Raw genomic sequence first — 52,453 nt, forward strand, 5'->3', positions numbered from 1 at the left:
TTGAGCAAATGTCTAGCTCAATGAATGCCATCTCTCAAAAGACAGCTGATGTTATAAGACAAAGTGATGAAATTAAAAACATCATAACTATCATTAGAGATATAGCAGATCAAACAAACCTTCTAGCACTTAATGCTGCAATAGAAGCAGCTAGAGCTGGAGAACATGGTAGAGGATTTGCAGTTGTTGCTGATGAAGTTAGAAAACTAGCTGAACGTACTCAAAAATCTCTAGGTGAGATAGAAGCAAATACAAATGTATTAGCTCAATCAATAAATGAGATGAGTGAATCAATTAAAGAGCAAAGTGAAGGAATCAATATGATAAATCAATCAGTTGCTCAAATAGATCACCTAACAAAAGAGAATGTTGTAATTGCTAACCAAGCAAACGAAGTAACATCAGAAGTAGATGAGATGGCTAAAGCTATTGTTGAGGATGTTAGGAAGAAGAGGTTTTAACTTCTTAATAAACAAACTTAAATTTGTTTAATGCAAACTACTGGATTTAATAAACTCCAACCTGGTTTAAGCTGGGTTGGGGTTTAATTTTTGCAAATTTTAAAATTCCATTCACTCGCAAGAATTGACTACTAAAATTACTCGTTCATGAAATTTTTCAAATTTGCTAGATGCTCATCTTGGATTGTCAAAGTAGTCTCTTGTAGAGCTGGCTATTAAATTTATATCCAAAAATGCCAGCTCTAATTTGAAATTTTGCTCGGAGTGTAAATTTAGGCTTACTGTTCAATTATCTTTTTAACAGCTAGCGAGGCTAAATTTAGTCCAAAGCAGGCAGTCACACCCATGAAGCTGCCAAGTGGCTTGCAAAGTGGCTCTTCTGTTGAAAAGACCACGTCAAATTTACCGCTAAAGCCTGATTTTTTGAGCTCATATCTATATTTTCTAGCTAGTGGATCGACCGAGGTTTTCCAAACGCTAGCCACCTTTATTTTTGTAGGATCGACCCTTTTTGCACCACCCATCGAGGCTATAAATTTGCTAGGATCTACTGCGTTTGCAAGGGCGATCTTGGCGGTGATATCATCGATCGCGTCGATCACAACGTCAAATTTGCTAAAGTCAAATCCAGCAACAAACTCAGGCGTGATCAGCGTCTGCATAGGCGTGATGCAAGGATAAATTTTGGCAAACTCCTCCACCTTTACGCCGCCCACATTTTCGCTGTAAATTTGGCGGTTTTGATTTGTCACGTCAAAGATGTCTTTATCGATTAGAGTGATGCTTCCGACCCCGCTTCTAGCGAGCGCATCCACGCACATTCCGCCAACGCCTCCAGCTCCGCAAACTAGCACTTTTGCGCTTTGAAGCTTGCTAAAGCCATCCTCGCCAAATAGCCATCTTATCCTTGTAAATCTATCATTTTGCATCAAATTTCCCTTTTAAACTCTCCAAGCTCTCGTATGAGGTCATATTTAGTTTTATGGGCGTTATCGTGGCAAAGCCCTCATTTACCTTACTGATGTCGCTTGGCTCGCCTTTTTCGTATTCAAGTGCGGCGTTTCCAAGCCAGTAGTACTCGATGCCTCTTGGGTTGCGATTAAGCGTGGCATGCGTGGCGTAGGTGCGTCTGCCAGCTGGCACGACGGCGTAACCTTTGAAATTTTTGCTAGTTGTGGCTGGGATATTTACATTTAGAAATTCTCTTTGATTTAGCGAAATTTCATCATTTAGCACCTTTGGCACGATAAATTTAACGATCTCTTTTGCTAGCTCAAAGCCAAGTTCATTTAGTGAGTTGTTTTCATAAAACTGCGAAAAAGCGATGCTTCTAATGCCTTGTAAAACGCCCTCCATCGCCGCTCCACACGTGCCAGAGTAGGTGATGTCCTCGCCTAAATTTGCCCCGTGATTTATGCCGCTTATCACTAGATCTGGTTTTTTATTATAAAGTGCGTGAAGTGCGAGATAGACGCAGTCGCTAGGCGTTGCGTCATCAAGTTTAAAAAAGCCATCATCAAGTTTTATAAACCTAAGAGGCCTTGTGAGCGTCAAAGAGTGAGCGCAGGCTGATTTTTCAGAGCTTGGAGCTACGATCGTGACATTTACGTCATCTAGCTCGTTTAAAGCTTCTTTTAAGGCAAGCAGGCCAGTCGCCTCAAATCCATCGTCATTTGTTATCAAAATTTCTTTCAAATTTTATCCTTTAAAGGGTTGGATTTTATCACAGCTTTCTTAAAATTTTAAAGAATTTTTGCGTATAATGCCCCCAAAAAAAGACCTGATGAAAGTGTGTAAATGAAAATTTTAGTCTCCGCTCTTGAGCCATCGGCAAATTTGCATTTAAAAGAAATTTTGAAAAATTTCGAGGGCGAATTTGAGCTAATGGGAATTTTTAGCGAAGAGCTTGGCACGCCATATATGAAAAGCAGCGAGTTTTCAGCGATGGGCTTTGTCGAGGTTTTGCCACTCATTTTTAAAGCAAAAAAAGCGATGAAAGTGATGAGCCAGATGGCAAAAGAGGCTGATGCAGTGCTGCTAATCGACAGTCCAGCCTTTAATCTGCCGCTTGCAAAGGCGATAAAAGAGGCCGGTGCAAAAGCAGCCGTGACATACTATATCTTGCCGCAAGTTTGGGCGTGGAAGCCAAAAAGAGTGAGCGTTGTGGAGAGATACTGTGACAACCTAGCTTCGATCCTGCCATTTGATGCGAAATTTTATAGCCGATCGACCTATGTTGGACATCCTTTGATGGATGAGATAAAACTTAAAAAAACTAGCCTAAGTAGCAGCGGCAAAGTGGCTTTTCTGCCAGGTTCAAGAAGGTCAGAGATTTCAAGGCTGATGCCAGTTTATAGAGAGCTTGCTAAAAAAATAGATGCCAGGAGGTTGCTTGTCGTGCCGCCATTTTTGCTTGATAAAGTGGGTGAAATTTATGGCGATGTGAGCGATTTTGAGGTCGTCTCAAACACTCCTGAAGCCTTGTATGAGAGCGACTTTGCCTTTGTATGCTCTGGCACGGCTACGCTTGAAGCAGCGCTCATTGGCACGCCATTTGTGCTAGCATACAAGGCAAAAGCGATAGATGTTTTCATCGCTAGAAAATTTGTAAAGATAAAGCACGCGGGACTTGCAAATATAATGTTTGACTTCATGGGCAAAGAGCCGCTTCATGAGGAGTTTATCCAAGAGTTTGCAACGGCTGAAAATTTGCTAAAAGCTTACAAGAGCTGCGATAGGCAAAAATTCTTAAAAGGCTGCGATGAACTAAGGGCCTACCTAGGGCATGGCAGCAGTAAAAATGTAGTAAAAATTTTAAAAAATATGGAGTAAAAAATGAGTGAACCAATGACAATGCACGGATATGAGAAGATAGAAGCTGAGCTAAAGGATCTAAGGCTAGTGCAGCGCCCACAAATAGTAACAGAGATCGACATCGCAAGAAGCCACGGCGATCTAAAAGAAAATGCTGAGTATCACGCAGCAAAAGAGAAACAAGCCTTTATAGACGCTAGGATCGCTGAGCTTAGCGCACTTTTGGCAAACGCAGAGGTGATCGATCCAAGTAGCTACGAGCATGACAGGGTGAGGTTTGGCTCAAGTGTGACGATAATGGACGAAGAGACCGAGGTTGAGCATACTTACACGATAGTTGGTGTGAGCGAAAGTGACCTAGACAAGGGCTATATCTCGATAAACTCACCTCTTGCAAAGCAGCTTTTAGGCAAGGCTGAAGGCGATGAGGTCGCGCTAAATTTACCAAAAGGCAGAAGCGACGTTGAGATCGTGAAAATTTGCTACAAGCCTATAAAATTTGACTAAAAAGACGAGGCGAAGAGCTAAAAACTGCTTTTTGGCTCTGCTAATTTTTAATTAAGGCAAAATTTGAGCGAATACCTATATGCCCCCGTTATAAAAGAAGGCGCGATCTTTTTGGCTGATGCGCATGAAAACATAAACCGTGATGGATTTTTGAAATTCTTGCGCGCTGTTGATAGCGGAGAGATCAAGGAGCCACCACAGATTTTCTTGCTTGGTGATATATTTGATTTTTTAACGGGCGAGGGCGAATATACGCAAAAATTTTACGCTGAGCACTTAAGGCTTATAAATAAAATTTCACAAAAGGTGGAAATTTTTTACTTCGAGGGCAACCACGATTTTAGGCTTTCAAATTTATTTGATAAAACTAGAGATTTTTGGGACAAAGGCGAGAGGCTAAGCTTTGAGGGGGTGAAGGTTTATGACATTTGCGCTCAGCCAGTGAAATTTAGAACTATAAGTGGCGAGCACGTCCAGATCGCGCACGGAGATATATTTTTACCTTTTATAGATAAGTATGCGCTTAGGTTTTTAAGGCTTAGATGGTTTTTGAAATTTATGAACGCGCTTGATAAAATTTTGGATTTTAAAATTTCAAAAGCGATACTAGCCAAACTTACTAAAAAAAATCTGCACTATAAAATTTCAAACTTCAAGGAGCTAATGAGCAAGCATTTGCAGGGCTTTGACGCAAGTATAGTGATAGAGGGACACTATCATCAAGGTGAGCTATTTGATATTTACGATAGATTTTATATAAATTTACCTTGCTTTGCATGCGAGCAAAGTTATTTTGTTGTAGAATACGCCCAGCAAAAGTTGAATTTGCTCAAAATGAGTTTGAAAGGACATTGATGTTTGGAGACAACGTACTAAAAACGGGCTCAAACGAGATGGAACTTGTTGATTTTCGTATCTTTAAAAAGGCCGAAAACAAAGTATATGAAGGAATATACGGAGTCAATGTCGCAAAGGTGCGGGAGATCATTAAGATGCCAAATCTTACCGAGCTTCCTGGCGTTCCTGAGTATATCGAGGGAATTTTTGATTTAAGAGGTGTGGTTATCCCTGTTATAAATTTAGCAAGATGGATGAATATCGTCGAGCCAACTGAGGGTGTAGTCATAAAGCCACGTGTTATTATCGCTGAATTTAGCGGTATATTGATCGGTTTTATCGTCCATGAGGCCAAGAGGATCAGACGTATAAACTGGAAAGACATAGAGCCTGCAAATTTTGCTGCTGGAGCTGGTACTCTAGATAAGGGCAAGATCACAGGTGTAACGAGAATAGAAAACGACGAAGTACTTTTAATTCTTGATCTTGAAAGCATCGTTGAAGAGCTAGGAATTTACTCACCGAAGATAGAATTTGACGTAACAGACGATCAAAAGATCAAAGGTGCTGCTTTAGTTCTAGATGATAGCTCAACTGCTAGAAAGCTAGTAAAAGATGCACTTGAGAAGATGGGCCTTAGTGTAGTTGAAGCTAAAAACGGCGTTGAGGGCTTAGAGAGGATGGAAGAGCTTTATCAAAGATATGGAGATAACTTAGCAAAAGAGCTTAGAGTTATCTTAAGTGATATCGAAATGCCACAAATGGATGGATACCGCTTTGCTTCAACTATTAAAAATGATGATAGATTTAAAGATGTTCCGATTGTGTTTAACTCTTCATTAAGCAACGAATTTAGTGAGGTTAAGAGTAAAGAAGCCGGTGGTGCTGCGTATCTTACAAAATTTGATGCTGGTGTATTTTATCAAGAGGTGCTAAAAGTGATTGAAGCACATTCTAAATCTGCGAAGTGAGGTGAAGTATGGATGATATGAAAGAAATAATGGAAGACTTTTTAATAGAGGCTTTCGAACTTATTGAGCAGATAGACCATGATCTTGTTGAACTAGAAGCAAACCCTGAAGACTTGGAGCTTTTAAATAGAATTTTCCGTGTTGCTCACACAGTAAAAGGTAGCTCAAGCTTTTTAAATTTTGACGTTTTAACAGAGCTTACTCACCACATGGAGGATGTTTTAAACAAAGCTAGAAAAGGCGAGCTAAAGATCACTCCGGACATCATGGATGTTGTTCTTGAGTCAGTTGATATGATGAAGGGACTACTTGAGAGCATTAGAGATAACGGTAGTGACGCAGCCGCTGGCATTGATATCAAAAATATTTGTGTAAGACTTACTCAAATTTCTGAAGGTGAAGCCCCAAGTGCAGCCCCAGAAGCTCCAGCAGCCGCACCAGCACCTGAGCCAGTAAAAGAGCCAGAACCTGTCGCACCAGCCGAAGAAACAGCTCCTGAAGTAAGCGATGCCGAGCTTTCAAAGCTAAGTGACTCTGAGGTTGAAGCTGAGATAGAAAGACTTTTAAAAGTTAGAAAGGCTGAAGATCAAGCAAGACGTGCTTCAAAAGGCATAGCTCCAAAATCTCCTGAAGAGATAGCTCCAGCCACAAGCGCTGCACCAGCACCAGCACCTAAGCCAGCTCCTAGTAGAGAAAGAGATGCGGATAAAAAAGTGCCAGCAGCTAGTAGTAACAGTGCGGTAGCACAAGAGCAAACGATACGTGTTGAAGTAAAAAGACTTGATCACTTGATGAATTTAATCGGTGAGCTTGTTCTTGGTAAAAACCGCTTGTTAAAAATTTATGATGACGTAGAAGAGAGATATGAGGGCGAGAAATTCCTCGAAGAGCTAAATCAAGTAGTCTCAAGTCTAAGTCTAGTTACGACTGATATCCAACTTGCTGTTATGAAGACAAGGATGCTTCCAATAGCAAAAGTCTTTAATAAATTCCCACGTATGATACGCGATCTTAGCCGCGACCTTGGTAAGCAAATCGACCTTGAAATTTCAGGTGAAGAGACAGAGCTTGATAAATCAATCGTTGAAGAGATCGGCGATCCGCTGGTTCACATTATCAGAAACTCATGCGATCATGGCATCGAAGATCCTGAGACAAGAAAGGCAATGGGCAAACCTGAAAAAGGCCTTGTTCAGCTAAAAGCTTACAATGAGGGCAACCATATCGTTGTTGAGATAGTTGATGACGGTAAGGGCTTAGATGCTGATATGCTTAAAGCCAAGTCAATAGAAAAAGGCATCATCACTGAGCGAGAAGCTGATGCGATGAGCGAGAAAGAGGCTTTTGGTCTTATATTTAAGCCAGGATTTTCAACTGCAGCCAAGGTTACAAACGTATCTGGTCGTGGCGTTGGTATGGACGTTGTTAAGACAAATATCGAAAAGCTAAATGGTATCATTGATATCGAGAGTGAAGTTGGAAAAGGCACAGTTATGAAGCTTAAAATTCCACTCACACTTGCGATCATTCAATCACTTCTTGTCGGAACACAAGAGGAGTTTTATGCGATACCACTTGCGAGCGTTCTTGAAACTGTTCGTGTGCCTATTGATGATATTTACACGATCGATGGTAAAAACGTTTTAAGACTAAGAGATGAGGTCTTATCTCTTGTTAGACTTTCAGATGTCTTTGGTGTCAATAAAGTCTTTGATGGCGGAGATCAAACTTATGTCGTTATCATTGGCGTTGCCGAGGCAAAACTGGGCATCATCGTTGATACTTTAGTCGGTCAAGAAGAGATCGTTATTAAGTCAATGGGTGATTATTTACAAAATATCCCAGGCATCGCTGGAGCTACTATAAGAGGCGATGGCCGCGTAACTCTTATTATAGACGTTGGTGCTATGATGGAGATGGCAAAGGATATTAAGGTAAATATTAGAGCCGAAATGGAAGATAGTGCTAAAGCAAAAGAGAAACCAAGCGATTATAAGGTCCTAATCGTTGATGACTCTAAGATGGATAGAACCATCATGCAAAAATCGCTTGAGCCAATCGGCGTCACAATAATAGAAGCAACTAATGGAGTAGAAGCACTCAATATAATTAAATCAGGCGAGCATGCCTTTGATGCGGTGCTAATCGATATTGAGATGCCAAGGATGGACGGATATACTCTAGCTGGTGAAATTCGCAAATACTCTAAGTATCGCACTTTACCGCTAATAGCAGTAACATCAAGAACGTCTAAAACTGATAGATTGCGCGGAGTAGAGGTCGGCATGACAGAATATATCACAAAACCATATTCGTCAGAATACCTTGAAAACGTTGTTAGAAAAAATATTAAATTAGGTTAGGGGTTAGGCGATGAATGATAAACTAAACCAAGTTTTAAGCAAACAAAAACAGCAAATTGACGAGCCTGAGATAAAAAATAACGAAGATATAGTCCAACTTGTTGGCTTTGTTGTTGGCGAGGAAGAGTATGCGATACCTATTTTGAATATCCAAGAGATAATCAAACCTATCGAATACACCCGTGTTCCTAGTGTGCCTGACTATGTCCTTGGTGTATTTAACTTGCGTGGAAACGTTATCCCTCTTATTGATTTGCGAAAACGTTTTTCACTAAATGTTACAAAGCAAAGCTCAAATACAAGATATATCGTCATGAAAGATGAGGATAACATCGCAGGCTTCGTGATAGACCGCTTGACGGAGGCTATCAGAATAGACCGTAACAGGATCGATCCGCCGCCAGAGACTTTGGTAAAAGACAAAGGCATGATCTATGGTATCGGCAAACGCGATCAAAATATCCTTACGATTTTAAAGGTTGAGAGCCTTTTAAAGCGTGATTTTTAGGGCATAGCTTGATAAAACTTTGTGTTTTTGACTTTGACTCTACGATAATGGACGGCGAGACGATTGATATCCTCGCCGCCGCCAATAACGCCAGCGATGAGGTGGCTAGCATAACGAAGCGTTCGATGAACGGCGAACTTGATTTTTTTGAAAGTCTTACAGCAAGAGTAAAATTTTTAAAAGGAATGCCACTCTCAAAGGCAGATGAAATTTGTAAAAATTTACCTATCATGCCAGGGGCTAGCGAGCTTATAGCGGCTCTAAAGCAAAAGGATATAAAAGTCGTGGTCTTTAGTGGTGGTTTTCACATCGCAACTGATAAGATGCAAGAAAAACTTAAATTTGACGCAAATTTTGCAAATATCTTGCACCACAAAGATGGAATTTTAACAGGTGAAGTTGGCGGAGAGATGATGTTTGGTAGCTCAAAAGGCGAGATGATAGATCGCTTAAAGGGGCTATTAAATTTAGATAAAAGTGAGATCATGTGCGTTGGCGACGGAGCCAATGACGTATCTATGTTTAGAAAATGTGATCTAAAAATTGCCTTTTGTGCGAAAGAAATTTTAAAAAAAGAGGCGACGCATTGCGTGGATGTCAAAGATCTGCGTGAAATTTTAAATTTTATAAGGTGAAAAAATGTATGACAATGAAGCTAAATTTTCTCTTTGGTGTGACTTTATAGAGAGAGATTTTTTACAAAACGAATTCAACTCTTTATTAGAAAAAGGCGTTATAAACGGAGCTACAAGCAACCCAGCTATCTTTAAAACAGCTTTTGCATCACCTGCTTACAAACAGATCATACAAAATAGCAACAAGCGTCATCCAAAAGATCTTTATGAAATTTTAGCGACCCAAGATATCAAGATCGCCGCATGTAAAATGTTAAAAAACTACGCAAATGGCGATGATGGCTTTGTTAGCATCGAGGTCGATCCAAATTTAAGTGGCGAAACAGCTGCGACGATAGAAGAGGGCATCAGGCTTCACAACCTTATCTCAATGCCAAATGTTATGATAAAAATTCCAGCCACAAAAGAGGGTTATGAAGCGATGAGCGCGCTCATGGCAAGAGGCATCAGCGTAAATGCGACGCTCATTTTCTCGCCAGATCAGGCCAAAAACTGCCTAGAGGCTTTTAAAGAGGGTAGCAAAGCTTACGCAAGCCGCTTTGTGGATACGACGATGCCAAAAGGTGTGATCAGCGTTTTTGTTAGTAGATTTGATAGAAAGCTTGATGAGACAATGTCTGCAAAGAGCCTACCAACAGGGCAGATCGGCATAATGAACGCTGCGAATATCTATCATATCATTGAGGATTTTGGCTTAGAAAACGTAAGGACACTTTTTGCAAGCACTGGCGTAAAAGGTGGTGGTTTAAGAGGGGATTATTACGTTAGAGAGCTAATGTATAAAAACTCTATAAACACAGCTCCGATAGATACTATAAAAGAATTTATAAAAGAAAAAGCCGAGGCAAAAAATGCCCCTAGCAAAGAGAATATCTCAAGCTTTTTTCACATCATAAAAAATAATGAAATCGATATAAATGCTACTTATAAAGAGCTTTTAAATGACGGCTTAAAGCAGTTTGTTGCAGCATTTGATGAGATTATGAAATCACTTTAATGACCAAACAAGACCTAGACTCATATCTGTGCTCTTTAGTTGATAAAGGCGGCAGCGATCTTCATCTAAAGTCTGCAAGCCTTGTTTATGGCAGATTTAATGGTGAGATCATGCCACTTAGCGAAGAAAATTTGGGCCCTAGTGACGCAGTGGCTATCGCAAAAGAGCTTTTGGGAGCTAAATTTGATGAGTTTATGGATAAAAAAGACATAGATTTTTCTTATAAACTAAATGATGAGTACTGCTTTCGTGTAAATATGTTTTTGCAGATAAATGGAATTTCTGCTGTCTTTCGTGTCACTCCAACGAAAATCCCAACCATAAAAGATCTAAATTTACCAAGCGTGATAGAAAAAATTTGTACAGAGACCACTCGTGGCATCATTTTAGTGACTGGCCCAACTGGAAGTGGCAAGACGACAACGCTTGCAAGCATGATAAATTTCATAAACCAGACAAAAAGATCGCACATCGTAACCATTGAAGATCCGATTGAATACGTATTTAACGACGATAAAAGCATAATCAATCAGCGCTCTATCGGGGCAGATGCGCTAAATTTCTCAGATGCGCTACGAGCTTCACTTAGAGAAGATCCTGACATCATTTTGGTGGGTGAGATGAGAGATCTTGAGACGATTGAGACTGCCATTAGAGCCGCAGAGACTGGACACTTGGTGCTTTCGACACTTCACACGCTTGATGCAAAAGAGAGCGTAAATAGAATAGTAAATAGCTTCCCGCAAGGCGAGCGAGATAAAGTCAGCCTTATGTTCTCTTCAGTGCTTGCTTGTGTCATCTCACAAAGGCTAGTTAAGACGCTTTTTGGCACAAGACGCCCAGCAGTCGAGATCATGAGAAAAAATACCCGCATAAAAGAGCTCATATCTGAAGAGAAATTTGATGAGATCGATCTTGCCATAGCTGAGTCAAAAAATACTTATGGCATGCAAACTTTTGATCAGCACCTGCTTGAACTTTATGAAAATAAGATAATTAGTGCCGAAGTGGCGCTTGATAATGCTAGCAATAGGGGCGATTTGCAGCTTAAGATAAAAAGCTCAAATGTAGCAGGCTTTAGCTTTGAAAATGGTGTAAATTTTGGCAAACCTCAAAGCAAACAAGATCAACCTGAAGTGATCGCACTTAAAGAAATTTAGTAAGCTTTATGTGAAATTTATAAAGCATTAGATAAAATCAGCACCTATTTTTTATGAAAGGAAAACGATGTTAGAAGGAATCGTTAGAGAGAGTATCGGTAAGAAGTCTGCGAAGGCTTTGAGAAGAGATGGTTATCTAATCGCCAACATTTATGGCAAGGGATTAGAGAATGTTGCAGCTGCTTTTAAAGTAAATGACTTTATTAAAGAAGCGCGCAAAAAAGAGAGCCTTGCTTTTGATGTAAAAGTAGGCGGAAAAGTTTATAATGTCGTTATTGTTGATTACCAAAGAGATGTTGTTACAAGCGATCTTAAACACGTAGATCTAAAAGTAGCACTTCCTGGCGTTTTATCAAAATATATGATCCCAGTTAAGCCAGTTGGAACACCTATTGGCCTTAAAAACAAGGGCGTTTTGATCCAGTCAAAAAGACGTCTTTGCGTAAAATGCACGGCTGAAAATTTACCAAATTCATTTGATGTTGATGTAAGCAAGCTTGACATTGATGATACGATTTTGGTTCGTGATATCACAGCTCCTAAAGGCGTTACTATCATTGACGCTGACCGTGTTGCGGTACTTGGAGTTATTAAAGCTAAATAAAAAGGGCTTTTGTGACACTAATAGCGGGGCTGGGCAATCCTGGCCCCAAATACGAAAACACTAGACACAACATAGGCTTTATGCTTATAGACCTCCTAAAAGACTCAAATTTCAAAGATGTTAGCTCAGCTAAATTTCAAGGCGAAGTTTTTAAATTTAACGACATTATCTTGCTAAAACCAACAACTTTTATGAACCTCTCAGGTCAAAGTGTAAAGGCAGTAAAAGACTTTTATAAGCCAGATAGGATCATCGTCATCCACGACGATCTTGATCTTAGTTTTGGTGCGGTTAAATTTAAAAAAGGCGGCAGTAGCGGCGGACATAACGGCATAAAATCGATCGATAATCTAATAGGCAACGACTACGAAAGAGTGCGCGTTGGCATAGGGCATGAGGGCGATGCTAAAAATTTTGTCCTTGGAGAGTTTAGCGATGAAGAAAAAAAGGCTTTAGATGAAATTTTAGCCTATACAAAAAATGCGGTTTGCGAGCTACTAAAGAGCGACATCAACGAAATTTCACAAAAATTTACGGTAAAAAAAGGTCTTATCAAATGAAACTATACGCCAGATACGTTGGCTGGGTCTATATAAAATCTTTTCTTATCGTATTTTTAGCGCTTGAGCTATTTTATGTGGGCATCGATCTGCTTACAAATTTAAAAGATCTGCCGCCATCTGCCAACCTTCAGCTACTCTACGTTGGCCTTACTGCGCTAAGTGCCATTAGCTACGTTTTGCCACTTTCGCTCATTTTTGCGCTAATAATTTTGCATGTAAATATGGTTCGTTCAAACGAGCTAATCAGCTTTTATGCTCTTGGTATCAGCAAAAACAAGCTCATTTTGCCGCCATTTCTCATCGCATTTTTTGTGACGATTTTTTACGTCGGGCTAAATTTTACGCCGTTTGCTTATGCGCATGATTATCAAAAAAGTATCGCAAAAAACACTGCTTTTTCAAAAAGCACAAACGACTCATTTTTGAAATTTGAAGGCAAATTTATCTACATAAAAGAGCTAAACTCAGCCAAACAAAGGGCAAATGACGTAAGGATCTTTGAAATAAATGGTACAAATTTGATCTCGACAACCTTTGCCGACCACGCTAAATTTAAAGACAATGAGTGGGTCTTAGAGGATGTAAATCAGACCTTTTTGCCTCAAAACTTAGAGCTTGGCGAAAATGGCTTTAGCAAGGTAAAAAGCGAAAATTTAGATGCATTAAGAGGCTTTAAGCCAAAGAGCATCGAGAGTGCTGCAAGCGTTGAAAACTCGAAATTTAATATACCTGATGCGATAAATTTTATAAAGACATTTAAAAACGAAGGCATAGGGCTTGATAGCGCAAGAACGGCATTTTATAATCTTGCTATCACACCATTTTTTGCGCCATTTTTATTGCTTATTTTTTACTATCATTTGCCAGTGACCGGCAGGTTTTTTAACCTCGCACTCTCAACATTTATCTTTGTCGTCATAACACTCGTAGTTTGGGGACTTCTCTTTATCTTAACCAAATTTGCTCAAACCTCAGTCATCTTGCCAGAGATCGGCATGGTTCTCCCTGTTATTTTGCTTTTTGCATACGCCATTTATCTCATAAAAACGCATCGTTAAGCCAAATTTTGGCAACTTTTTTGTAAAATCAAGCCATTTTAAAAAAGGCTATTTTATGGATTTTAAAGAGCTTGCAAGCAAATACAAAACCCCACTTTACGTTTATGATTTTAACTACATTAAAGAGCGCTACGAAGCGCTAAAAAACGCATTTTACGCTAGAAAATCTCTGGTTTGCTACGCTGTAAAAGCAAACTCAAATTTAAGCGTTTTAAAATTTCTGGCTGATCTTGGAGCTGGATTTGACTGCGTGAGCATCGGCGAGGTCAAAAGGGCGCTTCTTGCAGGAGCCAAGAGATATCAGATCATCTTTAGCGGCGTTGGTAAGAGCGATGAAGAGCTAAAAGAGGCTTTAGAAAATGAAATTTTGTTGATAAATGTTGAGAGTTTTGCCGAACTTTTAAGGCTTGAAGATATAGCAAAAGGGCTAAATTTAAAGGCAAGGATTAGCATCAGGGTAAATCCTGGCGTTGATGCAAAAACACACCCATATATCTCAACAGGGCTAAATGAAAACAAATTTGGTGTTGATGCGCAGACAGCTAAAAAGATGTATATCCACGCTAAAGCATCAGAGTTTCTTGAGCCAACTGGCATACACTTTCATATCGGCTCGCAGCTAACTTCACTAAGCCCGATAATAGACGCTGCAAAGATCGTTAGTGAGCTTTTAAGAGAGCTAAGAGCACTTGAGATCGACATCAAATTCTTTGACGTTGGCGGCGGACTTGGTATCATCTACAACGATGAAAAAGAGATAAATTTATACGACTACGCACAAGGAATTTTAGGCGCGCTAAAGGGTCAAGATGTGACCATCGTTTGCGAGCCAGGACGCTTTATCGTGGGTAATGCTGGCTACTTTGTGGCAAGCGTTTTATATGAGAAATTTAACGGCAAAAAGAGGTTTGTCATCACTGATGGTGCGATGAATGATCTTATAAGACCAAGCCTTTATGGCGCGCATCACAAAATTTTCGCCTACGGCAAGGATGAAAATTTAGGCACTTGCGACGTGGTTGGTCCAGTTTGCGAAAGCGGTGACTTTTTAGCAAAAGATATAGAGCTGCCAGAGTGCGAGAGTGGCGATGTCATCGTGGTTAAAGGGGCTGGGGCTTATGGATTTAGCATGAGCTCAAACTACAATACAAGAAACAGAGCCGCTGAAGTTTGCGTGCTTGATGGCAAAGATAGGCTGATAAGAAGACGCGAGAGCTTTGAGGATGTCGTGGCACCTGAGGTAGAATTTTTGGAGAGTGCTGATGCAAGAGCTAAATGAGCTTAGAAAAGAGATCGATAGTATCGATGATCTCATTTTAAATAAATTAAATGAGAGGATGAAGCTTGTCGAGCAGATCGGCAAGCTAAAGCAAACGACTGGAACGCCTATATATCGTCCTGAGCGCGAGCGAGCTATCATAAACCGCTTAACTAGCCTTAGCAAAGAAAAAGCCTTAAATAAGGCTGCGATCGAGGCTATTTATCTTGAAATTTTTGCTGTTAGCAGAAATTTAGAGATGCCTCAAAAGATAGTATATCTAGGACCTGAGGGCACCTACACGCATCAAGCAGCGCAAAGTAGATTTGGCGCGATGAGTGCCTATCTGCCACTTGCTACGATCGAGGCAGTTTTTACGAAGCTGGCTCAAAAAGAGGCAAAATATGGCGTCGTGCCTATCGAAAACAACACTGAAGGCGCTGTTGGAGCTACGCTTGATTGTTTGAGTAAATTTGATGATATAAAGATAGTGGCAGAGCTCTACGTAGATATCCATCATAGCTTTGTTAGCATAAATGAAAATTTAAAAGAGATAAAGCGAATTTACTCGCATCCGCAAGGCTACAACCAGTGCCGTAAATTTTTAGAAGATCACTTACTAAATGAGGTCGAATTTATCCCAGCCAAATCAACCGCAGCAGCTGCATATATGGCATCTATGGATAGAGAATCAGCCGCCATTTGCTCAAAAATCGCAGCTAAAATTTACAACGTGCCAATCGTCTATGAAACGATCGAAGATAATATGGCAAACAGAACGAGATTTTTGATTTTAAGCGATTTTAAAAACGCCAAGGTTGAAAACTCGAAAACTTCGATCCTAGCTAAAACTGATCACCGCCCAGGACGCCTTGCTGATCTGCTTTCTATCTTTAAAAATGAGAATATCAATATCACAAAACTTGAGTCACGTCCTATCAAACAGCGCGAATTTAAGTCAATTTTTTATCTTGACTTTGAGGGGCATATTGACGATGAGAAGGTGCAAAACGCCTTTGAACTCGCAAAAGAGAGCGGCGCTGAGATAACGTGGCTTGGAAGCTATTTAAACGGAGATGAGTAATGAAATTTAATGACTTTTTAGATGATCTAGTAAATTACGAGGCTGGAAAGCCGATCGAACTTGTGGTTAGGGAGTTTGGCATCGATGTAAAAGATGTGATAAAACTAGCGAGCAATGAAAACCCTTTTGGCACGAGCAAACGCGTAGAAGAGGCGTTAAAAGAGGTCGCTAAAAACGCACATCTTTATCCAGATGATAGCTACTTTGAGCTAAAAGAGGGGTTGGCTAAGAAATTTGGCGTAACTAGCAAAAATTTAATCATCGGCTCTGGAAGCGATCAGATCATAGAGTATGCGCTTCATGCAAAGGCAAACAAGCAAAGTGGTGTTTTGATGGCTGGAGTGACATTTGCGATGTATGAAATTTATGCAAAACAAACTGGGGCTAAAATTTACCGAACAAAGAGCGTGGAGCATAATTTGAGTGAGTTTTTAGAAATTTATAATGCGCACAAAGATGAAATTTCAGTCATTTTTCTTTGCTTACCAAATAACCCATTAGGCGAGTGCATCGATGCTGACGAGGTCTATAAATTTATAAAAAATATTGGCGAAAACACGCTTGTCGTGCTTGATTGTGCTTACAACGAATTTGCTAAATTTAAAGATAGCAAAAAAGAGATAAAGCCAAGCGAGGTGGTGAAATTTAAAAATGCCATCTATCTTGGCACTTTTTCAAAGGCATACGCACTTGGTGGCATGCGCGTTGGATACGGCGTGGCAAATGAAGAGATCATAGGCGCACTTTCAAAGCTAAGAGCTCCTTTTAATATCACAATACCGAGCTTAAGAGCGGCGATCGTAGCACTTGGTGATGATGAATTTGTGCAAAAAACTATGCAAAACAACTTCGAGCAGATGAAGAGATATGAGGAATTTGCAAGGCAAAATGGCATTGAGTTTATCCCAAGCTATACAAATTTCATCACATTTAAATTTAACGAGCCAAAATCAAGCCAGATATGCGAAAAGATGCTAAAAAAAGGTATAATTTTACGAGATTTAAAAAGCTATGCCTTAAATGCGGCGAGAATCACCATCGGTCAGGCATGGCAAAACGATAGAGTTTTTGAAGAGTTAAAGCAAATTTTAAAGTAGGGATATGGATTTTAAGGCATTACTTCATCAAATAAGTCAAATTTATCAAAAGCTTTCACTAAAACAAAAGATCGTCGCAGGTAGCTCGATCGTCTTAGTTGTGGCTTTTTTGGTATTTTTAACACTTTACAAAAGTAAAAGTGATAGCTTTGCAGGATATAGCGTTCTTTTTGAAAACATCAGCCCAAGCGACTCAGCCTTAATAGTCGATCAGCTAAATAAAGATGGCATAAAGTATAAACTAGCAAATGAAGGCACTATCCTTGTGCCAACAAGCGATGTATATAAAGAGCGTATCGCGGTTGCAACGCTTGGCATACCAAAAGAGAGCAAGATCGGCTTTGAAATTTTTGACAAGCAAGAATTTGGAGCTACTGATGCTGAGCAGAGAGTTAAATTTCAAAGAGCGCTTGAGGGCGAGCTAGCTAGAACGATCGAGAGCCTCTCATCTATCCAAAAAGCAACCGTAAGAATAGCCATACCAAAAGAGAGTGTCTTTACTGAAAGGCAAGCACTTCCGACCGCTTCTATCGTAGTTGAGCTAAAGCCAGGCGTTAGTCTAAATGCGAAGCAAATTTTTGGCATTAAAAACCTAGTTGCTGCCTCTGTTACAAATTTAAGCACAGAAAATGTAAAGATCGTCAATCAAGATGGCGTCGCACTTGGTGATGAGGACGGAGAGTTTGATAGTGATGCCATAGCTCAGCAGATCCGCTATAAGCGTGAGTTTGAAAATAATTACGAGCAAAAGATCGTAAATGTCCTAGCTCCTATCGTAGGCGGTGCGGATAAGGTCGTAGCAAAGGTAAATATCGACTTTGACTTTGATAAAAAAGATACAAAAAGCGAGGTTTATGACCCAAATAACGTCGTAAGAAGCGAGAGTAATATCGAGGAAAAACGCCAAGGCTCATCTCCAAATGAAGTGGGCGGCGTACCAGGTGCGGTTAGCAATATCGGCCCAGTTCAAGGGCTAGATGACAGCACTTTAAGAGAGCAGTATAATAAAAGCTCACAGCAGACAAACTACGAAATTTCAAAGAAAGTGACAAATGTCAAAGGGCAGTTTGCTAGCATAAACAGAGTAAGCGCAGCTGTCGTTATAGACGGACTTTATCAAAGCAAAAAAGACAAGGACGGCAAGCCAACTGGCGAGCTTGAATTTGCCCCGCTTACCAAAGAGCAAAGAGAATCAATCACAAATTTAATCAAACAATCAATCGGCTACAATCAAAATAGAGGCGATGAGGTGAGCTTGGATAACTTCGAGTTTAAAACTGGCAAAGATGTCAGCACTGGCGAGAAGATGGATGGCTTTATGAATAACTACGTGATGCCTTTCTTGCCGCTACTAAAATACATCTTTGCGCTTGTTTTACTCTACTTTTTCTACAAAAAGGTCATCGTGCCATTTATGCAAAAAATGCTTGAGGAGACCAGAGAGGAAGAGGAGCAAGCCCAGGACGATCTTGAAGAGATCGAGATGGATGCAGAAGATACGCTCGAGAAATTTAAAGCCGCTCGCAAGAAGGTTGAGGAGCAGCTTGGACTTAGTGGTGAATTTAACGAGGACGAGCTAAAATACGACGTCCTTCTTGAAAAGATGAAGATAATAGTCACTGAACGAAGCGAGGAAATTTCAAATTTACTCCAAGATATGGTTAAAAACGATAGTGACTTTAACATGCGTAAGGAAATTTGATGTCTATAAAACTAACCGATAAGCAAAAGATGATATATGACGATCTTTCGATGCCAGAAAAGATCGCTATTTTACTAATCCAGCTTGGCGAAGAGGCGACAGCTCTTATATTTTCTCACATGGATGTTGATGTCATCACTGAAATTTCAGGCTACATAGCGACTGCAAAAAATATAGACAAGCAAGTAGCAGGCGCTATTTTAGAAGAATTTTACGCTCTAATGCAGTCAAACCAATATATGAGAAGTGGCGGCTTAGAGTATGCAAAAGAAATTTTATACCGCACATTTGGCCCAGAGGCTGCTCAGAAAATTTTAGACAAGCTTGCTAAAAGCATGGAAAACTCAAAGAGCTTTGGCTATCTTGATAAGATAAAGCCACAGCAACTCGCAGACTTCATCGTAAAAGAGCACCCTCAAACTATCGCGCTAATCCTAGCCCACATGGACTCAACAAGTGCCGCCGAGACGCTAAGCTTCTTCTCAGATGAGCTAAGAAGCGAGGTGGTGATCAGGATGGCAAACCTTGGCGAGATCAGCCCATCAGTCATCAAGCGTGTCTCAACAGTGCTTGAGGGCAAGCTTGAGAGCCTCACATCTTACAAGGTCGAGGTTGGTGGCCCAAGAGCTGTGGCAGAAGTGCTTAACAGACTTGGTCAAAAAGCCAGCAAAAGCACGATCGAGCGCATCGAACAAAGCGATGATAAGCTTGCTACAACGATCAAAGAGCTTATGTTTACATTTGAAGATATTATCAACCTTAACGCAACTGCGATTAGAGAAATTCTCAAAAATGTCGATAAAAAGGACCTTATGGTTGCATTTAAGGGCTCAAGTGATGGCATTAAGGATAAATTTTTATCAAATATGTCTCAGCGTGCAGCCGAAGCATTCAAAGAGGAGATGCAATACCTTGGTGCTGTGCGTGTAAAAGACGTTGAAGAGGCGCAAAGACGCATCGTTGAGGTCGTTCAAGGTCTAGCTGATCAAGGTGTCTTCCAAGTTGGCGAAGCAGATGAGATGATAGAATGAAAAGTAGCGTAATAACAAGTGAGACCTCGCCGGCTCACTTTATAGAAAATTATAGATTTAAGGTGCTTGGAAGTAACGAAAGAGCTCAAGATAGCGCACCTGTTTTGATAGAAGAAAATAATCTTAGTGAAGAGCTAAATGAGCAAAATTTAGAACAAGGTGGTGAAAATTTCGCACCTCAGATGTCGCACCCAGTGCAACCAAACATGCAAAATCACTTTGTACCTCAGTCTCAAAATAGCCAAGCTCACCAGCCTGGATTTGACTCTAGCTTTGTCGAGGAGCTACTTAAAAAGACCGATGAGCTAAGCAGCAACATCATCAAGCTTCAAATGCAGATAGAAAATCAAGAGAGCGAATTTGCAAAGCGTCTTGAAGCCGAGATCGCCCGTGCAAAAGAGGATGGCAAAAACGAAGGCATAGCCCAAACAAACGCTGCAAACGAGACAAAGATAAGGGAGCTTGAGGCTAAATTTAACGCTTCAGCTGCAAAACTAGACGAGCAGTATGTTAAATTTGATGAGTTTTTAAAAAAGAGCGAGGATGAGCTTGGTCAAACTGCGATAAAGATCGCAAAAGAGGTGATAGAAAAAGAGGTCTCAACGGCTTCTAGTCAGATCGCTCACCACTTAGCTGGCTCACTCATTAAAGAGCTAAGCGACGTAAAAAATATAGAAATTCGCGTTAATCCTGAAGATAGCGAGTATCTAAAAGAGCAGTTTAGTAAAAACGAACGCGTAAAAGTAAGCGCTGATGATGCCATAAGTAAAGGTGGCGTGGTGATCATAAGCGAGGGTGGAAACATCGATGCAACGATGCAAACAAGGCTTGAAAAGCTAAAAATGCTGGTAAATAATGAATAAAGACGTTAAAAGCCTAAATGTCGATGAGCTAAACGCGCTTTGCCACGACATCAGAGATAAAATTTTAGCCACCGTTAGTAAAAATGGCGGTCACCTTAGCTCAAACATCGGTGCAGTCGAGATCATCGTTGCGATGCATAAAATTTTTGACGTTACAAAAGATCCGTTTATTTTTGATGTGAGCCACCAAAGCTACGCGCACAAGCTACTAACTGGACGCTGGGACAGCTTTGATACGCTTAGAAAATTTAACGGTATCAGCGGCTACACAAAGCCAAGCGAGAGCAAATTTGACTACTTTGTGGCAGGTCATAGCTCGACGTCTATTTCGCTTGCAGTTGGCGCTGCAAAGGCGATCAAACTAAAAAATGAAGAGCGCTTGCCAGTGGCTGTCATAGGCGACGGCTCGCTAAGTGGCGGCATGGCGTATGAGGCGCTAAATGAGCTGGGGGATAGAAAATATCCTTGCGTCATCATCCTAAACGACAATGAGATGAGCATAAGTAAGCCAATAGGCGCACTCAGCAAGTATCTAAGCCAGATGATGGCTGGGCAGTTTTATCAAAAATTTAAAGGCAGGGTTGAGCGCTTTTTAAGCTATATGCCAGACTCTGCAGCCTACATGGCTAGACGCATGGAAGAGGGCATTAGACTCATCACTCCTGGCATGTTTTTTGAAGAGCTTGGGCTTGAGTATATAGGCCCAGTCGATGGGCACGACCTTTCAGCGCTTCTTAGCACATTTGAAACAGCCAAAAACATGAAAAAGCCAGTCATCGTGCACGTGCAGACGCTAAAGGGCAAAGGGTATGAATTTGCCGAGGGTTACTATGAAAATTGGCATGGAGTTGGGCCGTTTGATCTAAAAAGTGGCGAATTTATAAAAAGACAGTCAAATAAGTCAGCCACGGCGATCTTTAGCGAGCATCTTTTAAAGATGGCAAGAGAGCACAGCGACATCGTTGGCGTAACGGCTGCGATGCCAACAGGCACTGGCATGGACGCGCTCATACATGAGTTTCCAGACCGCTTTTGGGACGTGGCGATAGCCGAGCAGCACGCAGTTACATCTATGTCAGCCATGGCAAAAGAGGGCTTTAAGCCATTTGTCGCGATATACTCGACCTTTATGCAAAGGGCATACGATCAGGTCATCCACGACGCTTCTATACTAAATTTAAACATAACTTTTGCGATGGATAGGGCGGGTATCGTGGGCGAAGACGGCGAAACGCATCAAGGTGCTTTTGACATTAGCTTTTTAAACGCTGTGCCAAACATGGTTCTTTTTGCTCCAAGGTGCGAAGAGAGCATGAAAAATGTTATGGAATTTGCCTACTCTTACAAAGGTGTCAGCGCGTTTAGATATCCGCGTGGGGCGTTTATCTTAAGAGGTGAGTTTAAGGCTAAGCCGCTAGAGTTTGGCAAGGGTGAAATTTTAGCTGACGCAAAGAGTGACATCGCGTTTTTAGGCTATGGCAACGGCGTTGGCAAGGCAAATTTGGTTAGAAATTTACTAGCTGGCAAGCTCGAAGCTATCCTTGTTGATCTAGTCTTTGTAAAACCACTTGATAGTGAGCTTTTACTAGGTCTTGCAAAACGCACCAAGAAGTGGTATATCTTTAGTGATAGCGCTAAAAAAGGCGGTGTTGGCGAGATCGTAAGCGCATTTTTACAAGAAAATGGCATATCAAATGTAAGCGTTGTTAGCTTTGAATATGATGATAAATTTATCCAGCATGGCTCGACAGCTGAGGTTGAAAAGAGCCTTGGCATAAGCGCTGAGCAAATTACCCAAAAATTACTAGAGAATAATTAATATCATTTAATAAAGAAACGTTTAATATTACTTTTGCTAGCATAAAGCAAAAATTTGTATAGGGGAAAATTATGCAATATGTATCGTTGCTAAAACAGTCTGGGCTTAAAGTAACGCCACAGCGTCTTAGCGTTTTGAGAATTCTTGATCGTCACACACATCCAACGATCGATGAGCTTTATGATGAAATTTTGAAAGAAAATCCATCAGTTTCGCTCGCAACTGTTTATAAAAACCTAAACACTTTAAAAGACGAGGGTCTTGTGGTTGAAGTAAATATAGTCAATCAAAAGGCCAGATACGACATTTATGAGCATCCGCACATCCACGTGGTTTGCGAAAACTGCGGTAGCGTCGAGGATATGAGCTATGATGACTCAGAGCTTGGCAAATACCAAGAGGCGCTTGAAAAAAAGATCGGTAACATCATCGAGCGCCTAAATATCGTTGCTAGCGTAAAAAGCTGTAAGCACTGCCGATAAGGCAAAATTTATGTTGCATAATGCAACATAAATTTTTTTCTTCATAAAACACTTCAAACAAGCCTAAAGTTAGCTTTTTTCTCATTATTTTAAGCACTAACTTGCTAAAATAAACAAAAAATTTCGGAGAAAAATGTGGGTTTGGAGATAGAGCGTAAATTTTTACTCAAAAATTCTCAAATTCTAGATTTTCTAAAAGATACTGGAGTAGTTTTTAAGCACCTTGAAATTTCTCAGTTTTACACCAAGATCACGCAAAATGAAGAGATCCGCTTCAGAAGTGAAGAGGGTAAATTTATAAAAACGATCAAGGTCGGCAAAGATCTTATAAGAGAAGAAAACGAGGAATTTTGCGAAAAGGCGGAGTTTAAAAAGGCTCTAAAAAACCGTATCGGACGCGTCATCACAAAAGATAGATACATTTTTCGGCTTAATAATAATCCATGCAACATCGATGTTTTTAAAGACGGCTTAAACGGCCTTTGCACGTTTGAGATCGAATTTAGTGATGAAAATGAGGCTGTCTATTTTAAACTGCCATCATTTTTGGAGCAGTTTTGTCAAGCTGATGTCACCTGTGATAAAAGATATAAAAACAAATTTCTTGCCATTCACGCAAACGAAAATGAAGAAATCGACTACAAAAGAGCCTACAATGTCTTTAAAAACAAAGAAATTTCGCCAAATTTTACTGCGAATTTAAAAAGTGGCGAGGCACTTAGAGCTTTATTTTTAAGCATATATAAAGAGATAAAGAGGCTAAAGAGTGACTATTTGCAAGATCACGACGAAGAAATTTTGCACAACCTGCGAGTAAATTTAAGAAAAGTTAGGTCGCTACTTAAAATTTTTAACGGTGTTTTTGATGAAAAAGTGACGCTCTTTTTTGGTGAGAATTTTAAAATTTTGGCAAATTCAACTAACAAAAAGCGAGACCTCGACATATTTTTAGACTTTTTAAGTGAGCAAAAGCACGCAAATGAGCTAATTTACTTTGTGCAAAAGGCTCTAAATTTAGAGTATGAAAACGTTAAAAGCTACCTTAGCGACGAGGAAAACTACGCCTTTTTAAAAGAGTGGGAGATATTTTTAAATGAGGGCGAGTTTTACAGATCAAAGCTCTTTGACGTAAGCCTTTCGCGCCTTGGCTCGTTTAAACTAAGAACGCTTCTAGTTTTGGCTCAAAAAAGGCTAAAAAGCCTGAATCAAGACTGCCCAAATGAGAGCTTTCACAAGATCAGGATCGAGCTTAAAAAGGTGAGATATACTTACGAGTTTTTGAGTGAGATTTTTTATTTTGACGGGCTTAAAAAGTATGAAGAGCGGCTAAAAGATATGCAAGAGATCTTTGGTGCGCTTCAAGACTATGACGTCTGGCTGGGCATCTTAGAGCGCTTGCCAGAGGCTGCTGGCAAAGAAAAACTTGAGAGTAAAATCTACAAACAAATTTATAAAACCAGAGAAGAGATACTAAAAAAACGGCTTAAATTTATAAAAGCAACTCGCAAGATCTCGCGAAATTTAAAAATTTACTACATATAAAGGTCTAAAATTTATGCAAAAACAAGAAAAAATAGTTGATATGTTTAACCAGATCGCTCCGACTTACGACGTCGCAAACAGGGTGCTAAGCCTTGGCGTGGATGTGAGCTGGAGGAAATTTGCCTGCAGATATATGCTAGAAATTTTTAAAAATAAAAGCATAAATATCGTGGATGTGGCTTGTGGCACTGGCGATATGATGGGGCTTTGGAGTGAAATTTCAAAAGAATTTGGCGTAGAGGTAAAAAGCCTAACTGGTATCGATCCATCAAGCGGCATGCTAAAAGAGGCGAGGGCGAAATTTCCAAATTTTAAATTTATAGAGGCCTACGCTGATAATACGACGCTTGCAAGCGGTGAGGCTCAAATTTTAAGCATAAGCTACGGCATCAGAAACGTGGTCGAGCGAAAGGCTGCACTTAGGGAGTTTAACAGGGTCTTAGCTGATGGCGGCTACGTAGTCGTGCTTGAATTTACCAAACGCCAAAAAAAGGGCTTCATAACTGCGCTAAGAGATTTTTACCTAAGTAAAATTTTGCCAAGTATCGGCGGCTTTATCTCAAAAAACAAAGAGGCATACGAGTATCTACCAAGCTCGATAGAAAATTTCTTAGACGCAAAGAGCTTTTGTGATGAGCTTATAGAGGCTGGCTTTGAGATAGAGCTTTGCAAGGGCTTTAGCATGGACATTTCTACGCTATTTATCGCTAAAAAGGTAAGAGAGATCAATGCTTAGCGTATCTGAGCTAAACGAAAAAGCAAAGGCTCTGCTTGAAGCGACACTTGACTACGTCGAGGTAAGTGGTGAAATTTCGCGCCTTACTAAGCACGCCTCTGGGCACTGGTACTTCACGCTAAAGGACGAAAAGTCAAGCATCTCAGCTGTGATGTACCGCATGAATAACCAAAAGGTCAAATTCCTGCCAAAAGAGGGCTTGAAGGTCAAAATTTATGGCAAAGTGACCATCTACTCGCCAAGTGGCTCGTATCAGCTGGTGGCTAGTGCGATGCTACCAGATGGCGAGGGCGAGCTTGAGCTTGCGTTTAGGCAGCTTAAAGAAAAGCTCGAAAATGAGGGGCTTTTTGACATCAGTGCAAAAAAAGAGATACCAAATTTACCTAAAAAAATAGCCCTTGTCACAAGCGCCACTTCAGCTGCGCTTCAAGATATGCTAAAGGTGGTAAAGAGCCGCTGGAGGCTAAGTGAAATTTATATATTTGACGCACTAACACAGGGCGAAAGTGCTCCAAGCTCGCTCATAAAAGCCTTGCGCAGGGCTGATAAATACGGCGTAGATGTGATCGTTTTAGCTCGTGGAGGCGGCAGCAAAGAGGATCTTTGGTGTTTTAACGACGAGGGTTTAGCACGTGAAATTTACGCTACAAAAACGCCAGTTATAAGCGCTATCGGACACGAGATAGACTATGTTATAAGTGACTTTGTAGCAGACCGCAGATCGCTTACGCCAAGTGCAGCCATGCTTGATCTTTTGCCTGACGAAGAGGCGTTTTTCCAGTATCTTGATAGGCTCAGCGATGATCTTGATAGCGCCTTAAATTTAAAGATCACAAAGAAGCAAAATCTGCTAAATTTACTACTTTCTAAATTTTCATCAAATGCCCTAAAAGCTAGGATCGAGCTAAAATTTAGCGAGGTGGCAAACAAGCAAAATGCCATAACAAACGCTGTGCAAAGAAAGATCTTGCTTCTTGGCTCAGCCCTTAGCTCGCTTGAGAAGGCTTATGAGATGAGGGAGCTCTTTTTTGAGAGCACGAAGGGGCTTATCGAGGTTAGAAAAGATGGCAAGAGAGCCGATCTTAGGGATTTAAATTTGAATGATGAGATCGAGCTTATCTCGCAAAATACACATAAAAAAGCAATTATCAAGGAGTAAAAATGAGTAGAAAAATCAACTTTAGCGCGGGCCCAAGCGCGATACCACTAGACGTTTTAGAGCACGCAAAGGCCGAATTTACCGACTACAGAGGCGAGGGCTACTCGATCATGGAGATCAGCCATAGAAGCAAGACCTTTGAAGAGATCCACTTTGGTGCGATGGAGAAGATAAGAAAGCTTTATGGCATCGGCGATGAGTATGAAATTTTATTTTTGCAAGGTGGCGCGCACTTGCAATTTAGCATGATACCGATGAATTTATGCCAAGGTGGCAAGGCCGAGTACGCAAATACCGGCGTTTGGACAAACAAAGCCATCAAAGAGGCAAAAGTGCTTGGCGTAAATGTAGATGTCGTCGCAAGCAGCGAGGATGAAAATTTCTCTTATATCCCTGAGGTGAAATTTAGCGATGACGCCGACTACGCCTACATCTGCTCGAACAACACTATTTATGGCACGCAGTATAAATCTATGCCAAAGACCAAATCACCCCTAGTTGTCGATGCTTCGAGCGATTTTTTCGCTAGACCGCTTGATTTTAGCAGTATCGGTTTGCTTTATGGTGGCGCTCAGAAAAATGCAGGCCCAAGCGGCGTGACTATCGTCATTTTAAGAAAAGACCTAGTTGATCGCGTGAGCAGCCAAAACGTCCCTATTTTTTTACGCTACAAAACGCACGTAGATGCCGACTCGCTTTATAATACACCGCCAACTTTTGGAATTTATCTCTTAAATTTAACTATGCAGCACCTGCTAGATCTTGGCGGACTTGCAGAGGTTGAGAAGATAAATGCCAAAAAAGCAAGCACGCTTTATAATATCATCGATAGCTCAAATGGCTTTTACGTGGGTCACGCTAAAAAATCAAGCAGGTCAGATATGAACGTGAGCTTTACGATACCAAAAGATCATGCGCTTGAGCCAGTTTTCGTCGAAGAAGCGCTAAAAGAGGGCATGCTTGGACTAAAAGGTCACAGACATCTTGGCGGCATAAGAGCCTCTATCTACAACGCCGTTAGCCAAAGCGACGTTGAGAAACTTGGCGAGTTCATGAGAGAATTTGCCAGAAAGCATGGCTGATGAACAAGGCAAAAAAAGCTTACGATGAAATTCCTTATTTCTCAGCTGCATTTAGCGACTGCTCGCCTGTTAGGATAGAGGCGGTTGCTAAATTTTTAGGCTTAAAGGCGGCAAATTTAAAAGACGCTAGAGTGCTTGAGCTTGGCTCATCATACGGCGGCAACATCTTGCCATTTGCAGCTTCACACAAAGAGGCAAAGGTCGTTGGCATCGACATCTCAAGCCACCAAGTAGAAGAGGGCAACAAGATCGCAAAGAAGATGGGTTTAAAAAATTTCACCCTTCTTGAGCGCGACTTTTTGCACATGAATGAGCACGATATCAAAGAGCTTGGCGAGTTTGACTACATCATCGCCCACGGCGTTTATAGCTGGGTGAGCCCAAACGTGAGAGACGCGCTGCTAGCTACGATAAAAGCGCTACTTAGCAAGGACGGCATCGCCTACGTCTCTTATAACACCTACCCAGGCTGGAAAAGCCTTGATATCTTAAGAGATTTCATGCTTTTTGCGAGCGCAAATAGGGGCGATAAAGACTCACTTCCTCACGTCAAAGAAGAGCTAAATTTCTTGCAGGATTATTTGAAATTTAGCCTGCAAAACCAAAGCGACGTCGTCTATAAAGACAGCATGAAACTGCTTTTGACGCAGCTAAATTTCTTGCAAGGCATCATCGCAAAGGGGAGTGATTATTACATTTTGCACGACTTTTTGGAGGCGAGTAACGAGCCAACTTACTTTCATAAATTTGCTAGGCACATCGATAAACACGGACTTTGCTACGTCATAGACGCCTCGCTAAACGATATCTTTGCAAGCTCGACTGGGATCTACCGATTTGACGCGCACATCGAGCAAAGCTACAACACTCGCATTAAAAAAGAGCAGCTAAACGACTTTTTGTTTAATAGATCCTTTAGAAAAAGCCTCATCGCTCATAAAGAAAGGCTTGAAGGCGCTGATGATTTTGACGCGGTGCTTGGAGAGAGCGAGCTAAATAGCCTAAATTTTGCCTACTTTAGCGAACAGCCAAGGACAAAAACGCAAGAAATTTTAAGCAAGGCCTATCCGCAAAGTCTAAATTTAAGTGAAGTAAAGGCTGCACTTGGTGAAAGCGAGAGCGAAGCATTTATGGGGCTACTTGAAATTTTAAACGATCAAAACACTAAAATTTCATCATCAAAACTTATTGCGCTTGATTATGAGCCTAAAAAAACTAGGCTAAAGCCTAGAGCTGCGGCCTATCTAGGGTATTTTTTGGAGGATAGTTTGCCAGTTATTTCTTTGGCAAACGAGCTAAATGGCAAGTTAAATTTAAGCGTTGAAGAGATCAAAGCCGCCTTGAAATTTGACGGCAAGACCAGCTTTAAAGAGATCGCAAAGGGCGTAAATTTAAGTGAAAATGAGCTAAAAGAGCTTGCTTTTAAACTAAGCGAAGCCTACTTTTTTGAAGAAATTTAAAAAAAGAGCGTGGCAAATTTAGTCATGCTCTTACTCAAAAAACATATCTTTTAATATCAAACATATCATCGCTATGTAAAAGACCAAAAACCATTTTTTAAGTGTTTTTTTGTCGGTATTTTGCGTCTTTTTGGTGCCAAAGTATGCGCCGATGAGCGAGCCAAGACCTAAAAATGTACCCTCAGCGTATGAGATGTGACCATTTAGTGAGAGTGAGGTGAAGCCGGCAATGGCTGCAAACATAACGAAAAACACGCCCATAGAAACGGCTTTTTTTAGCTCATAGCGTAAAAAGCCTACCAAGATCGGCGCGATAAAGACGCCTCCGCCGATGCCGATGCTAATAGCAAAAACGCCAACAAAAATGCCAACTAAAAATAGCAAAAAGAGTGAATTATTCGCATTTGAGCCGTCGCTGTTTGGTGAAAAGTATAGCTTTATAAGTGAAAAGACAAAAGTTGCTAGAAGCATAGACTCAAGTAAGAGTGCAGGCGCGTGCGATACGATGATACCGCTAAAACTTGCCCCCACAAGACCCCCAAGTCCCAAAAATACGCCGCGGTTTAGCTTTAAAAGTCCAGCTTTGTAGTTTAGATACGAGCCAAATGTCGCGCTAAAGATCATCTGCATGACGCTTATGCCAATGGCAGTTTTGACGTCGTATCCAAAGGCGACCATGATAGGAACGACGACCGTGCCGCCACCGATGCCAAAAAAACCAGCGATGTAACCAACGCCGATACCTAATATAAAAAGTTCTACAAAAAGCATTTTTTCTCCCTTGACTGGTGCAAATTTTAGCCAAGGGGCTCTTAAAAAAATAGTAAAAAAGGCGTAAATTTAAAAATTTAACCAAAATTCTAAAAAGTAAAAGCGAAAATTTTTTATAATCAATAAAAATTTAAAAGGAAAAAGATGCTCTTAGAACAACCACTTTTTTATTATGAAGCGATCAGAGAGAAATTTAAAAATAGCTACCTAGCTGAAGACAAGACGCAGACGATAATCGGTATCGACTGCGAATATATCGACGAAAAAGATATGGACTTTTACGGACTTAGAAGCTACTTTGATACTAATCGTAGCAGATCACTCGCACCTTTTGCAGGGCTTTTTGGCGTTTTTGCTTATGATGGCGTGAGATATTTTGAGTATATCGGCGAAGAGAAAACTAAAAAATATGAATTTCCAAAATTTATCTACGCCGATGCTAAAGCATATCTGCACTTTGATAAGATGAGTAAAATTTACACTTTTTATGGAGATAAAGAGAGGTATTATGACTTTTTGTTAAATTTAAAGGCTGAGCACAGGGGCGAAAAAGAGTGTGAATTTAGCATAAAAACTGATCTTAGTAGCGAGAAGAAACACTTTGAGGATATGGTTGAGGTGGCAAAAGAGTACATAAGAAGTGGCGATGTTTTCCAAGTGGTGCTTGGCGAACTGCTTGAAATTTCAACGAATATGGATAGTCTGGACTTTTATAAAAAGCTAGCTGCCGCAAATCCAAGCCCATATATGTTTCATTTTCCTACGCCTTATGGCGACGTAGTTGGCTCGTCGCCTGAGCTTGTTTTTGAGATGAAAAGTGAGCAAATTTTTGTAGCACCAATTGCTGGCACAAGACCAAGAGGGGGCGATGCAAATGCTGACGTGGCACTTGAAAATGAGCTTTTAAGCGACGAAAAGGAGCTAGCTGAGCACAAGATGCTAATCGATCTTGCAAGAAATGACATCGGCAGGGTCTCAGAGCCAAAGAGCGTGGCGGTAAAAAATGCGATGCATATCCAGAAATTTGAAAAAGTGATGCACATCGTTAGCGACGTCTATGGCAAGTGCGCTAGGGAGCTTAATCTTTTTGATGTGCTAGCTAGCATCTTCCCGGCTGGCACGTTAAGCGGTGCGCCAAAGATCAGAGCGATGCAGATAATCAATGAGCTTGAAATTTTTGAGCGAAATATCTATGGCGGGGGCATTGGATTTTTGCATTTTAATGGCGACGCACAGGTGGCGATCCTCATCCGCTCAGCCATCTTTGTGCCAGCTAAAAACGGCTTTAGTGACGTCTTTGTCGGAGCTGGAGCTGGCATAGTCTATGACTCAAAAAGCGAAAAAGAGTATGCTGAAATTTGCCACAAACGAGCCAGCGTGGTAAATGTCTTTAAAAACAGCGCAAAAGAGGTTTAAATTTAAAGTCACGCAAGTGAAAACTTTAAAAATAAAAGGATAAAATAGCCAGTTAAGCGATGAAAAACATAAATTTTCATTTCCGCAAGGAAAATTTAGAAAAAATGACTTGTTTTTAAAGCTTAAATCTAAAAAATATAAAAGGAAAGTATATGAAAAAAGTTTCATTATTAGCATTGAGTGGCATTATGACACTATCATTACTCGGATGCGATGGGGGGGGGTGGCGCATAGCCTAAAAGAAGTATGCGACAATCCAAAAAAACAATACGAAAGTCTGGAAGCAAACGTATATTATAAATTTATAGAATTTGCAATAGGACCAGGTGAAGATTCCCCAAAAGGAAGTTATGTAAGATTTTATGATGCAAATGGAAATGAAAAAATATATATCCACCAAAATCCAAGTAACACAATGGGATATGACATAAAATATACAAAAAAGGAAGGAGAAATTTTTAAATTAAAGGGAGAACTTCCAAAATGTATTGGTGGTAGCGTTATCGTAAAACTAATAAGAGCAGAATAAAAACAATAGTAGTATCTTACTATCAGACGAATAGTAAGATACTTTAAAAAAGGTAGCTAAAATGTCAGGGCAAAATTTAATCCTAGCCATAACGATCCTATTTTTGGTGGGTGCGCTAAACGTTGGCAAGATGAAATTTAGCTTTGATGAGCGCATTCAAACAAATGCTATGGCAAATTTTACGCAAATTTATGAGTATGAAAATTTACATATCAAAAAAGGTGAGCGTCTTGGAAATTTCGAGCTTGGTTCGACCATCGTCATACTTAGCGAAAAAGATGCGATCGAGTATAATCTCTTTGAAAACAAAGAGCTTAAATTTGCTGAAGCTATCGGTAGGATAAAAGAGTAAAATTGATCCAAAGCTAGCCTAATGCCAAATTTACAGGCTAGTTAAATTTCTATTTTTGCCTATACCGTTTTAAGAATAAATTTGATCTACTATCGGCTTAAATAAATTCAAAAACCTGCAAATCCTTAGCTAGAATTTGATTAAAATCGCTTTGCCAAAAATGCAAGCTACATTAAATCAAAGTGGCAAATTTACCAGCAAAAATTTAAATTTTATATCACATAAATTTACTAAAGATGCAAGCCTAGAAATTTAGTTTAAATTTACAAGCTAGTTAAACACTCAACTCTTAAATTTTATAAACTTAAAGTTGTTCTTTAGTTCATTTTGGGTCGAATTTATCTCGCTAAGCTCTGATTTTACGAAGTTTGTAAGCTCTATCTTGCTCACACTTGGAGATAGGATTTTTATATACTCTTTTTGATTTTTAAGCTCCAAGTTGTTGCTAAAAAGTAGCACTCTAGCATCTAGCTTTAGCCCCGATCTAAGCTCAGATATCGTGGCTATTAGCTCTTTTATATCAAAACCCTCCGCTGCTTCATCCACAAGCGCTAGCGAGCAAGGTTTTGTCTTTATCTTTATCAAAAGCTCGCTAAAGCTATTTGCGATCTCAAGCGTGTTTTGAAACTCACCAAGAGCGCCAGCAAATATCTTATTTTCAAGCTTCGTACTCTTGTAAATTACTATATTTTCATTTTTGCTAAAGTATCTATTTTCTTTGCTTGGCTTATAGTTTTTGATAAATTTAGGCAAAATTTGATTTAGATCATCTTTGCTAAAAGGCTTTCTGATCTTCTCATCAAAAGCAGGTAGCAGCTCTCTTTCAGGGATATTTGAGGTGTTTGAGACCACAGCGACTAAATTTATCTTCTCTTCTTGTAGCGATCTTATCTCTTTTACGAAATTTGCCACGCCATTTTCAAAAAATGAAGCATCGATAAAAACAGCGTTAAACCTATTTAAAAGTAGTGCTTGCTTAAGCTCTTTATGGCTGCTAACGCCTATGACTTCGCAGTCTAAGAAGCTAAAAGCGCGCGAAAACATCTCAAGACTAAGCGGATTTTTATCGCATAGTAAAAAGAGCACTTTCTCTTCAGCCAAGCTCTCGCCCTTGTTCTTCTCCATATAGACAAGCCGCGCAACGCTAAGTGGTGTGAGCGGATCTTTTAGCAAGACTGCATTTTTTATATTTATATTTTTACTCGCACTCTGCCTTGCAAAGACGATGTCGTAGTTTTTCGCTAGTGCTTGGTTGTTTGAGATAATATTTTGAAACCTAAGCCCCATATCTTCTAAAGTAGCTGCGAAAAATTCATTGTATTTTGCATTTATATCAGGCAGATATGCGATCCTTAGCTCGTGATTTAGGCTGAAATTTTGCAGTTTTTGCACCTTTTTTAGGCTAAGGATAAATTTAAACTCATTGCCAGCTCCGCCAAGCGTGCTTATATCAAGGCTTGAGTTAAAAAGCTTTAGATAAAAGCTAGCAAGTCTTAGATAAAACTCGCTCTCTTCGTCATTTATCTCATTTTCATCTTCTGCGTTTAAAGCTTTTATCTGCTCTTCATTTATGAAAATTTGATTTGTCCTTATCTTTGTTTCGATGAGTAAAAGACCGCTTTGACTAAGGGCGTCGCTGACATTTTTTATCTCTACTATCAAGTTGGCAAATTTATCGCATTTTGTCACGATAGCTTGCATGATAGAGCTAAAGACGACGCTTATCTTTTCGCTATCCCCCTCTAGCTCGTCGCTAATGTTTGCATCAAGATAGGTTAAGAAATTTAGCTTTTTCTCTTGCGTGAAAGGTATCTGTGCTTCAAGTATGTTTGAAAATAGAATTTGTGGGTTAAATGGCTTTAAATTTAGTCCAACTTCGCCATTTTTGCTATCAAGCAAGCCTTTTATATTGCTATAATTTATCGCGATTATCTGGCTATTTTTTTCTAAATTTTCAAAAACTAGCTCATTTTTTACCACATTTTCATCTTTTTTAAGTGTAGCGACCGAGCTAAAGATCTGCTCTTTTGATTGATAAAATTTCTTACTTAGCCTAACAAGCAGTCTATCTTTTATCGCTGCAAAGCTTTTTTCTTGCTCATATTTTTGAAGTAGCTCTTTATATAGCGCGATGAAGTTTTCTATTAAATTTTGTGGGTTTCTATCCCCCCTTTTTAAAACCTCATCTCTTACAAGCTTCATTTTTTGGTTTAAATTTTCTAGATCTTTTAGCCAGATGTATGTTTTATAGCCAGCATAAAAGAGCCAAAGCGATAGAAAAAACATCAAAAATGTTAGGCTAAGCACCTTTACTCTAAAGTTATCATTTAGTCTCTTTAGCTCGTCACTTAAGACATTTGCTATCTTGCTAAAGAGCTTGGCTCTATTGCTTTCAAAGGTATATATCTGCAAAATTTCATCACGTGTTAGCTCATTTTTTAGCTTTAGCTTAAGGCGGATCTCGTCATAGCCCTGAGAGGTCTCTATATTATCAAGCCTATCTATATCTCTTATTATGTTGTCTTTTATGTCGCCATTTGGGAGTAAATTTGCATTTATATCATTGTATTTAAGGCTATCTAGAGATTGTTTTAGCGAACTTTCGGTAATTTTTTCTTTACCCATAAGCACGGCTAAGATGTGCTCTTTTGTGGTATTTACGTTTTGAAGCAGCTCATAGGTTCTGAGTAAAGAGAGTATATGACGCTTGATATCAATGTCTAAAGCAACATCTCTAAATAAAATTTGCCCACTTTCAACAGCAGAATTTGCTAACTCAACAAAGCTAAGAAACGAGAGATTAGAGCTCTCCCAACTTGCATTTGCGTTTTTTAAAACTTCATTTAGCCTATCTCTTATCCTTTTATCATCTGGTGTGTTAGAAAGAGTGTTTGATAAACTTTTTACAAACAAATTCTTAGCAGCATTTGCCTCTCTTAAAGCCATCTCATCTTGTGGCGACCTAGTTTTTTCATATCTTTCGTAAGCAATTCTTTCTGAAACGATCGCATCTAAGGTTTTTCTTATCAAACTTTCTCTTTTTACCTCACTATTTATGCTATAAGAGATCCTAAATTTATCAAAGTAGAGTGCGCCATTATAAAAGCAAGTGATAGCAGCCAAAAATATCGGCAAAAGAACCAAAAATTTACTAACTCTCATGGCCAAGCCTTTTTGAAAATTTATTGCAAAGTGTGCTTATTTCGCTTAGTCTTTCATTTATCTGAGCGATCTTTTTAATTTTGTTTGGTCTAGTAAGAAGCGCATCGAAATTTGCCACAAGCGGAGTGATCTTTAAATTTAGAGCCGGCTCTTTTAATATCTTTATGCTCTCTTCTAAAAATTTAGTATCTCTTGCTTGCACCGCACTTTGGATAAAGATCATCTTGTCTTTTGCCTTGCTTAAAAATATACCAAGGTAGGTCGCAAACTCGTTTTTGCTTAAATTTAAAAAGCTAGCCGTCTCGCTAAACCAGCTCTCGTTTAAAACCTCTTCTTCTTTGTCTAAAAGCTCTTTTTCATCTACCTTTAAATTTGGCAAGCGAAGTTTGGTCTTTGCTTTCATTGCAGCTTGTTGGTTTTGGCTGTAAATTTCTGTTTGATCTAGGATTAGAAGCTCGAAATACTCTTCGTTTTTTACTGAGCTGATCTTTGAAAATTTAAGCGTCGCATTTAAAATTTTGCCGTTTTTAGTCTTTAAATTTACTCTTAAATTTGGTCTTTTAGCTAGATAATCTATAAAAACTCCAGGCTCTTTGTAGTCCAAAACTAGCTCGTCAATGTCTTTATGCTCGCTTAAAAACTCCCTTATATCTTTAAATTCAAGCAGACCAAGAGAGATATCTCCCATCGCTAAAATTTGACCGTTTTTATCGTATATTATCACTTCAAATTTCCTTCTTTGAGCGTTAAAAGCTTTGCTGCCACGCTTTTGTTTGTTATTTTTGCTACTTCGTCTAAATTTGCTTCGCTGATTTTATCAAAACTTCCGTAAAAGCTTATTAATTTCGCGATACTACCCTCAGATACGCCAGCTTGTCTTAGCACTGATCTTTGCATATCATTTTTCTGCCTTGTTTTTCTGTGAAAACTGATGACAAATCTATGGCTCTCATCGCGCATTTTTTGGAAAAACTGCAGCTTTTTATCGCTCGTGCTTAGGCTAAAACTGCCATTTTTTGTATAAATTTTATCCTTTGCTTCGCCCTTTGCTCGGTGAGCTTTGGCATCGATCTTTTCTTTTGAGATAGCGATCACATCGACATTTGCGCCGCTGCTTGCTAAAATTTCGCAGGCTAAGCTTAAAAGCGCCTCGCCGCCGTCAATGACCCAAAGATCAGGCGGACTAAGTTTACCAAACCTAAGTGCCCTAGCAGTTAGGCTCTCTCTCATCTGATCATAGTCATTTTTAGAGACAAGGTGCATGTGGCGGTAGTTTTGCTTCGCCCACTCGCCATGCTCATAGCGCACCATCGCCCCGACACTCGCCTCGCCAAAAAGGTGCGAGTTGTCGTAGGCTTCGACCACATAAGGCGTGTGAGCTAGATTAAAATACTCTTTTATCTCGTTTAGTAGCTCGTTATCGTGCGTTTTTAGGTATTTTTCGATGCTAACTTCAGCGTTTTTTGTAGCGATCTCGCAAATTTTACGCTTATCGCCTATTTTAGGGCAAGTGATATTAAATTTACGTCCAAATCTCTCGTTTAAAATTTCCTCCACCAGCTCGCTATCTTCAAAGTTTTCATGGACGTAAATTTTGGTGCTGATTATTGGCTGACCGGCGATAAAGCTTTTTAAAATAGCCTGCTTATAAGCCTCGTTTATCTCGTCACTTTGAGCGTTTTTAGCCTGCGTGATATCGGTTTTTACGCCTGTTATCTTGCCACTTTGCACGCTAAATCTCACTGCGCAGATCATATCATGCACGCAAGCGACTGAGTAGGCTTCAAAGTCTTCAAGCTTGGCTAGATCGACCTCGACCTTTATTTGCATATTTTTAAGCGTCTGCATCTTATCTCTAGTCGCGGCTGCTTGCTCGTAGTCTTCGGCCTTGGCGTAGTTTAGCATGAGCTCTTCAAGGCGAGCGATTAACAAATTTGGATTTTGCAAAGCGGCTGTGGCATCAGCAACTATTTTGGCGTAGCTCTCTTTTGAAATTTTGCCCTCACATGGGGCGTAGCAACGTTTTAGCTGGTGAAAAAGGCAGGCTTTTTTGCCTTTTACGCAGGACTTTTTCTGAACTAGGTTGAAATTTAGATAAAGCGCTTCAAGAAGCTCGCCAGCTCCGCTAAAATATGGCCCAAAATAGCGTATATTTGAGCCTTTTACCACCTTTCTAGTGATCTCAAATCTCGGAAATTCATCGTTTAAATTTATAAAGATATAAGGGTAGGTCTTGTCGTCACGAAGCAAGATGTTGTATTTTGGCTTAAGCTGTTTGATGAAGGAATTTTCAAGTATGAGCGCGTCTGCCTCGCTTGGTGTGACAATGTATTCAAGATGCACAGCCTCGCTTATCATCTTTGAAATTCTTGGGCTTAGCTTTTCAGCTGGAGCTAAGCTTGGGGTAAATTTAAAGTAGCTTTTGACCCTGTTTTTTAAAATTTTGGCCTTGCCAACATATAAAAGTCTGTTTTGTGCGTCAAAATATTGATATACGCCAGGCTCATTTGGAAGCGTTCTTATCTCGTCTATTAGCATCTTGCCTGCTCGTTTTTCTTTAGCAAAATTTCTCTTAGCTCTTCAAATTTCTTATAAATTTGCTCATTTGTGGCTAAATTTTTAAACTCGCCCTTGCTTGCTGGCATGATGAAATTTGACCTTTGCGTAGGTTGTGGCGTGAAAAATTTTAGATATTTGCTCACGATAAATCTTATATTTTCTTCTTTTTTATTTTTTATATAGTTGATCTCGCTAAGAGGTTTTGACTTGATGACGCTTGCAAAAATGCTATCATTTTTGACCTTGCAAAATGTTTTTAATAACTCTTTTATATCATTTATACTACTATCACGTCTAAGCTCCAAAAGCCCTGAGGGATGAGTGAGAACGAAGGTTAATATACCTTCTCTAACATAGCAAAAAGCTATGTAAAATCGCTTTGCTTTACCAATGAGGCGAAGAAGCTCTTGGCACTCGTCTGCCATGCTTAATTTTTCTTTATACAAAGGATTTTCGTGGATAGCATCTATCATAAATTTGGCGTCTTTCATAAGGCAATCTTATCATCTTTTATTTTAATTTTCGCTCTTTTTGCACTTAGTGGCTGCGGCTACAAGGACGATCCATTTTATGGCGATGCACCTGTAAAAGAGAAAAAAACTGACAAGATCAATAAAATTTGATCTTAAATTTCGCGTAAGATAAAAATGTAATGCAAGCTTAATAAATTTAACTAACCTAAATTTTAGGCTCATTTAAGTAAAATACGCAAATTTTTATCTTACAAGGAGAGTATATGAGGTTATTTGGACTTCTAGGCTTGTTTTTTGCTATAGCCTTTGGTGCTGACGGAGAAGCTGCGGCTATTGACTTAACTACTACATGGGCGGGAATTTTATCGCTTATCATTTTTGTTGTTGGATACTTTTTCATAGCAGCAGAAGAGAATTTTCACATCGACAAGGCAAAACCTGCCATCTTTATCGGCACTTTTATGTTTTTGCTAATCGGCGTTTATATGCTTATAAATGGTATGGATGTACATTCGCTAGAGCACGAGGTAAATCACCTGATCCTAGAGATAGCTCAGATCGTCTTTTTCTTGATGGTGGCGATGACATTTATCGAGGCACTTGTTGAAAGAGATGTGTTTAACGCACTTAAATATAACCTAGTTTCAAAAGGCTACACTTATAGAAAGCTATTTTGGCTAACTGGTATTTTGTCATTTTTCATTAGCCCAGTGGCTGATAACCTAACAACAGCGCTTATCCTATCAACCGTTCTTTTAACGATAGATAGAAATAATACAAATTTCCTAGTCGCAGGTGCGATAAACATCGTCGTAGCAGCAAACGCAGGCGGTGCGTGGAGTCCATTTGGCGATATCACTACACTTATGGTTTGGGCAGCTGGCAAGTCGCCATTTTTAGACTTTTTCGCACTTTTCCCAGCTTCATTTATCGGCTGGTTTGTGACAGCGTTTTTACTTTCACGCATCGTGCCAAATACTGCGCCTCATTTTGACGTGGCAAATGAGCCAAAAGTGGTTATGAAAAAAGGCGGTAAAGCGGTTATCTTTATAGGTGCATTTACTATCTTTTGTGCAGTTATGATGCACCAGTTATTTCACTTGCCAGCTATGTGGGGCATGATGTTTGGCTTCTCGCTACTTAGCCTTTATACATATTATTTCAAAAAAGCCCACAAAGATGAAGAGCCTATGAATGTCTTTCACTATATGTCAAAGATCGAGAACAACACGCTATTTTTCTTCTTTGGAATTTTAGCTGCAGTTGGCGCTCTTCACTTTGCTGGATTTTTAAATTACGCTGTGTCACTTTATGATAAATTTGGCTCAACACCTGTAAATATCGGTGTTGGCTTCCTCTCAGCAGTCGTTGATAACGTCCCTGTTATGTCAGCTGTTCTAAAAGCAAATCCAGCCATGGGAGCTGATGTAGGCGAGTCTATGAGTCAGTGGCTACTTGTGACACTTACAGCTGGTATCGGCGGTTCGATGATTAGTTTTGGCTCAGCAGCTGGCGTTGGAGTAATGGGTAAATTAAAAGGAATTTATACCTTTGGTGCGCATATGAAATATGCATGGATGGTAGTTTTGGGATACATCGTATCACTCATTGTTTGGTATGTGCAGTTTGAAATTTTTCACATCTACTTTTAAAAGGTTATAAATGAACAATACGATTATAGTTTTGGACTTTGGTTCGCAGTATACTCAACTAATAGCTAGAAGGCTAAGAGAAGAGGGAGTTTATACTGAAATTTTGCCATTTAACGCAAAGCTAAGTGAGATAAAAGCGAAAGAGCCAAAAGGTATCATTTTAAGTGGTGGTCCAGCTAGTGTTTATGCTAAAGATGCTTACTTTTGCGATAATGGCGTTTTTGAGCTAAATATCCCTATACTTGGCGTTTGCTACGGCATGCAGCTACTTGCTCACACACATGGAGCTGAAGTTTTAGCCGCTGATCAAAAAGAGTATGGCAAGGCTGAGCTAAACGTCATAAAAGAGCACAAACTATTTCAAGGCACCCCTTCAAAACAAATCGTATGGATGAGCCATAGCGACTATGTAAAAGACCTGCCAAAGGGCTTTGAGGCGATTGCGGTCAGCGAAAATTCGCCTTATTGCGCCTTTGGTGATGATAAACGTAAATTTTATGCGATCCAGTTTCACGCAGAGGTACAACACAGCGAGTATGGCACTCAAATTTTAAAGAATTTTGCTAAATATATCTGCGGCTGCGAGAGCACTTGGAATATGGGAAGCTTCGCTAAGAACAAAATAGAAGAGATAAGAAAAACAGTGGGTACTCACAAGGTGCTTTGCGCAGTTAGTGGTGGCGTGGATAGCTCTGTGACTGCGGCACTTTTAGCAGCCGCTGTGCCTGAAAATTTGATCCTTGTTTTTGTCGATAACGGACTTCTTAGAACAAACGAAAAAGAGCAAGTTGAAGCTACATTTAGGACGAAACTTGGCGTTGAGCTAGTTAGCATAGATGCGAGCGAGACCTTTCTTGGTCGCTTGGCTGGCGTCGTTGATCCTGAGAAAAAACGCAAGATCATAGGCGAGACATTTATAGAAATTTTTGAAAAAGAGGCTAAAAAGCATGGCGATGTGAAATTTCTAGCTCAAGGTACTCTTTATACTGATATCATCGAAAGCTCAGTCGTTGGCTCAAGCAAGACGATAAAAAGCCACCACAACGTTGGAGGCTTGCCTGACTGGATGACATTTGAGCTAATAGAGCCTTTAAGGGAGATTTTTAAAGACGAAGTTAGAAAGCTAGGACTTGAGCTTGGGCTAAGCCGCGAGCTAGTCTTCCGCCACCCTTTCCCAGGACCAGGCCTTGCTATCCGCATCATGGGCGAGGTGAATAAACCAAGCCTTGAGCTACTTCGCAAAGCCGACGTGATCTTGCGCGATGAGCTAAAAAGTAGTGGCTGGTATAACAAAACTTGGCAGGCGTTTTGCGTGCTTTTAAATGTAAATTCTGTTGGCGTTATGGGCGATAACCGCACCTATGAAAACGCTGTTTGCGTGCGCGTAGTAGATGCAAGTGATGGCATGACTGCAAGCTTTTCAAGGCTTCCTTATGATCTACTAGAAAACGTAAGCCGCCGCATCATAAACGAAGTAAATGGCATAAATCGCGTAGTTTACGATATCTCAAGCAAGCCACCTGCAACTATCGAGTGGGAGTAAAACTAAAGGTGGTTCGCCACCTTTTGCTCTTTTAAATTTGTAAATTTAATCTCTTAAAAATTTTCTCCGTAAATTTTATTTTAACTGGCTTTTTTATAAATTTCTTAGTCAAATTTGTATTGTTTAAGATTTAGTGAGCGAGTTTTTTGACATCAAAAAAGCAACCATTATCGGCTCACGCGTGGGATATAGAAGTTACAGCGGAGATAGATTTCCGATAATTGGCGCCTTGCACGACGAGGAGTTTTACAAGCAAAACTACAAAGGGCTATTTTGGAGTAAAAATAAAGATAATAATCCAAAAGCAAGCTACGAAAAAAATATCTTTGTAAATTTCGCTCACGGCTCACGTGGCCTTGGCACTGCGATACTTGGAGCAAATTTAATAATGGATCTTGTGCTTGCTCGCCCACTTTGCATAGAAAGATCGCTATTTCATGAGCTTCATCCTGCTAGATTTTTGATAAGAAAGTTAAAAAAAGGACTAAAATAGTCAAATTCCTTAACTTATGTTAAGAACTGTTATCAAAACTTGCATTATAATCCTTCACAAAAAAGGATAAAAAAATGAGTCAAATTTATAATCTCGATAAAGACACAAAGATAGTTGAAAAAAGCGTTGTTAGCAAAAGGCTCTTTCAAAACAAAAACGCAAGTGTAGATATATACGCATTTGATGAGGGCGAGGAGCTTGATCACGAGATGCTTTTTATAGATAGCCTTGCCTTCGTCATTGACGGCGAAGCACAGCTTGAGTATGGCGAAACGCAGATGAAGCTTGGACGCGACGAATCCTGCCTTATCGAGGCAAAAACCTGGAGAAAACTCAAATTTACAAAGAAAACAAAATATTTACTAATAGATTTTAAGGAGAATGTTATGATAGATCATTTAGACAAAGCGAGCGTTTTTAGCCTCGCAGATGCCGTTAGCTACGAGAGTGGCAAGATAGTTAGCAAGACGCTTGTCAAAAACGAAAATGGCTCGATGTCGCTGCTTAGTTTTGACAAAGACCAAGAGCTCTCAACTCACGCTGCCCCTGGCGATGCGCTACTTATCGCGCTTGATGGCGAGCTTGATTTAAAGATAGCTGATGAGAGCTTTCATCTAGTAAAGGGCGATAGCATCGTGCTTCCAGGCAAGATCCCGCACGGCCTAAAAGTGAAAGATAAATTCAAAATGCTTCTAATCGTCACAAAAGACAAAATGTAAAAATAAGCCCTATTTTAGGGCTTTCCTCTTTTATAAATCACATTAAATTTACCCTTAATAACCCAAAAAGCAAAGTCATAATATAATCCCTTTAAAATTTAAAGAAGAGCTATGAAAAAAGAAAATTCCAAACTATTTTTACTACTATTTTTGGGTGCGCTTTCAGCTTTTGGCCCATTTGTCACAGACCTTTACCTGCCAGCACTTCCAGCCATAACTGAGTGGTTTAGCACAAGCGTTTCAGCAACCCAGCTAACTCTTACGACCTCGATGGCAGGACTTGCGATCGGACAGCTAATAGTTGGCCCAATCAGCGATAAATTTGGGCGAAAAACACCACTTACCTTCTCGCTCATCATCTACACGATTAGCACTATTTTTATATTTTTTGCGCAAAATATCCAGTTTTTTATCTTTATGCGCATCATCCAAGGGCTTGCAAGTGCGGGCAGTCTGGTTATCTCAAGAGCCGTTGTGAGCGACCTTTACAAGGGTCACGAGATGACTAAATTTTTTAGTCTTATGATGGTTGTAAATGGTCTTGCTCCGATATTTTCGCCAATAGGCGGTAGCTTGCTACTTAAATTTACCGACTGGCGCGGTATCTTTATGGCACTAACGATCATTGGCATTTTGCTATTTGTTGCAAATTTTTACTTCAAAGAGAGCCTAAACCATAGAGATCGCCTAAAAGTACCACTGCTTCAGACCTACAGCGTCTTTGGTAAAATTTTAAGAAAAAAGAAATTTATGTTATTTATTGCGATCCAGACATTTACGATGGCTGCGATGTTTGCCTATATCGCGGCATCTTCTTTTATCTTACAAGAGTTTTACTTGCTAAGCCCAGTAAGCTACAGCTTTTGCTTTGCGGCAAATGGCTTAGCTATCGTCATAGGCGCTAGGCTTGCAAGCCTAATAAATGAACGCAAAGCGCTAAAAACTGGGCTTTTTGGCACCTTGTTTGCTAGCATTTTTGTTGCACTCATGCTTTGCTCTAAATTTGAAGTGATCGGCGTTATCATCGCATTTTTCTTGCTTTTGCTCTTTACTGGCTTTATCTTACCAACGGCCTCATCACTTGCGATGAACGAGGGCAGGGAGTACGCTGGCTCAGCCTCGGCAGTGCTTGGATTTTGCCCATTTTTCTTAGGCGGCATCATCTCGCCATTAGTTGGGCTTGGCGACATTTTTTACTCAACGTCAATAGCTATTTTAGCTTGCAGCGTGCTTGCTTTTATCTCATTTTTAGGACTAAAAAGAGTTGCGTAAAATTTATCTTGTCTCAAACACAAAAGCGACTGATGAGAGCGTTATAAATTTAAGCGTTAGCAAGATAGAGTTTTTGAAATTTGAGATAAATTTAAGCGAATATGACGCGTTTGTAGCAACCTCAAAAAACGCTTTTAAGGCTTTAAAATTTAATGGCATTTCACCTATAAATTTGCCAGTTTTTGCTATCGCAAATAGTTGTGCAGCAGCTGCAAGAGAGTTTGGTTTTAGTGAAATTTACACTGGGCAAAATGCATACGGAGATGACTTTGCAAGAGAAATTTTGCCACTTTTAAAAGGCAAAAAGGTGCTTTATCTAAAAGGTAAAGACAGCGTTTCAAATTTCTTAGAAATTTTGCAAGATGGTGGCGTAAATATAAAGGCGGTCATCGCTTATGAAAATGTCTTAAATCCTTGCAAAATGGAGCTAAAACCGCCAAAAGATAGCATTTTGATATTTGCATCTCCGGTAAATGTGAGAAATTTTCTTAGTAATTTTGGCTGGGACGAGAGCTATCAGACGATAAGCATCGGAAAGGTCACTGCAAAAGAGCTAAAATTTACCACGCCACTTGTTAGTCAAAGTCAAGATATAAACGCTTGTATCGCACTTGCCAAAACGTTACTTTAAGCAAAGAATTTATATAATTTTATTGCCTGAGTGAAGCGAGTCAGCATTTTACGGGGTCCAACACTTTTTTGTTAGCGAAAAGGTATGGGTGCCTTGCGATGTGGCTTCGTTTGAGCCTTAAACAGCGAGAAGTTGCAACCTTTTGGTATCCATCTATTTGCAAGATTGGCTTTGTTTATGGGCCACTCTTTTATGCGACGCCCACTTGGGTTTTTAAATTTACGGAGATAATATGAACGTTCTCATAATAGGAAGTGGTGGCCGCGAATACGCCATTGCTCTTAAGCTAAAAAGTGAAAAAAGCAATATAAATTTATACTTTGCGCCTGGAAATGGTGCTACTTCACGTCTTGGTGAGAATTTAGACATAAAAGATTTTCGTGAACTAGCTAAATTTGCCAAGAAAAACGAGATCGCTCTAACGATCGTGGGACCTGAAGCGCCGCTTAGCGAGGGCGTGGTGGATATCTTTAAAGAAGAGGGCTTGCTCATCTTTGGACCAAGCAAAGCAGCAGCCAGACTCGAAGCTAGCAAAGCCTATATGAAGGACTTTTTGGCTAGAAATAACATAAAAACTGCAAAATATTTAAATACAAACGATAAAGAAAAAGCATTTAAATTTATTGATACCCTAAGCGCTCCGATGGTCGTAAAGGCTGATGGACTTTGCGCTGGAAAAGGCGTGATCATCGCAAATTCTAGGAATGAGGCCAAAGAGGCAGTTAGCGACATGCTAAGTGGGGCTAGCTTTGGTGATGCTGGTAAATTTGTGGTGGTTGAAGAGTTTTTAGACGGCTTTGAGCTAAGCTTTTTTGCCATTTGTGACGGCGAAAATTTCGTAAGCTTGCCAGTGGCGCAAGACCACAAGCGCTTGCTTGATAACGACGAGGGTCCAAATACTGGTGGTATGGGCGCGTATGCTCCAAGCCCGCTTGCTTCAAAAGCGCTGATAAAAAGAGTCGAAGAAGAGGTGGTAAAACCTACACTAAAAGGGATGAAAAACGAGGGTAGTCCGTTTTGTGGAGTGCTTTTTGTGGGGCTGATGATCGTGAAAAATGAGCCTTATGTGCTTGAATTTAACGTGAGATTTGGCGATCCTGAGTGCGAGGTATTGATGCCTTTGATAGATGGAAATTTGAGTGAAATTTTACTAAACGCTGCAAAGGGCGAGCTAAAGCCTATAAGCTTAAAAGATGAATTTGCTGTTGGTGTCGTAATGTCTAGCAAAAACTATCCTTATAAAAGCAGCCCAAAGGCTAAAATTTCTGTTTTAAATGATGTAAAAGATGCACATATAGCTTACGCAGGCGTGAGCAAAGAGGGCGATGAAATTTACGCAGATGGCGGTAGAGTGCTAGTCTGCGTGGCGACTGCAAAGAGCATAAAAGAGGCACGTGATAAGGCCTATGAGCTTTGCGAAAATGTCAAATTTGACGGAGCACACTATAGAAAAGATATCGCGTGGCAGGCTCTAAAATGAGTATGCAGATAGAAGAGAAGCTTCAAAACGAAGAAATTTCACTTGCCCCTTTTGCTAAAAGGGTCATGGCGTTTTCTATCGATGAGATCATAGTTTCGTTTCTTTTTATGATCATCTATTGGGAGCCTCTTTCTACTAGCACTAACTATGATGATGCTAGAAATTTAGTATTAAATTTATTTTGGCAAGTGGTTGTTTTAAAAGTCATCTATCACACATTTTTCGTTTGGTATTATGGTGCAAGCCCTGGGCAGATGATAACAAAGACGATGTGTATAAATGTAGAAATTTTAGATAAGCCAAATTTAACTCAAAGTCTTGTTAGGGCGATCTTTAGGATAGTTAGTGAAGCTTGTTTTTATCTTGGCTTTGCTTGGGCGCTTTCAAACCCTGCAAGGCAGACGTGGCAAGACAAAATAGCAAAAACAGTGGTGATAAATGCGTAAAATTTTATTTTTAATTCCGGTTTGTGTTTTTAGTTTAAGTGCAGCAGTGCAAGATGTGCAGCTACTAGCTGATGATGTGAAGCAAGATAAGGGCATCGTAACGGCAAACAAAAACGTCGTTGTATATTCGCAAGAGTATCTTGTGACGGCTGATTGCGCGGTGTATGATCAAAACAACTCAGTCATTGAGCTCTTTGGTAATGTCAATATGATGAAGGGCAAAGATGAGGTCTCTCGCTCAAACTACGCCAAGCTAAATTTGAAAAACAACAACGCTGCCTTTGAGTCGCTCTTTATGATGAACAAAGACATGGAAGTGTGGATGAGAAGCGACGAGAGCAGCTCTGATAGCGAGTACTACAGAGTAAGAAAGGCTATGGTTTCAAGCTGTAATGTCCAAGATCCTGACTGGAGCATCACTTCAAGCTCTGCCATGCTAAATAAAGAGAGTAAATTTTTGCACCTTTTTAACCCAGTCTTTCGCATAGCAAATGTGCCAGTCTTTTACTTGCCATACTTTGGCTTCTCAACTGATACCACAAGAAGGACAGGTCTTTTGCCACCAGAGCTTGGATACGGCAAGTCAGAGGGCTTTTACTATAAGCAGCCAGTATATTTTGCACCTTATAATGAGTGGGATCTGGAATTTGATCCGCAGATTAGAACAAACAGAGGCGCTGGAATTTACGGTGCTTTTAGATTTACTGATTCGCCTGATTCAAGAGGTGAGATCAGCTTTGGTTCTTTTACTGATAAAAATAGCTACCGAGCCAAGCAAAAAAGCGAGACTTCAAACAGAGCTGAGCTAAAAAACAAAACTCACAAAGGTGTCGAGCTAAAATATGAAAGAGATAAACTCATAAAATACCTTAGTGAGGCTGATCTGCAAGAGGGTATGTGGATAGATGCAACCAAGCTAAATGACATAGACTATCTAAATTTAAAGGGCAGAGACGATGACTATGACTCACTTGTGACCTCTAAATTTAACTACTTCATCGCAAATGACGATCACTACTTTGGCGCCTATGCGAAATACTACATAGATACCGAAAAGATCGGCTCAAAGAACGAAAATAAAGATACGCTTCAAGAGCTTCCATCGCTTCAGTATCATAAATTTACAGATGACATAGTCTTGCCAAATATCTTATATTCAATCGATCTTCAATCGCACAGATATGATAGGAAGATAGGCGTTAGAGCAACTCAGTATGAATTTACGCTGCCAGCTTCAGTGCATGTGCCGCTATTTGATGATAGCCTAATGTTTTCATTTTACGAGTACCTTTACGCTTCAAGGATAAACTACGAAAACAAGATAAATTCATTTGATGACAAAAGAGAAGATAAACACGCAAATTTTGTAAATAACTACCACAAATTTGCTCTTCACACAGACCTTGCAAAGGCGTATGAGAGCTTTTATCACACTTTAAATTTTGGTGCTGAGTACTTGCTGCCGGGCTATAGAAAAGGAAATTTAGACGACGAGTTTATCTACGATAAAGATCTAAATGAGTATGAAAATTTCTTAGCTCAAGATCAAAGCAAAGAGGAAGTTTCTGGCTATTTGACGCAGTATTTATTTAACGGCAGTGGTAGAAAAGTCGTCAAACACAGCATCTCACAAGGTTACTACACAAAAGATGATGAGTATTCAAATTTAAAAAATGCCATCTATCTATATCCGTTTGAGAATTTTAGCCTTTATAACAAGCTAGAGTATTCACACAAAGATAGAGAGCTTAAAAAGGTTCAAAATGGACTTTACTATACGCATGATCTATTTTGGATAAATATGCTCCATACGATGAAAAAGAGCGATAGCCTTGCTAAAAATAGCGCAACAAAAGATAGCTACTTTACAAGCAGTGCAGGAGTGAAGCTCCCTCATCAATATAGCCTAATTGGCGGCTGGCAATACGACCTTGAGAGAAGCTACACAAAGAGCTGGAGAGTTGGTGTGCTTCGTCAAAGAAAGTGCTGGAACTACGGGCTAATTTATCAACACGATGTCGAGCCAACAACAACGACAAATGGCTCAGCCTCAACTAAGAAAAGTGGCATCTACTTTACTATAAATTTCTATCCGATGGGCGGCTTGCACTATGACTTTTCACAAAGCAGCACCACTTCATCAAGTAGCAAATAAGATGGCTAGATAATGGCAAGCGTTAAATTTAAAGATCAACTAGATGCAGCTAACAAGCTCATCGAGATCTTGCCAAAAAAAGAGCTAAATGACGCTAAGACGATAGTTCTTTGCATGTCGCTTGAGTCAGTTATCCTGACTGATGTGGTTTGCAGAGGGCTAAATTTAAGCTATGAAATGCTCTTTAGCGAGCCAATCCCTGCGCCAAACAACAGCGAATGCGACGTAGCGATAGTTAGCGAAACTGAGGATATCGTGCTAAACGATCCTCTCATAAAAGCTTTTAATATAAGCTATGACTACATCTACGGCGAGGCGCATAGAAAATATGAAGAGAAAATTTTAAAAAATGTCTATAAATATAGAAAAGGAAATTTGATAGGAGAGCTAAAGGGCAAGAATATTTTACTGATCGATGAGGGGTGTGAGACTGGCATGACGGCACTCATCTGCATAAAGACGCTGCTTGATGTGAAGGTAAAATCTATCTCATACGCAACGCCGATGATAGCCACCGATGTCTTTGCAAATTTAAATGATATGGTCGATGAAATTTACACGATAAACAAGATCGTTGATTTTATCGATGTGGATTCGTATTACGAGAAAAAGATCGAGGCTACGAGCGAGCGCATCATGTCGATATTAGAAGAGAGCCCTCACTATTTACCGTTACAAAAACAACAAGGAGATAAAAATAATGCAATATAGTATAGAAGTCAATAATCAGGTCGAAATTTTTGACCTTAATAAAGTAGCTAAACAAGCTAGCGGGGCAGTGCTTTTAAGAGTGAAAAACACCGTAGTTTTAGCAACTGTGGCAAGAGAAGATGTGCAAGTTGAAGAGGACTTTTTGCCTCTAACGGTGCAATACATCGAAAAAGCTTACGCTGCTGGTAAAATCCCAGGCGGTTACGTCAAGCGTGAGACCAAGCCAGGCGACTTTGAGACGCTAACAGCTCGCATCATAGATAGATCACTTCGCCCGCTTTTCCCAAAAGGCTACGCATATCCAACACAGATCGTTGTCATGGTGCTTTCGGCTGATCCTGAGGTTGATTTGCAAGTTGTGAGCCTAAATGCGGCCTCAGTTGCACTGTATCTTAGCGATATCCCAGTAAATCGCCCAGTTTGTGGCGTAAGAGTTGGATATATAGATGATAAATTTGTCATAAACCCAAGCAACTCTGAGCTAAAACAAAGTGCGATCGATCTTTATGTAGCTGGTACAAAAGATGAGCTTTTGATGATCGAGATGAGAAGCTTGCCTCAGCAAACTACGCAGCTCATACCGATGGTGGCGATCGAGCCGATGATAGATCCAAGCCTAAGCGATAGTATGGCGCAAAAGCAAGTGATGAATGAATTTAGCGAAGACAAGATGGTTGAGGCGATCGACTTTGCTGGCAAGGCCATACTAAGAGCTAGCAACGCTTATGAAGAGGCGTTTAAAGAGCATAAAAAAGAGGACGCCGCACTTGAGCTAAAACCAGAGATAGAAAATGAAAATATCGCTATTTACATCGATAAATTTTATAAAGCAGAGGTTAAAAACGCGATCAACCAAATGGCAAAGAGTGAGCGTGCTAGCGAGCTTGGCAAGATCGCTAAACAAATTTCAAGCGATGAAGTAGCTCAAAAAGAGGGCTGGGACGAGGCTGTTATCTCAAATGTCCTTGGTAAATATAAAAAGAAAATAGTAAGAGAGCAGATCATAAACGAGGGCGTTAGAGCCGATGGACGTGGGCTTGAAGAGGTTAGGCCTATTAGCATCGAGACAAATGTCCTTCCAAACGCTCACGGCTCATGCATCTTTACAAGAGGGCAAACTCAGGCGCTAGTTGTTGCCACTCTTGGCACAGATAGCGATGCGCAGATGTATGACATCCTAACTGAAAAAGCTCCTTTGGTTGAGAAATTTATGTTTAACTACAACTTCCCAGGCTTTAGCGTCGGTGAAGCAAGCCCACTTAAAGCTCCAGGCAGACGTGAGCTTGGACATGGAAATTTAGCCAAACGTGCCCTTGCACCAAGTATCGATCTAGCTTCTCCATATACGATAAGGGTCGTTTCAGAAATTTTAGAGAGCAATGGCTCAAGCTCTATGGCTAGCGTTTGTGGTGGTTCGCTCGCGCTTAGAGCAGCTGGGGTCAATACCCAAAAACTAGTCGCTGGTGTTGCGATGGGTCTTATATTTGAAGGCGATAAACACGCTGTTTTAACCGACATCATGGGTCTTGAAGACCACGACGGCGATATGGATTTTAAAGTTGCTGGCACAAGTGATGGCATCACAGCGCTTCAGATGGACATCAAGCTTGGAGGCATCAGCCTAGAGGTGCTAAAAGAGGCGCTTTATCAAGCAAAACGCGGCAGAGAGCATATCCTTGCTCTAATGACACAGGCTGATAAAAATATAGAGATAAACGAAGACGTGCTTCCAAAACTTGAGCTATTTAGCGTTGATCCAAGCAAGATCGTAGATATCATCGGTCAAGCTGGCAAGACTATAAAAGAGATCATCGAGAAATTTGAGGTTTCGATCGACCTTGATAGAGAAAAAGGCGAGGTTAAAATCGCAGGCGGCGCCAAGAAAAACGTCGATGCAGCAAAAGACTACATCATCTCTATCACTTCAAAAGAGAACTCTCGCTCATTTGGCAAAAAGCCGTTTAAACACGACAAAGACCGTGTAAAACCGACATTTAATATCGGAGATGAGTTTGTTGGAAGCGTAAAAAGCGTGGTTGATTTTGGAGTATTTATCGAGCTAAAAGACGGTGTTGATGGTCTGCTTCACATCTCAAAGATAAAGAGCCCATTAAACGTAGGCGATCAGGTAAAAGTGTGTGTGAGCGAGCAAAAAGGAAATAAAATTTCGCTCTCTTTGGTTGAATAAATTTTTAAAGGATAGATGATGAAATACAAAAAGTTGCTTTTTCCAATAGGAGCAGGGGACGATATCGAGCCAAGAATTTACGGTGCTTTAAAGGTTGCACAATGGTTTAAAGCTCACATGGAGATCCTCACTTGCCAACTAGATCCAAGCGTGGTTTATAATATGAAAATGACGCTTCGTGGTGGAGTGCTTTTTGAGGAATTCTTAAAATCAGCCAAGTCAGAGCTTGCGGTTGAGCACGAAGAGAACGAAAAGCTTTTTAATAAAATTTGTGCTGAGCTAGGCATAAAGGTGAGCGACGAGGTTATCGAAGATGTCTGCACTGCAAATTTCACGATCCATAATGGAAAAAGAAGCGCCATAGTTGATCAAGAGAGTAAATTTTGCGATCTAGTCGTAGCTGCAGTGCCACTTGATGGCAAGATCACTGGCACATTTGAGTCAGCTGTTTTAAAAAGTGGCAAAAATGCGATCGTTATCCCTAGAAAGATGCGTGAATTTAGGGCTGATAATATCCTTGTAAGCTGGACAGGCACTACTCAAAGCTCAAGAGCCCTAACTGGCGCGATCGATCTTTTAAAGAGCGCTAAAAAAGTTCAGTGCATCACTTCAAAAGCAAGTCTTGGCGATAATGCCGAGCTAAATCTTAAAAAGCTTGAAGAGTACTTTAAGGTTCATAATATCAGTGCTAGTTTTGAAGTTATAGCAACTACAACGATACCTGGCGAGGCACTTTTAAAAGCTGCAAATGATAGAAACGCAGACCTTATCGTAGCTAGTAGATACGGCGAAAACGGACTAATGGAGATGGTCCTTGGCGGAACATCAAGATTTTTCTTAGAACATACAAATATCCCAGTTTATCTATAATGGATTGCGGCTTAGCCCGCGATCTAATTTATTATTTTGCAAATTTAAAATTCCATTCACTCGCAAGAATTGACTACTGATCTAGGTCTCGCAAAGCTTGCCACTAAAATCAGAGCCGAAATTACTCGTTCATGAAATTTTAAAATTTGCCTGACTTTCTATTACACAAAACGCATGCAATTGTACTAAAGCACTGCATGCATTTTTGTTTAAGCTTTTTGATTATTAAATTTAAAGC

General features: G+C 40.1%; 47 protein-coding genes and 2 pseudogenes. 42 read left to right on the forward strand and 7 right to left on the reverse strand.

The genetic code is table 11. The features are described from left to right. Window positions 1-461 (forward strand): methyl-accepting chemotaxis protein (locus CYP26_RS00005; RefSeq protein ID WP_258031343.1); only part of this gene is annotated, 461 nt, incomplete at its 5' end. 278 nt (window positions 462-739) lie between these two features. Here CYP26_RS00005 and CYP26_RS00010 read toward each other — a convergent pair. Next, window positions 740-1,390 (reverse strand): tRNA threonylcarbamoyladenosine dehydratase, encoded by a 651-nt coding sequence (locus tag CYP26_RS00010; protein WP_103629895.1) that lies wholly within the window; start codon window positions 1,388-1,390, stop codon window positions 740-742. Then, on the reverse strand, window positions 1,380-2,156 hold the full coding sequence (surE, locus tag CYP26_RS00015) for a 5'/3'-nucleotidase SurE (protein ID WP_103629896.1): 777 nt from the start codon (window positions 2,154-2,156) through the stop codon (window positions 1,380-1,382). The genes CYP26_RS00010 and surE overlap by 11 nt, the downstream gene beginning before the upstream one ends. Before the next feature lie 102 nt (window positions 2,157-2,258). Between surE and lpxB the strand changes: the two genes are divergently transcribed. From lpxB to CYP26_RS00140, 25 genes are all read left to right on the forward strand, one after another. Further along, entirely contained in the window at window positions 2,259-3,293 is a 1,035-nt protein-coding gene (lpxB, locus tag CYP26_RS00020) for a lipid-A-disaccharide synthase (protein WP_103629897.1), read from the forward strand. A gap of 3 nt (window positions 3,294-3,296) precedes the next feature. After that, window positions 3,297-3,782, forward strand: a complete 486-nt coding sequence (greA, locus tag CYP26_RS00025; RefSeq protein WP_012001423.1) for a transcription elongation factor GreA — start codon at window positions 3,297-3,299, stop codon at window positions 3,780-3,782. Window positions 3,783-3,845: 63 nt separating this feature from the next. Beyond that, the gene (locus CYP26_RS00030; RefSeq protein ID WP_103629898.1) at window positions 3,846-4,637 is read left to right on the forward strand and encodes a UDP-2,3-diacylglucosamine diphosphatase; all 792 of its coding nucleotides are present in this window, start codon (window positions 3,846-3,848) and stop codon (window positions 4,635-4,637) included. Beyond that, the gene (locus tag CYP26_RS00035; RefSeq protein ID WP_103629899.1) at window positions 4,637-5,590 is read left to right on the forward strand and encodes a chemotaxis protein; all 954 of its coding nucleotides are present in this window, start codon (window positions 4,637-4,639) and stop codon (window positions 5,588-5,590) included. The genes CYP26_RS00030 and CYP26_RS00035 overlap by 1 nt, the downstream gene beginning before the upstream one ends. An 8-nt stretch (window positions 5,591-5,598) precedes the next feature. Beyond that, window positions 5,599-7,953, forward strand: a complete 2,355-nt coding sequence (locus tag CYP26_RS00040; protein ID WP_103629900.1) for a hybrid sensor histidine kinase/response regulator — start codon at window positions 5,599-5,601, stop codon at window positions 7,951-7,953. A 10-nt stretch (window positions 7,954-7,963) separates the two neighbouring features. Further along, a complete protein-coding gene (locus CYP26_RS00045) occupies window positions 7,964-8,461 on the forward strand; it encodes a chemotaxis protein CheW (protein WP_021087872.1) in 498 nt (165 codons plus the stop codon). 8 nt (window positions 8,462-8,469) lie between these two features. Beyond that, window positions 8,470-9,096 carry a phosphoserine phosphatase SerB gene (serB, locus tag CYP26_RS00050; RefSeq protein ID WP_012001427.1) on the forward strand — a complete coding sequence of 209 codons (627 nt, stop codon included), beginning with the start codon at window positions 8,470-8,472 and terminating at the stop codon, window positions 9,094-9,096. Window positions 9,097-9,100: 4 nt separating this feature from the next. Beyond that, the gene (locus tag CYP26_RS00055) at window positions 9,101-10,093 is read left to right on the forward strand and encodes a transaldolase (protein ID WP_021083637.1); all 993 of its coding nucleotides are present in this window, start codon (window positions 9,101-9,103) and stop codon (window positions 10,091-10,093) included. Next, window positions 10,093-11,253, forward strand: a complete 1,161-nt coding sequence (locus CYP26_RS00060; RefSeq protein ID WP_103614982.1) for a type IV pilus twitching motility protein PilT — start codon at window positions 10,093-10,095, stop codon at window positions 11,251-11,253. The genes CYP26_RS00055 and CYP26_RS00060 overlap by 1 nt, the downstream gene beginning before the upstream one ends. Before the next feature lie 67 nt (window positions 11,254-11,320). Continuing rightward, window positions 11,321-11,857 carry a 50S ribosomal protein L25/general stress protein Ctc gene (locus CYP26_RS00065; protein ID WP_002939542.1) on the forward strand — a complete coding sequence of 179 codons (537 nt, stop codon included), beginning with the start codon at window positions 11,321-11,323 and terminating at the stop codon, window positions 11,855-11,857. 11 nt (window positions 11,858-11,868) lie between these two features. Continuing rightward, on the forward strand, window positions 11,869-12,417 hold the full coding sequence (pth, locus tag CYP26_RS00070; RefSeq protein ID WP_035143659.1) for an aminoacyl-tRNA hydrolase: 549 nt from the start codon (window positions 11,869-11,871) through the stop codon (window positions 12,415-12,417). Continuing rightward, window positions 12,414-13,478 (forward strand): LptF/LptG family permease, encoded by a 1,065-nt coding sequence (locus CYP26_RS00075; protein ID WP_103629901.1) that lies wholly within the window; start codon window positions 12,414-12,416, stop codon window positions 13,476-13,478. The genes pth and CYP26_RS00075 overlap by 4 nt, the downstream gene beginning before the upstream one ends. Window positions 13,479-13,533: 55 nt before the next feature. Then, window positions 13,534-14,757 (forward strand): diaminopimelate decarboxylase, encoded by a 1,224-nt coding sequence (gene lysA / locus CYP26_RS00080; protein WP_103629902.1) that lies wholly within the window; start codon window positions 13,534-13,536, stop codon window positions 14,755-14,757. Continuing rightward, the gene (pheA, locus tag CYP26_RS00085) at window positions 14,741-15,820 is read left to right on the forward strand and encodes a prephenate dehydratase (protein WP_103629903.1); all 1,080 of its coding nucleotides are present in this window, start codon (window positions 14,741-14,743) and stop codon (window positions 15,818-15,820) included. Before lysA ends, pheA begins: the two co-directional genes overlap by 17 nt. Then, window positions 15,820-16,917 (forward strand): histidinol-phosphate transaminase, encoded by a 1,098-nt coding sequence (gene hisC, locus CYP26_RS00090; protein ID WP_103629904.1) that lies wholly within the window; start codon window positions 15,820-15,822, stop codon window positions 16,915-16,917. The genes pheA and hisC overlap by 1 nt, the downstream gene beginning before the upstream one ends. Window positions 16,918-16,921: 4 nt before the next feature. After that, window positions 16,922-18,619: a flagellar basal-body MS-ring/collar protein FliF gene (gene fliF / locus CYP26_RS00095; protein ID WP_103629905.1), complete on the forward strand. Its 1,698-nt coding sequence runs from the start codon at window positions 16,922-16,924 to the stop codon at window positions 18,617-18,619. After that, window positions 18,619-19,650, forward strand: coding sequence for a flagellar motor switch protein FliG (fliG, locus tag CYP26_RS00100; RefSeq protein ID WP_012001435.1), 1,032 nt, complete (start codon window positions 18,619-18,621; stop codon window positions 19,648-19,650). The genes fliF and fliG overlap by 1 nt, the downstream gene beginning before the upstream one ends. Further along, complete coding sequence (fliH, locus tag CYP26_RS00105) at window positions 19,647-20,513, forward strand: flagellar assembly protein FliH (protein ID WP_103629906.1); 867 nt, start codon at window positions 19,647-19,649, stop codon at window positions 20,511-20,513. Before fliG ends, fliH begins: the two co-directional genes overlap by 4 nt. After that, window positions 20,506-22,332 carry a 1-deoxy-D-xylulose-5-phosphate synthase gene (gene dxs / locus CYP26_RS00110; protein WP_103629907.1) on the forward strand — a complete coding sequence of 609 codons (1,827 nt, stop codon included), beginning with the start codon at window positions 20,506-20,508 and terminating at the stop codon, window positions 22,330-22,332. Before fliH ends, dxs begins: the two co-directional genes overlap by 8 nt. A gap of 71 nt (window positions 22,333-22,403) precedes the next feature. Further along, window positions 22,404-22,814 (forward strand): Fur family transcriptional regulator, encoded by a 411-nt coding sequence (locus CYP26_RS00115; protein WP_009294652.1) that lies wholly within the window; start codon window positions 22,404-22,406, stop codon window positions 22,812-22,814. Between the two features lie 135 nt (window positions 22,815-22,949). Continuing rightward, a complete protein-coding gene (locus CYP26_RS00120) occupies window positions 22,950-24,356 on the forward strand; it encodes a CHAD domain-containing protein (protein WP_258031345.1) in 1,407 nt (468 codons plus the stop codon). A gap of 13 nt (window positions 24,357-24,369) precedes the next feature. Continuing rightward, the gene (ubiE, locus tag CYP26_RS00125; protein ID WP_103629908.1) at window positions 24,370-25,092 is read left to right on the forward strand and encodes a bifunctional demethylmenaquinone methyltransferase/2-methoxy-6-polyprenyl-1,4-benzoquinol methylase UbiE; all 723 of its coding nucleotides are present in this window, start codon (window positions 24,370-24,372) and stop codon (window positions 25,090-25,092) included. After that, the gene (xseA, locus tag CYP26_RS00130; protein WP_103629909.1) at window positions 25,085-26,251 is read left to right on the forward strand and encodes an exodeoxyribonuclease VII large subunit; all 1,167 of its coding nucleotides are present in this window, start codon (window positions 25,085-25,087) and stop codon (window positions 26,249-26,251) included. Before ubiE ends, xseA begins: the two co-directional genes overlap by 8 nt. Before the next feature lie 2 nt (window positions 26,252-26,253). After that, entirely contained in the window at window positions 26,254-27,333 is a 1,080-nt protein-coding gene (gene serC / locus CYP26_RS00135) for a phosphoserine transaminase (RefSeq protein WP_103629910.1), read from the forward strand. Next, window positions 27,333-28,793 carry a class I SAM-dependent methyltransferase gene (locus CYP26_RS00140; protein WP_103629911.1) on the forward strand — a complete coding sequence of 487 codons (1,461 nt, stop codon included), beginning with the start codon at window positions 27,333-27,335 and terminating at the stop codon, window positions 28,791-28,793. Before serC ends, CYP26_RS00140 begins: the two co-directional genes overlap by 1 nt. 30 nt (window positions 28,794-28,823) lie before the next feature. Here CYP26_RS00140 and CYP26_RS00145 read toward each other — a convergent pair whose 3' ends face one another. Then, window positions 28,824-29,564: a sulfite exporter TauE/SafE family protein gene (locus CYP26_RS00145; RefSeq protein WP_103629912.1), complete on the reverse strand. Its 741-nt coding sequence runs from the start codon at window positions 29,562-29,564 to the stop codon at window positions 28,824-28,826. A 144-nt stretch (window positions 29,565-29,708) separates the two neighbouring features. Here CYP26_RS00145 and CYP26_RS00150 point away from each other — a divergent pair, with 144 nt between their 5' ends. The 3 genes and pseudogenes from CYP26_RS00150 to CYP26_RS00160 form a co-directional block, all read left to right on the forward strand. Next, the gene (locus CYP26_RS00150; RefSeq protein WP_103629913.1) at window positions 29,709-30,980 is read left to right on the forward strand and encodes an anthranilate synthase component I family protein; all 1,272 of its coding nucleotides are present in this window, start codon (window positions 29,709-29,711) and stop codon (window positions 30,978-30,980) included. Window positions 30,981-31,203: 223 nt separating this feature from the next. Next, window positions 31,204-31,509 carry a hypothetical protein gene (locus CYP26_RS00155; protein WP_219808998.1) on the forward strand — a complete coding sequence of 102 codons (306 nt, stop codon included), beginning with the start codon at window positions 31,204-31,206 and terminating at the stop codon, window positions 31,507-31,509. Window positions 31,510-31,606: 97 nt separating this feature from the next. Continuing rightward, window positions 31,607-31,861 (forward strand): annotated as a pseudogene (locus CYP26_RS00160) (phosphatidylserine decarboxylase); the annotation flags it as partial. Window positions 31,862-32,143: 282 nt separating this feature from the next. Here CYP26_RS00160 and CYP26_RS00165 read toward each other — a convergent pair. The 4 genes from CYP26_RS00165 to CYP26_RS00180 are packed head-to-tail and all read right to left on the reverse strand — an operon-like array spanning window position 32,144 to window position 38,007. Beyond that, entirely contained in the window at window positions 32,144-35,023 is a 2,880-nt protein-coding gene (locus CYP26_RS00165) for a histidine kinase (RefSeq protein WP_103629915.1), read from the reverse strand. Continuing rightward, window positions 35,013-35,747, reverse strand: coding sequence for a hypothetical protein (locus tag CYP26_RS00170; RefSeq protein ID WP_103629916.1), 735 nt, complete (start codon window positions 35,745-35,747; stop codon window positions 35,013-35,015). The genes CYP26_RS00165 and CYP26_RS00170 overlap by 11 nt, the downstream gene beginning before the upstream one ends. Then, the gene (uvrC, locus tag CYP26_RS00175) at window positions 35,744-37,561 is read right to left on the reverse strand and encodes an excinuclease ABC subunit UvrC (RefSeq protein WP_103629917.1); all 1,818 of its coding nucleotides are present in this window, start codon (window positions 37,559-37,561) and stop codon (window positions 35,744-35,746) included. The genes CYP26_RS00170 and uvrC overlap by 4 nt, the downstream gene beginning before the upstream one ends. Beyond that, entirely contained in the window at window positions 37,555-38,007 is a 453-nt protein-coding gene (locus CYP26_RS00180; protein WP_103629918.1) for a hypothetical protein, read from the reverse strand. The genes uvrC and CYP26_RS00180 overlap by 7 nt, the downstream gene beginning before the upstream one ends. 30 nt (window positions 38,008-38,037) lie before the next feature. On the opposite strand from CYP26_RS00180, the gene CYP26_RS10200 reads away from it, so the two are divergent. The 13 genes and pseudogenes from CYP26_RS10200 (at window position 38,038) to CYP26_RS00240 (ending at window position 52,215) form a co-directional block, all read left to right on the forward strand. Further along, on the forward strand, window positions 38,038-38,205 hold the full coding sequence (locus CYP26_RS10200; protein WP_012001408.1) for an LptM family lipoprotein: 168 nt from the start codon (window positions 38,038-38,040) through the stop codon (window positions 38,203-38,205). A gap of 113 nt (window positions 38,206-38,318) precedes the next feature. Next, window positions 38,319-39,707 (forward strand): sodium:proton antiporter NhaD, encoded by a 1,389-nt coding sequence (gene nhaD, locus CYP26_RS00185; RefSeq protein ID WP_103629919.1) that lies wholly within the window; start codon window positions 38,319-38,321, stop codon window positions 39,705-39,707. A gap of 10 nt (window positions 39,708-39,717) precedes the next feature. Then, window positions 39,718-41,250 carry a glutamine-hydrolyzing GMP synthase gene (gene guaA, locus CYP26_RS00190; RefSeq protein WP_103629920.1) on the forward strand — a complete coding sequence of 511 codons (1,533 nt, stop codon included), beginning with the start codon at window positions 39,718-39,720 and terminating at the stop codon, window positions 41,248-41,250. A 133-nt stretch (window positions 41,251-41,383) separates the two neighbouring features. Then, window positions 41,384-41,743 (forward strand): annotated as a pseudogene (locus CYP26_RS00195) (bifunctional tRNA (5-methylaminomethyl-2-thiouridine)(34)-methyltransferase MnmD/FAD-dependent 5-carboxymethylaminomethyl-2-thiouridine(34) oxidoreductase MnmC); the annotation flags it as partial. A gap of 74 nt (window positions 41,744-41,817) precedes the next feature. Beyond that, on the forward strand, window positions 41,818-42,462 hold the full coding sequence (locus CYP26_RS00200; protein WP_103629922.1) for a cupin domain-containing protein: 645 nt from the start codon (window positions 41,818-41,820) through the stop codon (window positions 42,460-42,462). 111 nt (window positions 42,463-42,573) lie between these two features. After that, window positions 42,574-43,734 carry a multidrug effflux MFS transporter gene (locus CYP26_RS00205; protein ID WP_103629923.1) on the forward strand — a complete coding sequence of 387 codons (1,161 nt, stop codon included), beginning with the start codon at window positions 42,574-42,576 and terminating at the stop codon, window positions 43,732-43,734. Further along, window positions 43,727-44,365, forward strand: coding sequence for a uroporphyrinogen-III synthase (locus tag CYP26_RS00210; RefSeq protein WP_103629924.1), 639 nt, complete (start codon window positions 43,727-43,729; stop codon window positions 44,363-44,365). Before CYP26_RS00205 ends, CYP26_RS00210 begins: the two co-directional genes overlap by 8 nt. A 232-nt stretch (window positions 44,366-44,597) precedes the next feature. Next, the gene (gene purD, locus CYP26_RS00215) at window positions 44,598-45,845 is read left to right on the forward strand and encodes a phosphoribosylamine--glycine ligase (RefSeq protein ID WP_103629925.1); all 1,248 of its coding nucleotides are present in this window, start codon (window positions 44,598-44,600) and stop codon (window positions 45,843-45,845) included. Further along, complete coding sequence (locus CYP26_RS00220) at window positions 45,842-46,291, forward strand: RDD family protein (protein ID WP_103629926.1); 450 nt, start codon at window positions 45,842-45,844, stop codon at window positions 46,289-46,291. Before purD ends, CYP26_RS00220 begins: the two co-directional genes overlap by 4 nt. Then, window positions 46,284-48,446 carry an LPS-assembly protein LptD gene (locus tag CYP26_RS00225; protein WP_103629927.1) on the forward strand — a complete coding sequence of 721 codons (2,163 nt, stop codon included), beginning with the start codon at window positions 46,284-46,286 and terminating at the stop codon, window positions 48,444-48,446. The genes CYP26_RS00220 and CYP26_RS00225 overlap by 8 nt, the downstream gene beginning before the upstream one ends. A gap of 12 nt (window positions 48,447-48,458) precedes the next feature. Beyond that, window positions 48,459-49,157, forward strand: a complete 699-nt coding sequence (locus CYP26_RS00230) for a sodium:proton antiporter (protein WP_002941705.1) — start codon at window positions 48,459-48,461, stop codon at window positions 49,155-49,157. Beyond that, on the forward strand, window positions 49,147-51,345 hold the full coding sequence (locus tag CYP26_RS00235) for a polyribonucleotide nucleotidyltransferase (protein ID WP_103629928.1): 2,199 nt from the start codon (window positions 49,147-49,149) through the stop codon (window positions 51,343-51,345). Before CYP26_RS00230 ends, CYP26_RS00235 begins: the two co-directional genes overlap by 11 nt. 18 nt (window positions 51,346-51,363) lie before the next feature. Next, window positions 51,364-52,215: a universal stress protein gene (locus CYP26_RS00240; protein ID WP_103629929.1), complete on the forward strand. Its 852-nt coding sequence runs from the start codon at window positions 51,364-51,366 to the stop codon at window positions 52,213-52,215. The last annotated feature ends 238 nt before the right edge of the window (window positions 52,216-52,453 follow it).

Origin of the sequence: Campylobacter concisus, assembly GCF_002913225.1 — a bacterium.
Taxonomy (GTDB): domain Bacteria; phylum Campylobacterota; class Campylobacteria; order Campylobacterales; family Campylobacteraceae; genus Campylobacter_A; species Campylobacter_A concisus_J.

Bases quoted from the DNA above. Each gene is read 5' to 3' on its own strand.
- CYP26_RS00010 (WP_103629895.1), bottom strand. From the start codon at position 1,390: ATGCAAAATGATAGATTTACAAGGATAAGATGGCTATTTGGCGAGGAT.
- lpxB (WP_103629897.1), top strand. From the start codon at position 2,259: ATGAAAATTTTAGTCTCCGCTCTTGAGCCATCGGCAAATTTGCATTTA.
- greA (WP_012001423.1), top strand. From the start codon at position 3,297: ATGAGTGAACCAATGACAATGCACGGATATGAGAAGATAGAAGCTGAG.
- CYP26_RS00035 (WP_103629899.1), top strand. From the start codon at position 4,637: ATGTTTGGAGACAACGTACTAAAAACGGGCTCAAACGAGATGGAACTT.
- CYP26_RS00040 (WP_103629900.1), top strand. From the start codon at position 5,599: ATGGATGATATGAAAGAAATAATGGAAGACTTTTTAATAGAGGCTTTC.
- CYP26_RS00045 (WP_021087872.1), top strand. From the start codon at position 7,964: ATGAATGATAAACTAAACCAAGTTTTAAGCAAACAAAAACAGCAAATT.
- CYP26_RS00055 (WP_021083637.1), top strand. From the start codon at position 9,101: ATGTATGACAATGAAGCTAAATTTTCTCTTTGGTGTGACTTTATAGAG.
- CYP26_RS00060 (WP_103614982.1), top strand. From the start codon at position 10,093: ATGACCAAACAAGACCTAGACTCATATCTGTGCTCTTTAGTTGATAAA.
- CYP26_RS00065 (WP_002939542.1), top strand. From the start codon at position 11,321: ATGTTAGAAGGAATCGTTAGAGAGAGTATCGGTAAGAAGTCTGCGAAG.
- CYP26_RS00075 (WP_103629901.1), top strand. From the start codon at position 12,414: ATGAAACTATACGCCAGATACGTTGGCTGGGTCTATATAAAATCTTTT.
- lysA (WP_103629902.1), top strand. From the start codon at position 13,534: ATGGATTTTAAAGAGCTTGCAAGCAAATACAAAACCCCACTTTACGTT.
- pheA (WP_103629903.1), top strand. From the start codon at position 14,741: ATGCAAGAGCTAAATGAGCTTAGAAAAGAGATCGATAGTATCGATGAT.
- hisC (WP_103629904.1), top strand. From the start codon at position 15,820: ATGAAATTTAATGACTTTTTAGATGATCTAGTAAATTACGAGGCTGGA.
- fliF (WP_103629905.1), top strand. From the start codon at position 16,922: ATGGATTTTAAGGCATTACTTCATCAAATAAGTCAAATTTATCAAAAG.
- fliG (WP_012001435.1), top strand. From the start codon at position 18,619: ATGTCTATAAAACTAACCGATAAGCAAAAGATGATATATGACGATCTT.
- fliH (WP_103629906.1), top strand. From the start codon at position 19,647: ATGAAAAGTAGCGTAATAACAAGTGAGACCTCGCCGGCTCACTTTATA.
- dxs (WP_103629907.1), top strand. From the start codon at position 20,506: ATGAATAAAGACGTTAAAAGCCTAAATGTCGATGAGCTAAACGCGCTT.
- CYP26_RS00115 (WP_009294652.1), top strand. From the start codon at position 22,404: ATGCAATATGTATCGTTGCTAAAACAGTCTGGGCTTAAAGTAACGCCA.
- ubiE (WP_103629908.1), top strand. From the start codon at position 24,370: ATGCAAAAACAAGAAAAAATAGTTGATATGTTTAACCAGATCGCTCCG.
- xseA (WP_103629909.1), top strand. From the start codon at position 25,085: ATGCTTAGCGTATCTGAGCTAAACGAAAAAGCAAAGGCTCTGCTTGAA.
- serC (WP_103629910.1), top strand. From the start codon at position 26,254: ATGAGTAGAAAAATCAACTTTAGCGCGGGCCCAAGCGCGATACCACTA.
- CYP26_RS00140 (WP_103629911.1), top strand. From the start codon at position 27,333: ATGAACAAGGCAAAAAAAGCTTACGATGAAATTCCTTATTTCTCAGCT.
- CYP26_RS00145 (WP_103629912.1), bottom strand. From the start codon at position 29,564: ATGCTTTTTGTAGAACTTTTTATATTAGGTATCGGCGTTGGTTACATC.
- CYP26_RS00150 (WP_103629913.1), top strand. From the start codon at position 29,709: ATGCTCTTAGAACAACCACTTTTTTATTATGAAGCGATCAGAGAGAAA.
- CYP26_RS00165 (WP_103629915.1), bottom strand. From the start codon at position 35,023: ATGAGAGTTAGTAAATTTTTGGTTCTTTTGCCGATATTTTTGGCTGCT.
- uvrC (WP_103629917.1), bottom strand. From the start codon at position 37,561: ATGCTAATAGACGAGATAAGAACGCTTCCAAATGAGCCTGGCGTATAT.
- CYP26_RS00180 (WP_103629918.1), bottom strand. From the start codon at position 38,007: ATGGCAGACGAGTGCCAAGAGCTTCTTCGCCTCATTGGTAAAGCAAAG.
- nhaD (WP_103629919.1), top strand. From the start codon at position 38,319: ATGAGGTTATTTGGACTTCTAGGCTTGTTTTTTGCTATAGCCTTTGGT.
- guaA (WP_103629920.1), top strand. From the start codon at position 39,718: ATGAACAATACGATTATAGTTTTGGACTTTGGTTCGCAGTATACTCAA.
- CYP26_RS00200 (WP_103629922.1), top strand. From the start codon at position 41,818: ATGAGTCAAATTTATAATCTCGATAAAGACACAAAGATAGTTGAAAAA.
- CYP26_RS00205 (WP_103629923.1), top strand. From the start codon at position 42,574: ATGAAAAAAGAAAATTCCAAACTATTTTTACTACTATTTTTGGGTGCG.
- purD (WP_103629925.1), top strand. From the start codon at position 44,598: ATGAACGTTCTCATAATAGGAAGTGGTGGCCGCGAATACGCCATTGCT.
- CYP26_RS00220 (WP_103629926.1), top strand. From the start codon at position 45,842: ATGAGTATGCAGATAGAAGAGAAGCTTCAAAACGAAGAAATTTCACTT.
- CYP26_RS00225 (WP_103629927.1), top strand. From the start codon at position 46,284: ATGCGTAAAATTTTATTTTTAATTCCGGTTTGTGTTTTTAGTTTAAGT.
- CYP26_RS00230 (WP_002941705.1), top strand. From the start codon at position 48,459: ATGGCAAGCGTTAAATTTAAAGATCAACTAGATGCAGCTAACAAGCTC.
- CYP26_RS00235 (WP_103629928.1), top strand. From the start codon at position 49,147: ATGCAATATAGTATAGAAGTCAATAATCAGGTCGAAATTTTTGACCTT.
- CYP26_RS00240 (WP_103629929.1), top strand. From the start codon at position 51,364: ATGAAATACAAAAAGTTGCTTTTTCCAATAGGAGCAGGGGACGATATC.